This window comes from Streptomyces sp. BRA346 (assembly GCF_052851135.1).
Genome location: NZ_JAIWIH010000030.1, coordinates 1 through 55,263, shown reverse-complemented (window position 1 = coordinate 55,263; position 55,263 = coordinate 1). Strand labels below are relative to the sequence as shown.

General features: G+C 71.6%; 54 protein-coding genes, 1 pseudogene and 1 riboswitch. Of the genes and pseudogenes, 26 read left to right on the top strand and 29 right to left on the bottom strand.

Annotation, left to right across the window (positions count from 1 at the left end):
- Positions 1-30 precede the first annotated feature (30 nt).
- Positions 31-486 carry a hypothetical protein gene (locus LCH29_RS30845; protein WP_446464984.1) on the top strand — a complete coding sequence of 152 codons (456 nt, stop codon included), beginning with the start codon at positions 31-33 and terminating at the stop codon, positions 484-486.
- Between the two features lie 445 nt (positions 487-931).
- Here LCH29_RS30845 and LCH29_RS30840 read toward each other — a convergent pair whose 3' ends face one another.
- From LCH29_RS30840 to LCH29_RS30830, 3 genes are all read right to left on the bottom strand, one after another.
- Complete coding sequence (locus tag LCH29_RS30840; RefSeq protein WP_446464983.1) at positions 932-1,060, bottom strand: hypothetical protein; 129 nt, start codon at positions 1,058-1,060, stop codon at positions 932-934.
- 257 nt (positions 1,061-1,317) lie between these two features.
- Positions 1,318-1,560: a hypothetical protein gene (locus LCH29_RS30835; RefSeq protein ID WP_446464982.1), complete on the bottom strand. Its 243-nt coding sequence runs from the start codon at positions 1,558-1,560 to the stop codon at positions 1,318-1,320.
- Positions 1,557-1,973, bottom strand: coding sequence for a hypothetical protein (locus LCH29_RS30830; protein WP_446464981.1), 417 nt, complete (start codon positions 1,971-1,973; stop codon positions 1,557-1,559). The genes LCH29_RS30835 and LCH29_RS30830 overlap by 4 nt, the downstream gene beginning before the upstream one ends.
- 187 nt (positions 1,974-2,160) lie before the next feature.
- Between LCH29_RS30830 and LCH29_RS30825 the strand changes: the two genes are divergently transcribed.
- Together LCH29_RS30825 and LCH29_RS30820 are read left to right on the top strand one after the other, a co-directional pair.
- Entirely contained in the window at positions 2,161-3,435 is a 1,275-nt protein-coding gene (locus LCH29_RS30825) for a hypothetical protein (RefSeq protein ID WP_446464980.1), read from the top strand.
- 1 nt (position 3,436) lies between these two features.
- Positions 3,437-3,976, top strand: a complete 540-nt coding sequence (locus LCH29_RS30820) for an N-acetyltransferase (RefSeq protein ID WP_446464979.1) — start codon at positions 3,437-3,439, stop codon at positions 3,974-3,976.
- Positions 3,977-4,288: 312 nt separating this feature from the next.
- Here LCH29_RS30820 and LCH29_RS30815 read toward each other — a convergent pair whose 3' ends face one another.
- Complete coding sequence (locus LCH29_RS30815; protein ID WP_446464978.1) at positions 4,289-5,014, bottom strand: alpha/beta fold hydrolase; 726 nt, start codon at positions 5,012-5,014, stop codon at positions 4,289-4,291.
- Between the two features lie 132 nt (positions 5,015-5,146).
- Here LCH29_RS30815 and LCH29_RS30810 point away from each other — a divergent pair, with 132 nt between their 5' ends.
- Together LCH29_RS30810 and LCH29_RS30805 are read left to right on the top strand one after the other, a co-directional pair.
- Positions 5,147-6,001 (top strand): helix-turn-helix domain-containing protein, encoded by an 855-nt coding sequence (locus LCH29_RS30810; protein WP_446464977.1) that lies wholly within the window; start codon positions 5,147-5,149, stop codon positions 5,999-6,001.
- A 111-nt stretch (positions 6,002-6,112) separates the two neighbouring features.
- Positions 6,113-7,000, top strand: a pseudogene (locus LCH29_RS30805) (NAD(P)-dependent oxidoreductase); the annotation flags it as partial.
- A gap of 6 nt (positions 7,001-7,006) precedes the next feature.
- Here LCH29_RS30805 and LCH29_RS30800 read toward each other — a convergent pair.
- Complete coding sequence (locus LCH29_RS30800) at positions 7,007-8,215, bottom strand: acyltransferase family protein (RefSeq protein ID WP_446464976.1); 1,209 nt, start codon at positions 8,213-8,215, stop codon at positions 7,007-7,009.
- A gap of 366 nt (positions 8,216-8,581) precedes the next feature.
- Here LCH29_RS30800 and LCH29_RS30795 point away from each other — a divergent pair, with 366 nt between their 5' ends.
- The gene (locus LCH29_RS30795) at positions 8,582-8,944 is read left to right on the top strand and encodes a DUF6247 family protein (RefSeq protein WP_446464975.1); all 363 of its coding nucleotides are present in this window, start codon (positions 8,582-8,584) and stop codon (positions 8,942-8,944) included.
- Here the strand turns inward: LCH29_RS30795 and LCH29_RS30790 are convergent.
- Positions 8,901-9,368 carry a hypothetical protein gene (locus LCH29_RS30790; protein ID WP_446464974.1) on the bottom strand — a complete coding sequence of 156 codons (468 nt, stop codon included), beginning with the start codon at positions 9,366-9,368 and terminating at the stop codon, positions 8,901-8,903. The two genes, LCH29_RS30795 and LCH29_RS30790, sit on opposite strands and share 44 nt — an antisense overlap.
- Before the next feature lie 205 nt (positions 9,369-9,573).
- On the opposite strand from LCH29_RS30790, the gene LCH29_RS30785 reads away from it, so the two are divergent.
- Positions 9,574-10,272 carry a DUF4142 domain-containing protein gene (locus LCH29_RS30785; RefSeq protein ID WP_446464973.1) on the top strand — a complete coding sequence of 233 codons (699 nt, stop codon included), beginning with the start codon at positions 9,574-9,576 and terminating at the stop codon, positions 10,270-10,272.
- A 24-nt stretch (positions 10,273-10,296) separates the two neighbouring features.
- On the opposite strand, the gene LCH29_RS30780 is transcribed toward LCH29_RS30785, so the two are convergent.
- From LCH29_RS30780 to LCH29_RS30755, 6 genes are all read right to left on the bottom strand, one after another.
- Positions 10,297-11,304 (bottom strand): zinc-binding dehydrogenase, encoded by a 1,008-nt coding sequence (locus tag LCH29_RS30780; protein ID WP_446464972.1) that lies wholly within the window; start codon positions 11,302-11,304, stop codon positions 10,297-10,299.
- Between the two features lie 91 nt (positions 11,305-11,395).
- On the bottom strand, positions 11,396-11,893 hold the full coding sequence (locus tag LCH29_RS30775; protein ID WP_123105158.1) for a hypothetical protein: 498 nt from the start codon (positions 11,891-11,893) through the stop codon (positions 11,396-11,398).
- A gap of 142 nt (positions 11,894-12,035) precedes the next feature.
- A complete protein-coding gene (locus LCH29_RS30770; RefSeq protein WP_446465006.1) occupies positions 12,036-12,674 on the bottom strand; it encodes an MBL fold metallo-hydrolase in 639 nt (212 codons plus the stop codon).
- A 23-nt stretch (positions 12,675-12,697) separates the two neighbouring features.
- Complete coding sequence (locus tag LCH29_RS30765) at positions 12,698-13,783, bottom strand: S-(hydroxymethyl)mycothiol dehydrogenase (RefSeq protein ID WP_446464971.1); 1,086 nt, start codon at positions 13,781-13,783, stop codon at positions 12,698-12,700.
- A 127-nt stretch (positions 13,784-13,910) separates the two neighbouring features.
- Positions 13,911-15,530 (bottom strand): M4 family metallopeptidase, encoded by a 1,620-nt coding sequence (locus LCH29_RS30760; RefSeq protein WP_446464970.1) that lies wholly within the window; start codon positions 15,528-15,530, stop codon positions 13,911-13,913.
- Positions 15,531-15,942: 412 nt separating this feature from the next.
- Positions 15,943-16,518 (bottom strand): TerD family protein, encoded by a 576-nt coding sequence (locus tag LCH29_RS30755; protein WP_398319030.1) that lies wholly within the window; start codon positions 16,516-16,518, stop codon positions 15,943-15,945.
- A gap of 227 nt (positions 16,519-16,745) precedes the next feature.
- On the opposite strand from LCH29_RS30755, the gene arfB reads away from it, so the two are divergent.
- Complete coding sequence (gene arfB / locus LCH29_RS30750) at positions 16,746-17,174, top strand: alternative ribosome rescue aminoacyl-tRNA hydrolase ArfB (protein WP_009716967.1); 429 nt, start codon at positions 16,746-16,748, stop codon at positions 17,172-17,174.
- Between the two features lie 23 nt (positions 17,175-17,197).
- Here the strand turns inward: arfB and LCH29_RS30745 are convergent, their stop codons facing one another.
- Positions 17,198-17,773: a flavin reductase family protein gene (locus LCH29_RS30745; RefSeq protein WP_446464969.1), complete on the bottom strand. Its 576-nt coding sequence runs from the start codon at positions 17,771-17,773 to the stop codon at positions 17,198-17,200.
- Positions 17,774-18,065: 292 nt separating this feature from the next.
- On the opposite strand from LCH29_RS30745, the gene cdgB reads away from it, so the two are divergent.
- On the top strand, positions 18,066-19,775 hold the full coding sequence (cdgB, locus tag LCH29_RS30740) for a diguanylate cyclase CdgB (RefSeq protein WP_446464968.1): 1,710 nt from the start codon (positions 18,066-18,068) through the stop codon (positions 19,773-19,775).
- A gap of 221 nt (positions 19,776-19,996) precedes the next feature.
- Positions 19,997-20,977 (top strand): carbohydrate-binding protein, encoded by a 981-nt coding sequence (locus LCH29_RS30735; RefSeq protein WP_446464967.1) that lies wholly within the window; start codon positions 19,997-19,999, stop codon positions 20,975-20,977.
- A gap of 45 nt (positions 20,978-21,022) precedes the next feature.
- Here the strand turns inward: LCH29_RS30735 and LCH29_RS30730 are convergent, their stop codons facing one another.
- The 3 genes from LCH29_RS30730 to LCH29_RS30720 form a co-directional block, all read right to left on the bottom strand.
- Positions 21,023-21,979 carry a 1-phosphofructokinase family hexose kinase gene (locus LCH29_RS30730; RefSeq protein ID WP_446464966.1) on the bottom strand — a complete coding sequence of 319 codons (957 nt, stop codon included), beginning with the start codon at positions 21,977-21,979 and terminating at the stop codon, positions 21,023-21,025.
- A gap of 220 nt (positions 21,980-22,199) precedes the next feature.
- On the bottom strand, positions 22,200-23,363 hold the full coding sequence (gene nagA, locus LCH29_RS30725; protein ID WP_446464965.1) for an N-acetylglucosamine-6-phosphate deacetylase: 1,164 nt from the start codon (positions 23,361-23,363) through the stop codon (positions 22,200-22,202).
- The gene (locus LCH29_RS30720) at positions 23,363-24,352 is read right to left on the bottom strand and encodes an ROK family protein (protein WP_446464964.1); all 990 of its coding nucleotides are present in this window, start codon (positions 24,350-24,352) and stop codon (positions 23,363-23,365) included. The genes nagA and LCH29_RS30720 overlap by 1 nt, the downstream gene beginning before the upstream one ends.
- A gap of 259 nt (positions 24,353-24,611) precedes the next feature.
- Between LCH29_RS30720 and LCH29_RS30715 the strand changes: the two genes are divergently transcribed.
- Genes LCH29_RS30715 through otsB form a run of 3 tightly spaced genes read left to right on the top strand, consistent with a single transcriptional unit; the run spans position 24,612 to position 27,019 of the window.
- Positions 24,612-25,892 (top strand): extracellular solute-binding protein, encoded by a 1,281-nt coding sequence (locus LCH29_RS30715; RefSeq protein WP_446464963.1) that lies wholly within the window; start codon positions 24,612-24,614, stop codon positions 25,890-25,892.
- Positions 25,889-26,122, top strand: coding sequence for a DUF3263 domain-containing protein (locus LCH29_RS30710; protein WP_446464962.1), 234 nt, complete (start codon positions 25,889-25,891; stop codon positions 26,120-26,122). The genes LCH29_RS30715 and LCH29_RS30710 overlap by 4 nt, the downstream gene beginning before the upstream one ends.
- A gap of 57 nt (positions 26,123-26,179) precedes the next feature.
- A complete protein-coding gene (gene otsB, locus LCH29_RS30705; RefSeq protein ID WP_446464961.1) occupies positions 26,180-27,019 on the top strand; it encodes a trehalose-phosphatase in 840 nt (279 codons plus the stop codon).
- 771 nt (positions 27,020-27,790) lie between these two features.
- Here the strand turns inward: otsB and LCH29_RS30700 are convergent.
- Complete coding sequence (locus tag LCH29_RS30700; RefSeq protein WP_446464960.1) at positions 27,791-29,254, bottom strand: alpha,alpha-trehalose-phosphate synthase (UDP-forming); 1,464 nt, start codon at positions 29,252-29,254, stop codon at positions 27,791-27,793.
- Positions 29,255-29,323: 69 nt separating this feature from the next.
- Positions 29,324-30,271 carry a glucosyl-3-phosphoglycerate synthase gene (locus tag LCH29_RS30695; RefSeq protein WP_123101621.1) on the bottom strand — a complete coding sequence of 316 codons (948 nt, stop codon included), beginning with the start codon at positions 30,269-30,271 and terminating at the stop codon, positions 29,324-29,326.
- A 175-nt stretch (positions 30,272-30,446) separates the two neighbouring features.
- Positions 30,447-30,588, top strand: a riboswitch (SAM riboswitch).
- A 17-nt stretch (positions 30,589-30,605) separates the two neighbouring features.
- Between LCH29_RS30695 and thrC the strand changes: the two genes are divergently transcribed.
- From thrC to groL, 4 genes are all read left to right on the top strand, one after another.
- Positions 30,606-31,892, top strand: a complete 1,287-nt coding sequence (gene thrC, locus LCH29_RS30690) for a threonine synthase (protein ID WP_446464959.1) — start codon at positions 30,606-30,608, stop codon at positions 31,890-31,892.
- Entirely contained in the window at positions 31,889-32,167 is a 279-nt protein-coding gene (locus tag LCH29_RS30685) for a MoaD/ThiS family protein (RefSeq protein WP_123101625.1), read from the top strand. Before thrC ends, LCH29_RS30685 begins: the two co-directional genes overlap by 4 nt.
- A gap of 430 nt (positions 32,168-32,597) precedes the next feature.
- Positions 32,598-32,804 carry a cold-shock protein gene (locus LCH29_RS30680; RefSeq protein WP_030576453.1) on the top strand — a complete coding sequence of 69 codons (207 nt, stop codon included), beginning with the start codon at positions 32,598-32,600 and terminating at the stop codon, positions 32,802-32,804.
- A gap of 307 nt (positions 32,805-33,111) precedes the next feature.
- Complete coding sequence (gene groL / locus LCH29_RS30675; RefSeq protein ID WP_446464958.1) at positions 33,112-34,737, top strand: chaperonin GroEL; 1,626 nt, start codon at positions 33,112-33,114, stop codon at positions 34,735-34,737.
- Between the two features lie 104 nt (positions 34,738-34,841).
- Here the strand turns inward: groL and murQ are convergent, their stop codons facing one another.
- Both murQ and LCH29_RS30665 read right to left on the bottom strand, forming a co-directional pair.
- Complete coding sequence (murQ, locus tag LCH29_RS30670; RefSeq protein ID WP_446464957.1) at positions 34,842-35,807, bottom strand: N-acetylmuramic acid 6-phosphate etherase; 966 nt, start codon at positions 35,805-35,807, stop codon at positions 34,842-34,844.
- A gap of 75 nt (positions 35,808-35,882) precedes the next feature.
- A complete protein-coding gene (locus tag LCH29_RS30665) occupies positions 35,883-36,815 on the bottom strand; it encodes a MurR/RpiR family transcriptional regulator (protein WP_446464956.1) in 933 nt (310 codons plus the stop codon).
- Between the two features lie 115 nt (positions 36,816-36,930).
- Between LCH29_RS30665 and LCH29_RS30660 the strand changes: the two genes are divergently transcribed.
- Both LCH29_RS30660 and LCH29_RS30655 read left to right on the top strand, forming a co-directional pair.
- A complete protein-coding gene (locus LCH29_RS30660) occupies positions 36,931-37,287 on the top strand; it encodes a hypothetical protein (protein WP_446464955.1) in 357 nt (118 codons plus the stop codon).
- Positions 37,287-37,586, top strand: coding sequence for a DUF4031 domain-containing protein (locus LCH29_RS30655; protein WP_446464954.1), 300 nt, complete (start codon positions 37,287-37,289; stop codon positions 37,584-37,586). The genes LCH29_RS30660 and LCH29_RS30655 overlap by 1 nt, the downstream gene beginning before the upstream one ends.
- Before the next feature lie 20 nt (positions 37,587-37,606).
- On the opposite strand, the gene LCH29_RS30650 is transcribed toward LCH29_RS30655, so the two are convergent.
- The gene (locus LCH29_RS30650) at positions 37,607-38,845 is read right to left on the bottom strand and encodes a Cmx/CmrA family chloramphenicol efflux MFS transporter (RefSeq protein ID WP_446464953.1); all 1,239 of its coding nucleotides are present in this window, start codon (positions 38,843-38,845) and stop codon (positions 37,607-37,609) included.
- Between the two features lie 184 nt (positions 38,846-39,029).
- Here LCH29_RS30650 and LCH29_RS30645 point away from each other — a divergent pair, with 184 nt between their 5' ends.
- Positions 39,030-40,406 carry a DUF222 domain-containing protein gene (locus LCH29_RS30645; protein ID WP_446464952.1) on the top strand — a complete coding sequence of 459 codons (1,377 nt, stop codon included), beginning with the start codon at positions 39,030-39,032 and terminating at the stop codon, positions 40,404-40,406.
- A 232-nt stretch (positions 40,407-40,638) separates the two neighbouring features.
- Here the strand turns inward: LCH29_RS30645 and LCH29_RS30640 are convergent, their stop codons facing one another.
- Positions 40,639-40,971 carry a hypothetical protein gene (locus LCH29_RS30640; RefSeq protein ID WP_446464951.1) on the bottom strand — a complete coding sequence of 111 codons (333 nt, stop codon included), beginning with the start codon at positions 40,969-40,971 and terminating at the stop codon, positions 40,639-40,641.
- 172 nt (positions 40,972-41,143) lie between these two features.
- On the opposite strand from LCH29_RS30640, the gene LCH29_RS30635 reads away from it, so the two are divergent.
- Complete coding sequence (locus tag LCH29_RS30635; protein WP_446465005.1) at positions 41,144-41,974, top strand: helix-turn-helix domain-containing protein; 831 nt, start codon at positions 41,144-41,146, stop codon at positions 41,972-41,974.
- Entirely contained in the window at positions 41,971-42,195 is a 225-nt protein-coding gene (locus LCH29_RS30630) for a DUF397 domain-containing protein (protein WP_446464950.1), read from the top strand. The genes LCH29_RS30635 and LCH29_RS30630 overlap by 4 nt, the downstream gene beginning before the upstream one ends.
- Positions 42,196-42,286: 91 nt before the next feature.
- On the opposite strand, the gene LCH29_RS30625 is transcribed toward LCH29_RS30630, so the two are convergent.
- Positions 42,287-42,712, bottom strand: a complete 426-nt coding sequence (locus LCH29_RS30625) for a DUF4267 domain-containing protein (RefSeq protein ID WP_446464949.1) — start codon at positions 42,710-42,712, stop codon at positions 42,287-42,289.
- Positions 42,713-42,799: 87 nt separating this feature from the next.
- Positions 42,800-43,246, bottom strand: a complete 447-nt coding sequence (locus tag LCH29_RS30620) for an anthrone oxygenase family protein (RefSeq protein ID WP_446464948.1) — start codon at positions 43,244-43,246, stop codon at positions 42,800-42,802.
- A gap of 93 nt (positions 43,247-43,339) precedes the next feature.
- Here LCH29_RS30620 and LCH29_RS30615 point away from each other — a divergent pair, with 93 nt between their 5' ends.
- Positions 43,340-43,918 carry a TetR/AcrR family transcriptional regulator gene (locus LCH29_RS30615; protein ID WP_446464947.1) on the top strand — a complete coding sequence of 193 codons (579 nt, stop codon included), beginning with the start codon at positions 43,340-43,342 and terminating at the stop codon, positions 43,916-43,918.
- A 175-nt stretch (positions 43,919-44,093) separates the two neighbouring features.
- Here the strand turns inward: LCH29_RS30615 and LCH29_RS30610 are convergent, their stop codons facing one another.
- Entirely contained in the window at positions 44,094-44,750 is a 657-nt protein-coding gene (locus tag LCH29_RS30610; RefSeq protein ID WP_446464946.1) for an HD domain-containing protein, read from the bottom strand.
- 58 nt (positions 44,751-44,808) lie between these two features.
- On the opposite strand from LCH29_RS30610, the gene LCH29_RS30605 reads away from it, so the two are divergent.
- Positions 44,809-45,537 carry a copper homeostasis protein CutC gene (locus tag LCH29_RS30605; RefSeq protein WP_446464945.1) on the top strand — a complete coding sequence of 243 codons (729 nt, stop codon included), beginning with the start codon at positions 44,809-44,811 and terminating at the stop codon, positions 45,535-45,537.
- 358 nt (positions 45,538-45,895) lie between these two features.
- On the opposite strand, the gene LCH29_RS30600 is transcribed toward LCH29_RS30605, so the two are convergent.
- The 3 genes from LCH29_RS30600 to LCH29_RS30590 all read right to left on the bottom strand — a co-directional run bounded on the left by LCH29_RS30600 (position 45,896) and on the right by LCH29_RS30590 (position 50,343).
- Complete coding sequence (locus tag LCH29_RS30600; RefSeq protein ID WP_446464944.1) at positions 45,896-47,989, bottom strand: HelD family protein; 2,094 nt, start codon at positions 47,987-47,989, stop codon at positions 45,896-45,898.
- A gap of 216 nt (positions 47,990-48,205) precedes the next feature.
- Positions 48,206-49,855, bottom strand: coding sequence for a DNA repair helicase XPB (locus tag LCH29_RS30595; protein ID WP_123101649.1), 1,650 nt, complete (start codon positions 49,853-49,855; stop codon positions 48,206-48,208).
- 59 nt (positions 49,856-49,914) lie between these two features.
- Entirely contained in the window at positions 49,915-50,343 is a 429-nt protein-coding gene (locus LCH29_RS30590; RefSeq protein ID WP_446464943.1) for a hypothetical protein, read from the bottom strand.
- Between LCH29_RS30590 and LCH29_RS30585 the strand changes: the two genes are divergently transcribed.
- Positions 50,333-50,863, top strand: a complete 531-nt coding sequence (locus LCH29_RS30585) for a VanZ family protein (protein ID WP_446464942.1) — start codon at positions 50,333-50,335, stop codon at positions 50,861-50,863. The two genes, LCH29_RS30590 and LCH29_RS30585, sit on opposite strands and share 11 nt — an antisense overlap.
- An 86-nt stretch (positions 50,864-50,949) precedes the next feature.
- Here LCH29_RS30585 and LCH29_RS30580 read toward each other — a convergent pair whose 3' ends face one another.
- Entirely contained in the window at positions 50,950-53,784 is a 2,835-nt protein-coding gene (locus LCH29_RS30580) for a helicase-associated domain-containing protein (RefSeq protein WP_446464941.1), read from the bottom strand.
- Positions 53,785-53,898: 114 nt separating this feature from the next.
- Between LCH29_RS30580 and LCH29_RS30575 the strand changes: the two genes are divergently transcribed.
- Complete coding sequence (locus LCH29_RS30575) at positions 53,899-55,134, top strand: hypothetical protein (protein ID WP_446464940.1); 1,236 nt, start codon at positions 53,899-53,901, stop codon at positions 55,132-55,134.
- Positions 55,135-55,263 lie beyond the last annotated feature (129 nt).

Below are 55,263 nucleotides of genomic sequence, written 5' to 3'. Positions count from 1 at the left end.
TTTGATCGCTCTGATGCGGAAGGGCTTTAAATGTCCAACTGGAGCAAGCGGTTAGCCACCCTGCTGTCGGCGACCGCCGTGATGGTCGGCGTCTCTCTCGGGACTGGTTCGGGCACCGCAGTGGCAGCACCCAAGCTCACCTACCAGTCGAGCTGGTATCAGTCGGGGAAATCGGTGGTCGTCTACCTCTACGCCGACGGCGACTACGCCGGATATGTGAACTGGAACGCGGACCCGGAGGGGAACGACCCCGGAGACGCGCTGCGGGCGAAGGACGACGCGGCCGACGGGTGGGGCGTCGAGGGGACCGTCTCGGAGCCCGGGTGGCTGGTCCGCGAGGCTTCCACGCGGGGACACTCGTCCCCCTACACAACCCCGTGGCAGACCGGAAACCTCATCGAAGGCAGTCCGTACACGCTCGACGTGTGCCTGGTGAAGGGCTCGGAACGGGTCTGCCTCTATGGCTACTTCCGTGTCAAGGCGTAGGCGGAACCTGGACGGGGTGCCGAGCCCGAACCTGTAAAAGCAGGTCGTCGGTTCGAACCCGACAGTCGGCTCTGTGTCTGAGCAGGGAGGAAGCCCCGGACGGTCGCCCGTCCGGGGCTTCCGACATCTACGGCGGCCATCAGCCCGGACGCGATGCCGGGCCCATGCCCGGTGATCGCGACTCCCAGCCCGGCGGCCCTGCTCTGGACGAGCTGATCGCCGCCTTCGACGAGGTCAACGGACTGGCCGACCCAGTGGGGCCGTGGCGGACAAGCAGGCCAAGCTCACCGCCGAGCCGCGGCCCGGTGCCGGGGCGGCCGTGTGAGGTTCCTTGGCCCGGTCCGTCGCCTGTGACGGTGACATGACGGACATCCCGTCGGCGAACGGGAGTTGGCTTCATGTGGTGACGCGGGCGACGGCGCCCAATCGTGACCTGGGCTGATCCTCAGCGGCTGGCGTACGTATAGGAGAGCAGCGCGACCGGCATTGCCGCGCAGGCCACCAGGCAGATCACCCACGCCGGTACCCCGAAGAAGCGGGTGCCCTCGTCGTCCTCGTGCGGTTCAGTGCCCACGCACTCCGGTCGTCGGCATGCCCCAACGGTCCTGATCTTCATGGTCGTCTACCGCTTCCGCGTCCAGGTGAGAACCACCGCCATCAGTGCTCAGAGCGTAGCGACCGGTAAGGCCGCGACCATGCAACCGCTCGACCCTCGCGCCATGCCCTGATCGCTACACGGAGGCGGCTCACGGTGCTTCCTGGCGTTGTTGTTCTTGCCGTGCTTCCCCTTACCTGCGCCGTTCGCCTTGTCCTGGTACTCGCTGTAGTCGCTCACGATGCCGTCTCCCCGGATGGACCAGAGCGGTGTCGACGGGACTCCCGCGTGGGCGCCTGGTCGGGGCCGTGGCGGTCCGGGAGGCTCTGCTCGAACGGATCGCGCTGCTTGGGGAAGGTGGGTGCGCAGCGGGGGCAGGCGTACAGGGTGCGGCCGCCGACGCTGGAGCCGTGCTCGATGGCGACCACGACCGGGGTGCTGGTGGTCTTGTCGCAGCGGGCGCAGACCTGGGGCATCATCGGGCCGTCGCCCCCTCGGTGGGCTCGGAGACGGCTCGTGACAGGGCCTCGCGCAGCCGGTCGGCGTCGGTCAGGTACCGGTCGGGGCCGATCGGGATCTGCCAGTGGAGGCGGGGGCCGGTGGTGTGTGCGGCCGGAGGTACGCCGACGTAGGTGACTCCGGCGCGGTCGGCGCCGAGGGCGTGGATCTCCTGCCGCAGGCGCTGCCAGGTCTGGGCGTGGCCCGCGGGGATGAGCCAGTACATGAGCCCGTAGTCGGCGATGACGGCGCCGGTCTCCTCGCCGAGTAACGCGAGTGCGCGTTCGCCGATGTCGGCGGGGGCGCGTACGACGTCCCAGTACTCACCGACCTCGATCATCTCAACGTCGCCGCCACCCGGGGGCGTCCACGGCAGGGCTCTGGTCGTCGTCATCGCGGCTGCCCATCTCGGAAGGGAACCGCCAGTGCTGGGTTCATGCTCCGAGGTAACCGGAAGCGCCCTGTGAGCCATCAGGTCACAACCCAGGCAGTTACCGTCCGCGGAACAGGACAGTTTTACCTGGAGGGTAGGTCCGGGCAGATCTACCGTCAGAGCCCGCAGGCGCAGGGGAGACTGCCGTATGCCGAAACAGCGGAACACCAGGCTGGAGGCGCTGCTGCTGGAGTTCGGCTACACCCACGAGCAGCTGGCCGACGAGGTCAACCGGATCGCAGAAGCCCTGCTCGGCAAGCCGAGGACGTGCACCGACCGTCATGTCCGCCGCTGGGTCGCGGGCGACGTGCAGTGGCCCTGGGCGCAGTACCTTCTCCCGCTACAAGAGATCTTCGGCCGCAGCCCCGAGGCGATGGGTTTCGTACCGCGAGGCAAGTCTTCGCGTGTCCCTTCTCCTCCGCAGCGATCGGCTCCCGTGAAGGAGGTGCGACCCGTGCGGCGCAGAGAGTTCATCACGGCCGGACTGGCCGCTGCCGTCGGCCTGGACGCCATCCCCGCAGCCGGACGGCTGGGGAGCACGGACGTCGACCGCATTCGTCGGATCGTCCCGGCCCTCTATACGCACGACCACGCCCTCGGAGGAGGCGCACTCCACACCGTCGCCACGGAAGCCCTCCACCGAGTGCGTGACGCCGTGAACCGCTGTAGCTATGGCGAACGCGTTGAGATGCAGCTCTACGCCGCCGTCGGCGATCTGGCCGCGTCAGCGGGCTGGTTCGCGTACGACGCGGGCCACCAGCGAGAGGCGACCACCCTCTACAACGAGGCGTTACAGGCCGCGATTCTCGCCAGGGACGGCGCCCTTCAGGCCCGAGTCTGGTCAAATCTGGCGATGCAAGCCCGCCTGCTCGGTCGTGACCAGGAGGCGGTACGTATCGGCCGTGCCGCAGTGGAAACCCGGCAGGCCAAGCGAGATCTGTGGCTCATGACGCTGCTTCACTGCCGCCAGGCGGTCGGACACGCACGGGTCGGCGAACGCTCCCGGGCCGAGCGCTCGTTAGCCCGTGCCGAAACCACGTACGACCGTGCTTCGGGCCAGCCGGAGGCGTGGCTGGCATTCCTCACCACGGCCGAACTGGCCGGGCTGGCGGGCGCGGCTCACCAGGCCCTCGGTCAGCATCGCCGAGCACAACAGCTCACCGCTTGCGCATTGGACATGCTGGAACCGCGCTTTGAACGAAACCGCTTCTACTACACGGTCCAGCGTGCTCAGGCCCTTCTCGACAGCGGGGAAGTGGAAGAAGCCGTTGCGGAGGCTACCCGCGCTTCCTCCATGAACAACCGGGTCCAAAGCGAACGAGTACGCGACAGGTTTGCGGACCTGCGACGCGCGATCGGCCGACACCAACGCGTATCGGCAGCAGCAGACTTCTTACAGCAGACGCGGCACATGGAGGGGTGACATGAAGGACGTGATGGTCGAGTGCCGTGACGCTCCTGGACTCGCGGAGATCCACTCAGAACTGCTGTCGGTGTACGCCGATATCTACGCCGACCGGCTGGGCGAAGAGTTCCACAGCGTGCACCGCTTCGATGAACGCCTGGGATGGAACACGGAAGTTCCCGGATTCGGAGCAGCAGTCGGCTATGCGTATGGTACACCGGTCGGGTTTGCGTTCGGCTGCACGTTGCAGCCAGGTACGCGTTGGTGGAGTGGGCTACGGACATCGGTGCCGGACGAAGCTGTGTTGGAGACGGGGAGCCGTACGTTCGCGCTATCGGAGCTGATGGTGGTCGAGACCGTCCGCGGAACCGGGGCAGCGAAACGGATCCACGACGAGCTGTTGCGCCCGCGGAACGAGGAGCGGGTGACCTTGCTTGTTGAGCAGGCTCACCCGCGGGTTCGTGCCAGGTACGAGGAGTGGGGCTACCGGTGGCTCGGTGAGGTGATGCCGTTCCCCGACGCCCCGTTGTACGACGCGATGGTGTTGCCGCTCGACTGACGCGGTGAAAGCCCTCGCCGGCCTGGAGCCCGAGCAGACAGCCATCCAGGCTGTCAGCGAGGCGGGCGCGACCGTGACTTCGGTATCCGCAGATCCGGTCGCGACCTCCTCCCGCGCAGATGCGTCGGCTGCGTCTGCCGAGAGACCCCGGCGCCTTCACGACAACCTAGCTGTGCTCGCTGTGGACCGTATGGGGCCTCGGCGAGCACTGAATCGACCTCTTCGGTGAGGAAGGGCCTTGTGCCGGGCCTCCGTGTACTCCGTTGGCCCTGGAAGCTTCCCGTCCGGGGCACCCGTTGTCCACGGCGGACGTCAGCCGAGCTTGAGGAGTAGGTCGGTCAGTTCGCTCGGCATGGTGATCATGCAGTCGTGGCCGGTCGGCAGTTGCCAGACCTGGGACGGGGTGCCGTTGGGCTGGATCGGGGGGACGGGGCGGCGGGGCCAGCCCTTGGGCTCGCCGACCACGCAGTGGATGTGGGCCCGGGGGATGGTGTTCACGGCCGGGTTGTCCAGGCGGACCGGTTGCTGGAGGCAGCGGACCGACTGGTCCGACAGGGTCGTGCGGAGCCAGGCGGCGTCTGCCGGGTCGGTGACCCCGAACAGGCCCGTGAGCGGCTCCATTTCGAGCAGGGGTGGGACGCGCCAGCCGCTCTCGGACCGGAGGGCGCCGTCGATCAGGTCCTGGGTTATGGGCATGACGTCGGCCGCGCTCTCGCCGTCCTGCGGGACCATCGCGTCGAGGTAGACCAGGTGCGCGATCCGGTCCGGGATGCGGTTGGCCGCGGAGGAGATGACCAGACCGGCGTAGCTGTGGCCCACGAGGATCACGTCGGTGAGGTTCTCGTCGGTGATCAGCCTGACGATGTCGTCGACGTGGGTGTCGAGCCCTACGTCGCGGCTGAGCAGATGCGCCCGGTCGCCGTGGCCGGTGAGGGATGGCGCGAGCGCGCGGTGTCCGGCCGAGGCGAGGAGCGGGACCACGCGTTCCCAGCACTGTCCGCTGTGCCAGGCGCCGTGTACCAGTAGATACGTTGACATGGTTGTCACGCTCCTCGTCTCGTCGTCGGTGACGATCACGCTGCCGCTCGGGGCCCGGCCGTGCCAGAGTCCCCGCGATCCTGGGGGTGGCAGGACCAGGCACGTGCGCGACGGCGCGATTACCGTCGACGCATGAGCGACGAACCGAACCTGCTGGGCGATTACGTACGCGCCCGCCGCGAGCTCGTCACCCCGGAGCAGGTCGGCATTCCCGCCGTGGGGCTACGGCGCGTGCCGGGGCTGCGCCGGGAAGAGGTCGCGATGCTCGCGGGCATCAGCGCCGACTACTACCTGCGCCTGGAGCAGGGCCGCGACCGCAACCCCTCCGTGCAGGTCCTCGAATCCCTCGCCCGCGTGCTGCGGCTCGACGACGAGGCGACGGCGCACCTGTTGCGCCTCGGTGCCGCCAAACCCCGACGGCCCCGGCGGCGGCCCCGGCGGGAGACCGTCCCGGCGGGCATCGCCCAGCTCGTCGCCACGCTCCCGCTCCCCGCACACGTCGAGGGCCGCTACTTCGACGTGCTCGCCGCCAACGCCTTGGCCACCGCCCTGTCGCCGCGGGTCGCGGTGGGAGCCAACCGCCTGCGCGACCTGTTCCTCGACCCCGCCGAGCACGCGCTCTACCCGGGCTGGGAGAGCGCGACCGTGGATCTGGTCGCCGGTTTCCGCGAGTCCGTCGGCACCGATTTGGACGACCCCCGCTTCATCGAGCTCGTCGGCGAGCTCTCCCTCGCCAGCCCCCGCTTCAGTCGCCTCTGGGCCCGGCACGACGTACGAACGTGCGCGGGGGCGTCCATGCGCCTCGACCATCCCCAGGTCGGTGCCCTCCAGCTGAAGGTCGAGCGGCTGGGTGTCAGCGCCGCGCCCGGCCAGGTGCTCGTCATCCACCACCCGGCCCCCGGCACCGACAGCGGCGACAAGTTGGCCCTCCTCGCCTCCGCCACGCGGACACGAGCGGATGCCGACCGCGGGGTGCGGACGCCGTGAGTCGGTGCCGGGTCGATCACGTCCATCGCCGTGTCGATTCCGCAGACGTGGCCGACCTCAGGGGTGCCTACCCACTTAAAAGTGGGTACTTGAGCGTCTTGGCGTTCAGCGACGAGTCTTTGCGGCATGGGACATGACGCGAAGAAAGTTTCCGTACTCGGGCTTGGTGCCATGGGTGCCGCCATCGCTCGTTCTTGGCTCGCCTCGGGGTACGAGGTGACGGTGTGGAACCGCACCGCAGGGCGGGCCGAGGCGCTGGTCGGCGAGGGGGCGACGGTTGCGGGGGCGGTCACCGAGGCGGTGGCGGCCAGTGGGCTTGTGGTGGTGTGCCTGCTCGATGACGCCTCGGTCGGGGAGGTGCTGGACGACGTCGATCTGACGGGCAAGGACCTGGTCAACGTCACCACGAGCACCCCCGGGGAGGCCCGTGAGCGGGCGGAGTGGGCGGGCGCGCGCGGGGCGCGGTATGTGGGCGGCGGGATCATGGCCGTTCCGCCGATGATCGGGGTTCCGGATTCCGGTGCGTACGTCTTCTACAGCGGGTCGCCGGAGCTGTTCGCGGCGCACCGCGAGACGCTGGCCGTCCCGGCGAGTGCCCGGTATGTCGGTGAGGACGCTGGGTTGGCCGCGCTGCATGATGTGGCGCTGCTGAGCGGCATGACCGGCATGTTCGCCGGGGTGTCGCATGCCTTCGCGCTGATGCGCGGGACGGACGTCGCTCCGAAGGAGTTCGCGGGGCTGATGGTTGGGTGGCTTACGGCCATGGCTCCGTACGCGTACGGGGTTGCCGCGCAGTTGGAGAGCGGCGACTACACCCTCGGCGTGACGTCGAACCTCGCCATGATGGTCGAGGGCAACGGGACGCTGCTGCGTACCGCCGAGGAGCAGGGCATCAGCGCGGAGTTGCTCACACCCTTCATGGCGCTCATGGAGCGGCGTCTCGCCGCGGGGCACGGGGAGGAGGGCACGGCCGGGGTGATCGATCTGTTGCGTCGCTGAGTCGGGTCAGGCCGCGCGGCCGAACGTGCGGAGTCGGGTGAAGGAGGACTCCAGGCCGCGCTTGAGGAGGCGGGCCGCCGGGCGTTCCACGAAGCGGTGCACCAGCCAGCTCAGGGCCAGGAAGCCGGAGACGACGAGGACGAGGAGCAGCCGGGGATCCGTGGTGTCGTGGAGGCGGCTGATCAGCGACACGCCCGCGACGTAGTGCATCAGGTAGAGCGGGTAGGTCAGGCAGCCCGCGGTGACCAGCCACTTCCAGCGGATGCGGTCGGTGTAGCCGAGTGCGACGGCCACCATGACGAGCAGGAACACCGTGAAGATCAGGACGGCGCCGCGCCAGCTGGAGACGTCTTCGTACGCGACCCGCAGCGCCAGCTCGCGCTGGGCCATCAGCCACGCCATGGCGAGGATGCCCCAGAGCAGCAGGTCCTGGCCGAAGCGGTGCATGAGGTAGAGGGCGAGGCCCGCGATGAAGTACCAGGCGCCGCTCGGGTCGGCCGCCAGGACCAGGAGCGGGAACTTGGACACGGGGGCCAGCATCGCGGCCGCGCCCCATACGCAGCAGAAGACGACGACCCTGCGGTACGTCAGGCCCATGGCGACCACGACCATGAAGAGCAGGTAGAAGCGCAGCTCCGACCAGAGGGTCCAGTAGACGAGGTCGACGTCGGGGACGTTGGAACCCGACTGGAGCATGGTGAAGTTGAGCAGGATGTCCCGCCCCGGGGGTCGTTCCCAGACGCCCGGCAGGGCGATCATGCTGGCCGTGGTGAAGGCCACGCCGACCCAGTACGCGGGGTAGAGGCGGATCACGCGGGAGACGAAGAAGTCCTTCGGGGTGCGGCCCCAGCACGACATGCAGATGACGAAGCCGCTGATCACGAAGAAGATCTCCACGCCGATCCAGCCGAAGGACGCGAAGTGGAACAGCGTGGGCATGATCTCGGAGGCCGGGCGGTCCCAGATCGCATTGTCCGGCTGGTTGGCGCGGTTGGTGCCGGCGTAGTGGTGCAGGGCCACCATGAGGGCGGCGACCAGGCGGATGCCGTCGATGACGTACAGCCGGGGCCGGGCCCGGCGGGCCCGCCGGGCGGTCACGAGCTTCCGGGGCGGGGCCGTCCGCGGCGGTGGCTCGGCTACGGCGACGCCGCCGTGAGCGCCGCCTCCGTGCGATTCGACGGCCGGGGGAAGCGGCTGCTGAAACCTGACCTGCATCAGACCTGCGTCATCCTCACGAGGGGAACGAGGGGAACCGACGGAACCTGGGCGCGACCTTGGGCGCGACGGCCACGGGCGGTTCACGCTACGTCCCTTGCGCCCTGCCCAGTCCGGACAGACGGCGGCAATTCGGGCAGGGTGGAGGCGTCGTTCCGGAAAGCCTCCTGGGTACGCCGCGCAGTGTTCTCCGACGCTTCACTCACTCAGCGGCTCGTGAGGCGGGCAAAGGCCGTCTGGAGTGTTCAATTTCCGCTTTGGGGGCGTGAGGTAACGATCAATAAAGGTCAGGGCCGCATGGCGGGCGGGACACGGGCGTAGGCTCGCGGCGCACGTTTGCGTGATGGAGTGTCAGGAGCTGTAGTGATGACCGAGCAGTCCTCCGCCCACGACGGGCCCCTGATCCCGATGCCGGTCCTCACTCCGTCGGCGCTGCGGGCGGCGGTCGCCCAGATCGCGCCCGGGGAGCTGCCCGCCTTCGTCGAGCATCTGGACCGGGCGGTCGAGCAGGCCGCGCGGAACGGCACGATCGCTCCGCTGCGTACGTTCCTCCAGTGGTGGGGCGAGTTCGTCGCCATTCAGCGCTATCCGGCCCGGGCCGCGCGGCTGCGGGAGTTGGAGGTCGTGGCCGAGGAGGCGACGGACCGGGAGGCGCTGGGGTCGGCGCTGGCCGAGATGCGGCAGATCATGGACGCGGCGCTTCGGGAGACGCCCGCAGTAGGGCGGTAGCCGCCTCGCGCATCTCCTGTTCGACGGCGGGCGCTTGGCCCCGGAGCTCCTCCCAGGCGAGCTGGAGTCCGAGGAAGCGGTCGGTGACGCTCGTGGCGTGGGGTGACCGCTCAAGGTGGGAGGCGCACCAGTAGATCTCGTCGCTCGCGTCGTACGGGGAGAGGTCCCCCCGGAGCAGGGACTGCGCGGCCCAGCGCATGCGGTAGCGCCAGGCGGTCTCCGGGTGGGGCCGGGGGAAGCCGAGTTCCGCCATGGCCTGCCAGAAGAGTTCGCGGGACGCGTCGGTGCGGGACAGCCCGGCCAGGGTACGGAGGGCCGGGCTGTCCACGCCGCGGGCTAGGGCTTCGGCGGCGAGCATGGGCAGCTCATGGGTCGACTGTTCTCCGAGGACGAGGTCGACCGCCGTGGTGCGCAGGTGTTTCACGGGGTGACCGTAAGCCGCGAACGTGGTGGCGTCAGGTCAATTTCGCTTGGCCCTGCGCTCCCGGGCGAAATGCCGTGCGGGCGGGGAGTGTAGGGGGAATCGCAGGGCGGGGTGGGTGCTTTTGTGCACTCCTGACGAACGCATTTTTTTGCGACAGGCAAAGTTTAGTGTTTCGCGTACTCCAGCACCCCCACCAGGAGGCACGATGACCACTCATGGGCGCAGCAGTCACGGCGCAGCGTCGAACCGCAGCCGCATGATCGCCGTCGGGGCCGCCTTGGCGGCGGTGGTCGCGGGGGCGGGGATCTGGGTCTCCCAGGCGGATGACGGGGGGAGCCAGTCGGTGACGGACAGCGGTATGCCGTCCGCGCACGGCGGGATGGGGGCCGGGGCGGCGGCCGCGTCGGGAGGGGATGCCGCCAATTCGGGGCCGCTGAGCGAGCTGGACAAGACGTTCCTGGTCAAGGTCCGCCAGGCCGGGCTGTGGGAGATCCCGGCCGGGCGGATGGCGCAGACCCAGGCGTCGAGCGAGGCGATCAAGCGGGCCGGGACGCATCTGCTCGACGGGCACAGCAAGCTCGACCAGCTGGTGCGCGAGGACGCGAAGGCGCTGTCCTCGCCCATACCGGACGAAGCATCGGCCGAACAGCAGGAGTGGGTCGAGCAGTTGAAGGCCGCCGACGGCGAGAAGTTCGACCAGCTCTTCGTGGATCTGCTGCGCGCCTCGCACGGGAAGATCTTCATCACCATCGGCGAGGTCCGCGCCGCCACCAAGAACCATATGATCCGGCGGCTGGCCCAGGAGACCAACGACACCGTGATGGACCACATGACGGTGTTGGAGGACACCGGGCTGGTGACGGACGCGGTGCTGGATGACGTCGGGGCCAGCGTGCCGAAGTAGCGGGGGCCGCGTGAGCGGCGGGGCTCAGGGGATCAGTACGACCTTCCCCATCGTCGCCCGCGTCTCCAGCGCCCGGTGCGCCGCGGCCGTCTCGGCGAGGGGGAAGCGGTGCACGGAGGGTACGAGGCGGCCGCTCGCCGCCTCCGCCATCGCGCGCTCCTCCAGGGTGCGCATCGGGTCCGGGCCGCCGGCCTTCTCCAGCATCGGCTGGCCGAGGACGGACCGCGAGGTGATGCCGCGCGCTGCCGGCTCCCCTTCGGCGAACTCCAGCGGTCCGCCGCTGTGCGGCCCGCCCGCGGACCAGCCGAAGACGAGATGGCGGCCGCCGGGACCGAGCAGGTCCACGGCCGCGCGGCCCGGCCCGCCGCCGACCCCGTCGAAGAGGATGGTGGGGTTACGGGACGGGCCCAGTGCGGTGCGGACCTGCCGTGGCCAGTCCGGGGCGTCGTAGTCGACGGCGAGATCCGCGCCCAACTCACGGACGCGCGCCAGCTTCGCCGGGCCGCCCGCGAGCCCCACGACCGTGGCGCCCGCGTGCTTCGCGTACTGGACGACGAGCTGGCCGATGCCGCCCGCCGCCGAGGTCACCAGGGCCACGTCGTCGGCGGTCAGCTCCGCGAACTGGAGGATGCCCATGGCCGTACGCCCCGTACCGATCATGGCGACGCCCTGTGCCGCGTCCAGCGATTCCGGGAGGGCGTGCAGCTTGGCGGCGGGGGCCACGGCCAGTTCGGCGTAGCCGCCCGGGACCATGCCGAGGTGGGCGACGACGCGTCTGCCGAGCCACGCCGGGTCGGTGCCCTCGCCCAGGGCCTCCACGGTGCCCGCGACCTCGCGGCCGGGGATGGTGGGCAGATCGGGGGCGGGGTGGACGGCGGTGGTCTGGCCCTCGCGCAGCGCGGTGTCCAGCAGGTGCACCCCGGCGGCGGCGACCGCGATGCGTACCTGGCCGGGGCCGGGCTCGGGGTCGTCGGTCTTCTCGTACGTCAGGTTCTCGGCGGGGCCGAAGGCGTGCAGGCGGACGGCGTGCATGGCGTCTCCCGAACGGTGAGGCGCACCGTGCTGTGGTGGTGCGCGACCATGCCGTCAGCCTCCGACTTCAACCAAGGTTGAAGTCAAGGCGTCAGACGCGGGGGAAACGGGCCTGGAGGTCCCAGACCACCGGGTTGTCGCCCAGCCCCTCGTGCAGGTCGACGAGGTCGGCGATCAGATCCTGGAGGAAGTCGCGGGCCTCGCGGCGCAGCGCGGAGTGCTGGAAGGTCAGCGGTGCCTCTTCGAGCGGCACCCAGTCGGCGGTGATGTCGACCCAGCCGAAGCGGCGCTCGAAGAGCATGCGGTCGGCCGATTCGGTGAAGTCCAGCTCCTCGTGGATGGCCCGGGCGGACCGGCTGCCGCGCGGGTCGCGGTCCAGCCGTTCCACGATGTCGCACAGCGCCCATGCGAAGTCGAGCACCGGAACCCATCCCCAGGCTGTGGACAGTTCACGGTCGGCCACGGTGTCGGCGAGATAGACGTCGCCGCAGAACAGATCGTGGCGCAGCGCGTGCACATCCGCGCTCCGGTAGTCCGTCTGCGGCGGGTCCGGGAAGCGGCGGGAGAGGGAGTAGCCCAGGTCGATCACGGGGTTGATGGTGTCATGGGGGGCTTGGGGGACAGGCGGGTAGGGCGCCGGGGCGGGCCCGGCACCCTACGCACCAGCACCAGCACCAGCACCAGCAGCGCGGCGTCGGCAGCTCAGCACCAGCGCCTTACGTACCGGCGCCTCAGTGCCCGCGCGCGATCCACTCCTCCAGGTGCGGCGCCTCGTCCGCGATCAGCGTCGGGTCGCCGTGCCCGGTGCGGACGACGGTCTGCGGCGGCAGGGCGAACAGCCGCTCCCGGATGGACTCGATGATCGTCTCGAACGAGGAGTACGAGCGCCCGGTGGCGCCCGGTCCGCCCTGGAAGAGGGTGTCCCCGGAGAACACGGTGGTCAGGGCGGGGGCGTGCAGGCAGACCGCGCCGGGGGAGTGGCCGGGGGTGTGCAGGACGCGCAGCTGCGTACCGCCGACGGTGAGCACGTCGCCGTCGGCCAGCGGCTTGTCCGGGGCGCGGTCGGGGTGGCGCATCCGCCACAGCACCTCGTCGTCCGGGTGCAGCAGGATCGGGGCGCCGGTGCGGTCGGCGACGTCCGGGGCCGCGTCGATGTGGTCGTCGTGCCCGTGCGTACAGATGACCCCGAGCAGTCGGCGGTCGCCGATGGCCTCGACGATCGCGTCCGCGTCGTGGGCGGCGTCGATGACGTACACCTCGTGGTCGTCGCCGATGAGCCAGACGTTGTTGTCGACGTCCCAGGTGCCGCCGTCCAGCGAGAAGGTGCCGGAGGTGACCAGGTGGTCGATGCGGACGGGCGGAGGGGTCATCGCGGCGTCACCACCAGAGGTCATCAGAGCATCACCACCGAGCGCAGGACGTCGCCGCGGTGCATCTTCTCGAACGCCGCCTCGATGTCGTCGAGCCCGATGGTCTCGCTGACGAAGGCGTCCAGGTCGAGCCGTCCCTGCTGGTAGAGGTCGATCAGCAGGGGGAAGTCGCGGGACGGCAGACAGTCCCCGTACCAGGAGGACTTGAGGGCGCCGCCGCGTCCGAAGACGTCGATGAGCGGCAGTTCGAGCTTCATCTCCGGGGTGGGCACGCCGACCAGGACGACGGTGCCGGCCAGGTCGCGGGCGTAGAAGGCCTGCCGGTACGTCTCGGGGCGGCCGACCGCCTCGATCACCACGTCCGCGCCGTTGCCGTCGGTCAGCTCGCGGATGGCCTCGACGACGTCGGTGGTCTTGCCGTTGACGGTGTGGGTGGCGCCGAGGGAGCGGGCCTGCTCCAGCTTCCGGTCGTCCACGTCCACCGCGATGATCTTCGCGGCACCGGCGAGCCGGGATCCGGCGATCGAGGCGCCGCCGACTCCGCCGCAGCCGATGACCGCGACCGCGTCGCCGCGTCCGACGTTGCCGGTGTTGATGGCGGCGCCGATCCCCGCCATCACCCCGCAGCCGAGCAGCCCGGCGGCGGCCGGGGAGGCGGACGGGTCGACCTTGGTGCACTGGCCCGCCGCGACCAGCGTCTTCTCGGCGAACGCGCCGATGCCGAGGGCCGGGGTCAGGGCGGTGCCGTCGGTGAGCGTCATGGGCTGGGACGCGTTGTGGGTGGCGAAGCAGTACCAGGGGCGGCCGCGGCGGCAGGCCCGGCACTGGCCGCAGACCGCGCGCCAGTTGAGGATCACGTAGTCGCCGGGGGCCACCTCGGTGACGCCGTCGCCGACGGACTCCACGACGCCCGCCGCCTCGTGCCCGAGGAGGAACGGGAAGTCGTCGTTGATGCCGCCTTCCCGGTAGTGCAGATCGGTGTGGCAGACGCCGCACGCCTGGACCTTCACCACCGCCTCGCCCGGGCCGGGGTCCGGCACCACGATCGTCTCGATCCGGACCTGCTCGCCTCTGCCGGGGGCCACCACGCCGCGTACGTGTTGAGTCATGGGAGCAGCGTAAGGGCCGATCAGCGGCTGTGACAGGAACTCCGGGGGACCGCATCGGGCCGCACCGCAATCCCCGGTGCGGCCCGTTCCGCTTCACTTCGCGGTGGTCTTCACTTCACGCTGATCTCTACTTCACGTTGATCGCGGTCCAGGCGGCGGCGACGGCCTTGTACTCGGTGCTGTTCGCCCCGTAGAGGTCGGTGGCGGCACTGAGGGTGGCGGTGCGGGCCTGGGCGTACTTGCTGGTGGAGGTCAGGTACGTGGTCAGGGCCTTGTACCAGATCTTGGTGGCCTTGTCCCGGCCGATGCCGGTGACCGTCGAGCCGTCGTACGTCGGGCTGTTGTAGCTCACGCCGTTGATGGTCTTCGCGCCGCTGCCCTCGGACAGCAGGTAGTAGAAGTGGTTGGCGGGCCCGGACGAGTAGTGGACGTCGATGCTGCCGAGGCTCGAGGACCAGTAGTCGCGGGACGCGCCGTCCTTGCTGGGCTTGTCCTGGTAGCGCAGCGGGGTGCCGTCGCCGTTGATGTTGATCTTCTCGCCGATGAGGTAGTCGCCCACGTCGGAGGAGTTGCCCGAGTAGAACTCCACGGCGCTCGCGAAGATGTCGGAGGTGGCCTCGTTGAGGCCGCCGGACTCGCCGCTGTAGTTGAGCTTGGCGGTGGCGGCGGTGACGCCGTGGGTCATCTCGTGGGCGGCCACGTCGATCGAGGTGAGCGCGTTGGCGTTGCCCGAGCCGTCGCCGTACGTCATGCAGAAGCAGGAGTCCTGCCAGAACGCGTTGACGTAGTTGTTGCCGTAGTGGACGCGGGAGTACGAGCCCACGCCGTTGTTCTTGATGCCGTTGCGGCCCAGGACCTCCTTGTAGAAGTCCCAGGTCTCGGCGGCGCCGTAGTGCGCGTCGACCCCGGCGGTCTGGCGGCCGCCGCCCCAGACGTCGTCGGCGTCGGTGAAGAGCGTGCCGGTGCCCGACGACCCCTGGTTCAGGTCGTACGTCTTGTGGTTGCCGCGGGTGCCGTCGGTGAGGCTGTACGTGGAGCCGCTCTTGGTGGTGCCGAGCGGCACCGTGCCGCTGTACTTGCTGGTGCCGGTCCCGGTGTGGACGGCCTCGTTCTCGGCCAGCTTCTTGCCGGTGGCGGCGTCGGTGATGACGTGCAGCTCGCTCGGCGTGCCGTCCTTCTGGGTGCCGGTGACGACGGTCTCCCAGGCCAGTACGGGCTTAGCCGTAGCCGCCCAGACCACCTTGCGCGGGGACTTGGCCTTCTCGCCGGAGTCGGCCGAGGTCGCGGCCTTCAGCGCGGCCTTGGAGGCGGCGGCGGAGGACACCGCGGCGTCCGTGCCGGCCACGGCTATCTTCGCGCTGGTCGCCTTGGTGACGGTGCGGGCGCCGCTGGGTTTCTCGTGGACGACCAGGTCGCCGCCGAGGACGGGCAGCCCGTCGTAGGTGCGTTCGTAGCGGGTGTGCACGGTTCCGTCGGCGTCCTTGATGACGTCGCGTGCGACGAGCTTCTCCTTGGCCCCGAGCCCCAGGTGGTCGGCCTGGGCGGAGGCATCGGCCTGCGCCGCCTTGATCGAGGCGGCGCGCTCCGCGGAGGTCAGCATCAGCGCGGTCGCGCCTGCCTCGCGGGAGTTGTCCGGCTGGGCGTTGGCCGAGCCGGTCTGGATGCCGATGACGACCATGGCGGCGGAGGCGACGAGCGCGGCCGCGCGGATGGTCTTCTTGCGGGGGGAGGAAGCGTGAGGTCTCACTCGGTCTCCTTGCTGAGGGGCCGCGGGATCGCGGCCCTGTGTAGGGGGTTCGGACAGCCGTGGGTGGACCGTCCGGTCGAGCAGGAGTGGTGCGTGAGGTGCCAGTGGCGCGCTTCGGTTCCGCGGCGAGAAGTGCCTGCCGGGCCGTGGGCCGGGCCGTGTGCGTGCGGAACCAAGGACTTACCGCGGAGTCAGAAGAGACGCGCGGCGAGTCGAGCAGAGATTGTCATCGAACGATCTGTTCTGACAGGTGCGTAACAAGAATTTGACCGTTCGTTATTGAAGCAGGGCAAATTTCAGTCAGTCAGGCATACCGGGGAAATGTCTGGTTGGTCCGCACGTGTCATGAAAAACGGCGAGGGCCGCCCCCCTTGTCGGGGGCGGCCCTCGCCGCGTGCTGTGCTGAAGAACGTCAGACGTTGACGCCGAAGTCCTGCGCGATGCCGACCAGGCCCGAGGCGTAGCCCTGGCCGACGGCGCGGAACTTCCACTCGGCGCCGTTGCGGTACAGCTCGCCGAAGACCATGGCGGTCTCGGTGGCGGCGTCCTCGCTCAGGTCGTAGCGGGCGATCTCGGTGCCACCGGCCTGGTTGACGATACGGATGAACGCGTTCCGCACCTGACCGAAGTTCTGGCTGCGCGACTCGGCGTCGTAGATCGAGACCGGGAAGACGATCTTCTCGATGTCGGCGGGCAGAGCCGCCAGGTTGACGTTGATCTGCTCGTCGTCGCCCTCGCCCTGACCGGTCACGTTGTCACCGGTGTGGACGATGCTCTGGTCCGGGGTGGCCTTGTTGTTGAAGAACACGAAGTGCTGGTCGGAGTAGACCTTGCCGTTGGTGTTGACGGCGATGGCGCTCGCGTCCAGGTCGAAGTCGGTGCCCGTGGTGGTGCGGACGTCCCAGCCGAGGCCGACCGTGACGGCGGTCAGGCCCGGTGCCTCCTTGGTGAGCGAGACGTTGCCGCCCTTGGACAGGCTTACAGCCATGGGGAGTCCCTTTCGTGGTCTCGATGGTTCGAGGCGGCGGGCTTCGTCCATAGGCGCCGGGCGAAGTCGCCGTCATCCTCCACAACGCCATCAGGGCACCCACAGGTTCCAGGTACCTTTACTTTCTTTGCCAAACCCTGATGGGTGTCCCCGGAGCCCCTGCCTCCGCGCCCCGGCCGCGGCAAAACGGGATGACGCCGCGGGGGTCGGCAGGTGACCATGGAGCCATGTCCGGGCCCTATGTCATCCGCGGTTCCGTCTCCCTGCCGGAGGCGGAGCTGATGTGGCGTTTCTCCCGGTCGTCCGGCCCCGGCGGGCAGCACGTCAATACGAGTGACAGCGCCGTCGAGCTCCGCTTCGACCTCGCCGCCACCGACGCGCTGCCGCAGGTGTGGAAGGAACGCGCGCTGGAGCGGCTGGCCGGGCGGCTGGCCGACGGGGTGCTGACCGTACGGGCGTCCGAGCACCGTTCCCAGTGGCGCAACCGCGAGACGGCCGCCGTCCGGCTCGCCTCGCTGCTCGCGGAGGCGAGCGCGCCGCCGCCCAGGCCGCGCCGCCCGACCCGGATCCCGCGCGGCATCAACGAGCGCCGACTGCGGGAGAAGAAGAAGCGGAGCGACACCAAGCGCGGCCGGTCGGGACGCGACTGGGGCTGAGGCCCCCTCGTGCGGGGCCCCGTCTATTCGAGCGTGCGGTAGCGGCCGCGGAAGTACATCAGCGGCCCGCCCTCCGTGTTCGGCGTCGTCGCCGACAGCACCCGGCCGACGACCAGGGTGTGGTCCCCGGCCGTCACCCGCTGCTCGGTGTGGCATTCGAGCGTCGCCAGCGCCCCGGACACCAGTGGAGCGCCCGACTCCGCGCCGTGCGTCACCGCCATGTCTTCGAACAGCAGCCGGTCGCTGATGCGCCCCTTCATGGCGAATCGTCCCGCTGTGGTCCGTTGACTCTCCGACAGCACCGACACCGCCCAGAGCGGCTGTCGTTCGAGCAGCTCGTCCAGCCGGGACCCGTTGCGAACGCTCACCATCACGAGCGGCGGGTCAAGTGACACCGACATGAACGCGGTGGCCGTCATGCCGACGTCCTCACCGCGCGGCCCCTCTTCCGGGTCGTGCGCGGTCACCAGCACCACACCGGCCGCGAGCCGCGACAGGGCGTTGCGGAAGTCGTCCTCACTCACCCCACCAGCATGCGGGACGGCGGGCCCGGCCGGGGTCGGGGCGGGGGCGGGGGCGGAAGGCGTCGTCTGGAACACGTTCTACACGCTAGCCGCGTCGCGCGGCCCCGCGCATCGGGCCACCGGACCACTCCGGACGTAGGTCTCCGGCCGTAGGCGGCCCGCTTGCGGGATTTGCGTTCAGAAAATGTAGGAGCGCTCCCACGCGGTCCTGGTGGGGCGCGAACACGGTCTGTGACATGAGTCACAGCAGCCAGTAATTGTTGACCCTGTGTACCGGGTGGGCAGCTCGCTGTGATTCAGTGGCCGTGGCAATCGGACGACAAAGGAAGCCAGGAGTTGCTGTCGAGGTCTCGGGGGAGTGCGAGCGATGGAGGCCGAGTCGGAGCCCTATATCCGCCTTGCGACCCTGCGGCAGCTGCATCAGGTGGTCGCCGACCTGAACACCGCCCGCAGCCTCGCCGACACCCTTCAGACCGTCGCCGACGGCGTCATAGCCGGGCTCGGCTACGAGCTGTCGGCCGTCAATCTGGTCCGTCCGGACGGTGACCTGGTGGTCGCCGCCGTGGGCGGCAGCGCGGGCGCCGAGGCGCTGATGGCCGGACGGGTCGGGTCCCGCGCCTCCTGGGACCGCCGGCTGTCGATGGGCGACCGCTGGGGCGACCTGCGCTTCATCCCGCACACCGAGGGCTGGGTCCTCGACGATGACGACGTGCCGCAGTGGCACACCCCCGGCCCCGCGCCCCGCTTCGCCGACGAGTGGCACCCCATGGACCGCCTGTTCGCCCCGCTGTACGCGGCGGGCGGCTCCGGCGGGGAGCTGATCGGGGTCCTGTCCGTCGACAAACCGCGCAACGGGCGCCGCCCCGGCGCATGGGGGCGCGAGGCGTTGCAGATGTACGCCTTCCATGCCGCCATTGCGATCGGAAACGCCCGGCTGCGCGGCAACATGCAGCGCGCCCTGCTGCGCCTGGAGCGCGAGCAGCAGGCCCTCCGGGCCAGTGAGGAATCCTTCCGCCAGGCGTTCGAATACGCCCCCAGCGGCATGGCCATCGCCGAGATGGGCGGCGATCAGCACGGTCATCTGCTGCGCACCAACGACGCCCTGTGCCGGCTGCTGGGCCGCCCCGCCTCGGCGATGCGCCGCTACTCGTTCGCCGACCTCGTCCACCCCGAGGACATCGGCACCCTGCTGCGCACCTCCCACGAGGGCGGCCGCTCCGAGCTGCGGCTCGCCCGCCGCGACGGCACGTACGTCTGGGTGTCGCTCCGCAACTCGGTGGTCGCCGACGCCGCCGACGGCCCGCGCTTCCTGCTCACCCACGTCGAGGACATCGAGGAGCGCAAACGCCATGAGCTGGCCCTCGCCCACCGCGCGAGCCATGACTCGCTGACCGGCCTGCCCAACAGCGCCGAGCTGCGCACCCGCCTCGGCAGCAGGCTGTGCGCCCATCCGCCGCAGGGCGGCCGGGCGGAGTTCGCCGAGGGCCTGCCGGGAGCGGACGCCCTGCCGGGTGCGGACGGCGGCGCGGGGCCGACCCTGACCGTGGACGGCTTCCCGCTCGGCTTCGACGAGTTCGAGAGCTTCGGCTCGCCGCCCCCGCCCGCCGCGGGCGGCGTCCCGTTCGACCACCATGTGCACACGTTCGCGCCCAACGAGGACGACGACGTCGACGACGGCCACAAGGGGCTCGCGGTCCTCTTCTGCGACCTCGACGGCTTCAAGTCGATCAACGACCGGTTCGGCCACCACGCGGGTGACGCGGTGCTCATCGAGGTCGCCCGCCGCCTCACCAACGGGGTGCGGGAGGGCGACACCGTCGCCCGGCTCGGCGGTGACGAGTTCGTCGTCCTCGCCGACGGGCTCGGCCGGGCGGACGCCCAGGACCTGGCCGTCCGGCTGCGAAACGCGATCCTGCCGCCCATCCGGGTCGACGGCCGTGCGGTGCGGGTGGGGGCCAGTTTCGGCATCGGCTGGGCGGGCTGCGGCATGTCGGCCGAGGAGGTTCTGCACTCCGCCGACCAGCGCATGTACGTCGAGAAGCGGTCCCGTTCGAAGGAGCGCAGACGGGCCGGGTGAGGGCCGGACGGGCCGTGGTCGGGAAGGGCGGCAGCCCGGCCCGCTCCGATCGGGGTACGCTGCGTCGATGCGGCCCTGCCGCCGACAGTGAACCGATCATGAATATTGGCCATCCGGACAGCCCACGCCCTTCTTAGGCCCTGTCGGCCCTGATATGAGCTGTCGTGGCGCGTACGCACACCTGAGCGCCGATGGCCATATGCATAGGGGAGTGACCAGGGATGACGGCCGGCAACAACGGCTCGGACACACCGGAGAACGACGACCCGTTCGCCTATCTGTACCGCTCGGAGGGCGATGAGGGCGGGCAGGGCGGCCAGTCGGGCCAGCCGGGTTCCGCCCGCACCGGTGGGTACGGCTACCCCGGCCCGGCCGGTCGGCAGCAGCAGCCGGGGGTGCCCCGCACCTCGTACAACCACGTCCGCGCGGTCGGTGAGCGCCAGTACGGCCAGCAGATCCCGAACCAGCAGCCGCAGGGCTACGGGCAGCAGGGCCAGCACTACGGACAGCAGAACGCCCACTACGCCGCCCCCGAGACGCTGCCCGGCGGCGGTGGCCCCCGTCAGCCCGCCCCCGCCCCGCGCGGTGGCGGCCGCGGCCCCAACAACCGGGGGCTGCTGATCGGCGCCGTCGCCGTGGTCGCGGTGGTCGTCGTCGGCATCGGCGTCGCGATGCTCACCAACGGGAACGACCAGAAGGACCAGGGCGACCAGGCGGGCGGAAAGCCCACGGCCGCGTCCAGCGTCGAGCCCAGCGACAAGCCGGAGCCCTCCAAGAAGCCCGCCGCCAAGCTGCCCAAGGAGGACGCGGCCAACATGTCGCTCGGCGGCGGTGCGGCCCCGGCGAGCGACGTCAAGGGCGCCAAGTCCAAGGGCGGCACGTACGTCGGCGTCAACAGCCCCGGCTCCTCGGCGACCTGGGACGTGGATGTCGACCGGGCCAAGGCGTACAAGCTGTACGTGCGCTACGGCGTGCCCGGCGAGGACCAGAGCCTGTCCCTGACGGTCAACGGCAAGAAGTCGACCCGGCCGATCAGCATGAAGAACTTCTCGAACGCGCCCAAGGGCGACTACGAGAAGGGCTGGACGTATTCGTGGTCCATCGTCCAGCTCAGCCAGGGCAGCAACACGATCACCCTGTCCTGCGGCGACGGCGACAAGTGCGACGTCAACCTCGACCAGATGTGGCTGAAGAGGGGCTGACGGCACGCGGGACGGCAGCCCGAGGCGCCGTCCCGCTTCGTTTCCTCAGGCCGCCGACGGGTGCTCGGTGACCTCGACCCGGTCCAGCAGCTCCGCGTAGAGCGCCCGGTCGAACTCGCCCGCCACCGGTGCCCGCACGGCCGCCGCCGACAGGGCCACCGCGCGCGCCATCCGCTCGGGCCAGGGAGCCTCGTCCACCAGACCGGTCAGCAGCCCCGCCACCGCCGCGTCCCCGGCGCCCGTCGGATTGCCCGCCAGGCGCTCCGGCGGCGCCGCCCGCCAGGCGCCCTGGGCGGTGATCGCGAGCAGTCCGTCCGCGCCGAGCGAGGCGGCCACCGCGCGCGCCCCGCGCCGCCGGGCGTCGCGCGCGGCGCGCAGCGGCTCGGTGGAGCCGGTGAGCCCGGCCAGCTCCTCGGCGTTGGGCTTGACGATGTCGGGGCGGGCGGCGACGCCGCGGCGCAGCGGTTCGCCGCCGGTGTCCAGCAGGGTGGGGACGCCCGCGGCCCGGGCCTCCCGGATGAGCTGGGCGTACGCACCGACCGGGACGCCGGGCGGCAGGCTGCCGCACAGCGCGACCGCCGAGGCCCCGCGCAGCAGTCCGGCGTAGGCGTCCATGAAGGCGGCCCACTCGGTGGAGGTGACGGCCGGTCCGGCCTCGTTGAGCTGGGTGGTGTCGCCCGACGCGGCGTCGACGACGCCGAGGGTGCGCCGGGTGGTACCGGCGATCGGCACCAGCGCGTCGGTGATCCGCCCGCCGCCGGTGTCCGTGTCCGTATCCGTGCCCTCTGCCAGCAGCTCGCGGACCACCGTGCCGGTCACCCCTCCGGCGAAGCCGGTGACGGTGGTGTGGTGGCCGAGCGCGGCGAGGACGCGCGCGACGTTGATGCCCTTGCCGCCGGGCCGTTCGGTGACCTCGGTCACGCGGTGGCTGGCGTGGGGGCGCAGCCTGGGCACCCGGTAGGTGATGTCGAGGGCGGTATTGAGCGTGACCGTCAGGATCACCCGGCATCTCCTCTCCCGTCCCCCCGCCGGACGGAGATTCCTGTGCTGAAAGCGTGTGGCTGGGTGCCGAGCGGCGCCCGCGCGTGAGCGATCATGCCAAAGGCGCGGCGCCCGGCCCACCCCTTTGGGATGACCGGGACGCCCAATCATGGTGCGAAATCGGCCAATTCGGGGTCAGCGGGGCGCGGCGTGCGGGGCAGCGGCTCGCTCCAGCCGCTCGCTACCGGGGGTCGACCACCCAGGCGCCGCGCCGCATCACGCCCCGCAGCCGGAAGTCGGCGTCGAGGACGACGAGGTCGGCGTCCTTGCCCGCCTCCAGCGACCCCACCCGGTCGTCAAGGCCCAGCACCCGCGCGGGGGTCGCGGACAGCGCCCGGACCGCCTGGTCCACGCCGAGCCCGTCGACCGTGACGGCCCGCCGGAAGGCGTGGTCGAGGGTGAGGGTGGAGCCCGCGATGGAACCGGCCGTGGGCCCGTCGCTGATCCGCGCCACGCCGTCCTTGACCTCGACCTCCATCGGGCCGAGCGCATAGCTCCCGTCGCTCATGCCCGCCGCACTCATCGCGTCGGTGATGAACGCGACCCGGTCCGCGCCCGCGCGCCCGAAGGCCAGCTGGAGCACGGCGGGGTGCAGATGCGTCCCGTCGTTGATCAGCTCGACGGTGATCCGCTCGTCCTCCAGCAGCGCGGCCACCGGTCCTGGCTCGCGGTGCAGCAGCGACGGCATCGCGTTGAACAGGTGGGTCGCCACGGTCGCGCCCGCCTCCACGGCGTCCCGGGTCGCCTCGTACGTCGAGTCGGTGTGGCCGACCGCCGCCAGGACGCCGCTGTCGGCCAGCAGCCGTACGGACTCCAGCCCGCCCGGCAGCTCGGGCGCGAGCGTCATCATGCGCGCGGTGCCGTGCGCCGCGTCGATCAGCTTGCGCACGTCCGCCGGGTCGGGGTCGCGCAGCAGCGACGGCTGGTGGGCGCCGCAGCGGTGCGGGGAGATGAACGGGCCCTCGAAGTGGACGCCCGCCAGCTCGCCGTCCCGGGCCAGCTCGGAGAGCACCGCCGCCTGCCGGGCGAGGTCGTCGAGGTCGCCGGTGACGGTGGAGGCGAGCATCGTGGTGGTGCCGTGCGCGCGGTGCGTCCGGATGACGGTCAGCGCCTCCTCGGCGGTGCCCGTGGAGAACGAGGCCCCGCCGCCGCCGTGGAGGTGCAGGTCGACGAAGCCGGGGACGATCCAGCAGCCGGACAGATCGCGCACGGCGCCGGCCGCGGGCGTGCCGCCGCCCGTGGCCGTTCCGGCGATGCGGGTGCCCTCGACCGTCAGCGTCGCGTCCGTGACGATCCCGGACGGCAGCACCACCCGGGCGCCTGTGAGAACCGTTCGCTGGACCATCAGCCGGATACCTCCGTGGACGGCGCGGGCTGCGCGGGGGATGAAGGGGATGCGGGGGACGCGGGCGACGGCGCGGCGACGAGATCCCAGGCGAGCAGTCCCGCGCCCAGGCAGCCCGCGGTGTCCCCGAGGGCCGCGGGGACGATGCGGGGGAGGGTCTGGAAGGTGATCCGCTCCTCGATCGCCGCGCGCAGCGGGGCGAACAGCGTCTCCCCGGCCTCGGCGAGCCCGCCGCCGATGATCAGCAGCTCGGGGTCCAGCAGGGTGAGGGCGGTCACCAGGCCGTCGGCGAGCGCGCCGGTCGCCTCCCGCCACACCGCCGCGGCCCGCGGGTCGCCGGACTCGACGGCCTTGGCGCAGTCCGCCGCGTCCGCGTCGGGCCCGCCGCTCGCCGCCGCCCAGGCGCGGCCCACCGCGGCGGCCGAGGCCAGCGTCTCCAGACAGCCGGACTGGCCGCAGGCGCACGGGGTGCCGCCGGGCCGTACGACGATGTGGCCGATCTCGCCGGAGTCGCCGTGGGCGCCCGGTTCGAGACGGCCCTCGATGCCGATGGCGCCCGCGATCCCGGTGCCCACCGACACGAACAGGAACCGGGCGGCGTCCCGGCCCGCCCCCAGCCGCCCCTCGGCCAGCCCGCCCGTACGGACGTCGTGCCCGAGGGCGACCGGGACGCCGCCCAGCCGCTCGGACAGCAGCGCGCGCAGCGGTACGTCGCGCCAGCCGAGGTTGGCGGCGAAGACGGCGACGCCGCGGTCCTGGTCCAGTACGCCGGGCACGCCGACCCCGGCGGCCGCGGCCGGTTCGCCGAACCGCCGCTCGCCGACGGCGCGCAGCTCGGCGGCGAAGTCGAGGATCGCGGCGACCACGGCCTCGGGTCCCTGTTCCCGCCCGGTGGGCCGCCTGGCCTCGTGCAGGAGTGTCCGGTCCGCCCCGACCAGGGCGGCCTTCATGCCGGTGCCGCCCACATCGAGGGCGATGACGTGTTTCACAGGGGACAGTCTCCCGCGATCCACCATGAGAGGTCTAGTCCACTCGCCGGGCGGTTCTTCGTCGCAGGTAAGCGAGTTGTGACGACGTGACACATCCCACGTGGCGGTGTGCGATACGTCTGACCTGGCAAGGAGAGGTCCGATACCGAAGCGATACGCCCATGGTGTAGACCTTGTGGAGGTTTGCAAGGCAGACTCGCTCGACCTTCGCGAGAAGCATCCGCGGAGGAAGAATCAAGCCATAGGGTGGGAAAACGCAGTGCAGCGGCGACGGTTCTTGAGTCTGACGACGGCTGGGGCCGCGACGGCGGTGGCGATGCCCACGCTGTCCGCGTGCGGCAGCGACAGCTCCGGATCGGACGGGAACGTCCTGAAGGTGGTAGCGGCGGACTACGGCGACAGCGCCGAGAACACCTCCCAGAAGTACTGGGACAAGCTGGCCCGGGCCTTCGAGGCCAAGCACAGCGACATCACGGTCGACGTCAAGGTCTACAGCTGGACCGAAGTCGACAAGAAGGTCGCCGAGATGGTCAAGGGCGGTGACAGCCCGGACATCGCGCAGATCGGCGCGTACGCCGACTACGCCGCCGCGGGCAAGCTCTACCGCGCCGACCAGATGCTCTCCATCCCCACCCAGGCCTCGTTCATCACCTCCATCGCCCAGGCGGGCGAGGTCAGCCGGGTGCAGTACGGGCTGCCCTTCGTCTCCAGCGCCCGGCTGCTCTTCTACAACAAGAAGCTGTTCGACGAGGCGGGCATATCCTCCGCCCCCGAGAGCTGGGCGGACCTGAAGGACGCCGCGCAAGCGCTCAAGTCGGCCGGGGTGAAGATCCCCTACGGGCTGCCGCTCGGCCCCGAGGAGTCGCAGGCCGAGGCCATGATCTGGATGCTCAGCGGCGGGGGCGGCTACACCGACTCCAACGGCAGCTACACCATCGACTCCACCGCCAACATCGAGACGTTCGAGTGGCTGCGGGACGAGCTGGTCGGCGCGGACCTCACCGGTCCGCGCTCCCCGGCCCGCACCAACCGCCAGGACGTCTTCAACGCCTTCACCCGCGGCGAGGTCGGCATGCTCAACGGCCACCCCACCCTGATGCAGCAGGCCTCCGGCCACGACATCGAATACGCCACCGCCCCGCTGCCCGGCCGCAAGGGCAAGTCCACCTCCACCATGGGCGTCGCCGACTGGCTCATGGCCTTCAAGGCGAACGGCAGACGGAAGCAGATCGGGGATTTCCTCGACTTCGTCTACCAGGAGAAGAACGTGCTGGACTTCGCCGACCAGTACGACCTGCTGCCCGTCACCACGGCCGTCTCCGCGACGATGCGCCACGAGGAGGAGCACAAGAAGCTGTGGCGCTTCCTCGACCAGATGGACCGCGCCCAGTTCTACCCGGCCGACAAGACCTCCTGGGCGAGCATCAGCCAGATGGTCAAGGAGAAGATCGGCTCGACCGTGACCAAGGGCGGCGACCCCGCGAGCGTCCTCGGCGAGATCCAGCGGGCCGCCGATGCCATGGAGACGGCCAACTCGTGACCACCGAAGGACTCTCCGAACAGGACCTGGCCGTGCTCGCCGTCGAGCGCGACGGGTGGCCGGGCCCGGGCGCCAAGGAGCGGGCCATACGGGAGCGGCTCGGCATCACCCCGACCCGCTACTACCAGCTGCTCAACGCGCTGCTGGACGACCCCCGCGCGCTGGAGCACGACCCGGTGACGATCAACCGGCTGCGCCGGGTGCGGGACGAGCGCCGCGAACGCCGCTGAGGTTTTGGCTTCGTCCCGGTACGGGTGCCGGTGGGCGGGGCCGGGTAGGGTCGCCGCATGGGCAGCCACCCCCTTCCCGTACCCGTCACCGCCGCCGGCCGCGAGGGCCTCGCCGCCCTCCTGGAGCGGCCCGACCGGGCCGTCCTCGGGGTCGACTTCGACGGCACCCTCGCCGACATCGTCCCCGACCCCGACCAGGCCCGCGCCCACCCCGGCGCCGTCCCGGCCCTCGCCGAGCTGGGCCCCCGGCTGCACTCCCTCGCGGTGATCACCGGCCGCCCGGCCGAGGTCGCCGTGCGCTACGGCGGCTTCGGGGACAGCGCCGCTCCGGCCAACCTCGTCGTCCTCGGCCTCTACGGTGCCGAGCGCTGGGACGCGTCCACCCAGGCCATCCAGGCCCCCGAACCCCACCCGGGCATCGCCGCCGTCCGCTCCGAACTGCCGGGCGTCCTGGAGGCGAACGGCGCCTGGCACGGCACCTGGACCGAGGACAAGGGCCGCGCCGTCGCGGTCCACACCCGCCGCACCGAGAACCCCCAGGCGGCCTTCGACCAGCTCCGCGCCCCGCTCCAGGCGCTGGCCGAGCGCCACGGCCTGATCGTCGAACCGGGCCGCCTGGTCCTGGAGCTGCGCCCACCGGGCATGGACAAGGGCGTCGCCCTGCTGGAGTACGTCCGCGAAACCTCCGCGGGCGTGGTCCTCTACGCGGGGGACGACCTCGGCGACCTGGCCGCGTTCGCCGCCGTGGAGCGGCTGCGGAAGGAAGGCGTACCGGGGCTGCTGGTGTGCAGCGGCAGCACGGAGGTGACGGCCCTGGCGGAGCGCGCCGACCTGGTGGTCGACGGCCCGGCGGGGGTCGTGGCCCTGCTGGAGGCGTTGGCGGCGGCGCTGCGCTGAGAATCCCCACCCCGCCCCTTCCCGAACCCAGGGGGCAAGCCCCCTGGACCCCGGCCCGCCGGTCGGCGTTGAGGGGGCGCCGGTGCGCTGGCAGTTCCCCACCCCGCCCCTTCCCGAACCCAGGGGGCAGGCCCCCTGGACCCCCGCCGCCGGTGGGCGATGCGCCGCCGCTCGGCGACGAGGCGCGTGAGCGCGTCCGGGGCGGTGCCCGCAGGGCCGCCCCCGCAGGCCGTGCACGGCGACGGCGGTGCCCCGGGGCCGGAGCGCTAAGGCTGTGCGGCGGTGCCCGGGCTGGTGGGCCCGGAACGGGCCGGGGCGGAGCGCGGGATTGGCGCTGCGGCGTCGAGGACGAGGTGGAGCGCGGGGCGGGTCGGGGCGCTGGTCCTGCGGAGCCGTGCCCGGGCCGGTGCGCCCGGGGTGGTGCCCCGGCGTGGCGTGGGCCTGGCGGTTCGCCTCGGCGCCGGGCGCGGGCCGAGGCGGTGAGCCTGCGCGGCGGTGTCCGGGCCGATGTGCCCGGGGCGGTCCGGTTTGGTGGTCCTGCGGAGCCGTGCCCGGGCCGGTGCGCCCGGGGTGGTGCCCCGGCGTGGCGTGGGCCTGGCGGTTCGCCCCGGTGGCCTGCCCGCCCGTAGCGGGTCAGGGCGGAGGGCGGTGGGCGGCGCCTGGCGCTCGGGCCGGGGCGAAGCCCCCCGCTAACGGGGTCCGGGGCGGAGCCCCGGGGTGGGTCGGGGTCCGGGGCGGAGCCCCGGTTCGGGGAGGGGCGGGGTGGGTACTTCAACCCTCTTGCAGGGCCCGTAGCTGGGTCAGGAACCAGTCGCGGGGTGGGAGGGCCGTGGCCGCCGCGGACAGGCGCTTCGTGCGGTCCGCCCGCTCGGCGTCCGGGGTGCGGAGGGCCTCGTCGAGGGCGCGGGCCGTGCCCTCGACGTCGTACGGGTTCACCGTCACCGCGTCCGCGCCCAGCTCCTCGTACGCTCCCGCCTCCCGCGACAGCACCAGCGCGCAGCCGCGCTCGGAGACGACCGGGACCTCCTTGGCGACCAGGTTCATCCCGTCCCGGATGGGGTTGACGAGGGCCACGTCGGCCAGCCGGTAGGCGGCCAGGGAGCGTGCGAAGTCGTCCTTCACGTGGAGCGCGACCGGCTGCCAGCCCTCCGTTCCGTACTCCGTGTTGATCTCCTCGGCGAGCAGCCGCACCCGCTCGGTGTAGTCGCGGTAGACGGTCAGGTCCTGGCGTGACGGATAGGCGAAGGCCACGTGGACCACGCGCTCGCGCCACTCGGGGTGGGTCTCCAGCAGGCGGCGGTAGGCCAGCAGCCCGCGCACGATGTTCTTGGACAGCTCGGTGCGATCCACCCGGACGATCGTCTTCCGGCCCGGTCCGATCTGCTCGCGCAGCGCCGCCAGCCGCTCGTCGACGTCGGCCGCACGCGACCGCTCCCGCAGGAAGTCGGCATCGGCGCCGAGGCCGTGCACCCCGAGCCGGGTCTCGCGGCCCTCGAAGCGGACGGCGGCCGGGGAGCCGTCCGGCCCCCGGACGACCTCCGCGCCCAGCACCGCCGCACAGCAGTCGGCGAACGCGGCGGCCCAGCGCCCGGTGAGGAAGGCGGCGCGGTCGCCGCCGAGGATGCCGCGCAGCACGCCCGCGGCGACGTCGTCCGGCAGCAGCCGGTAGTAGTCCGGGGGCGCCCACGGCGTGTGCGAGAAGTGGCCGATCCGCAGGTCTGGGCGGCGGGCCCGGAGCAGCCCGGGGACCAGCGCCAGGTGGTAGTCCTGCACCAGCACGACCGCGCCGTCGGCCGCCTCCTGGGCGAGCGCGTCGGCGAAGGCCGCGTTGTACGCCTCGTACGCCTCCCACTGGGCGCGGAACTCCGCGTCGAAGACCGGCTCGACCGGGGTCTGGTAGAGCAGGTGGTGGACGAACCACAGCACCGAGTTCGCGACGCCGTTGTACGCGGCGGCGAAGACGTCCGGCGCGATGTCCAGCATCCGCACCTGCTGCCCGCCGGTGTGGTCCGCGTCCAGGTGCCCCGCCCCGGCGCGGCGCGCCGCCTCGCGGTCGCCGTCGCCGAGCGCGGCGCACACCCAGACCGCGCCCGCGTCGGGCCCGATCGCGCTCAGCCCGGAGACCAGCCCGCCGCCCCCGCGCTTGGGGGAGAGCGAACCGTCCTCGCCCAGCGCGTACGAGACCGGGCCGCGGTTGGACGCGACGAGGATCGGTGCGCTGCGTTCAACGGCCATGTCGCGAGCCTAGCCATCGGGCACCGCGCGCAAACGTACGTACGGTTTCTTGCCCCGGAAGAGGCGCCCTCAGGCCGCGCGCCGCTCCGCGTACTCCGGGATCTCGATCATCGGCGGCCGCTCCTCCGTGTCCACCGCCGTCGTCCGCGGCTCGAAGCCGTTCTCGCCGCGCTCGAACTGGGTCAGCCGCGGCCGCACCAGATGGCCGCGGGCCAGCCGCAGCTGCGCGGTGCGGTAGATCGCGGCGGCCATCCGGCCGAGCGCCTTGCCGTCCTGGTGGCGGTGTTTGCGCACGCCGATGTCGACCTGGGCGAGGGCGTCGAGCCCGACCGTGTGCAGCGCGTCGACCAGCAGGCCCAGCTCGACCCCGTACCCGACGGGGAACGGCAGCCGCTCCAGCAGCGAGCGCCGGGCCGCGTACTCGCCGCCCAGCGGCTGGACGAAACCGGCGAGCTGCGGCCAGTGCAGGTTCAGCAGCGGCCGCGCGACCAGCTCGGTGACCCGTCCGCCCTGGCCCGCGGTGTCCCGCAGCGGCCGGTCGTACATGCCCTTGACCAGCTGCACCCCGGGGTCGGTGAGCAGCGGCCCGACGATGCCGGAGACGAAGCGCGCGTCGAATTCGCGCAGGTCGGCGTCGATGAAGCAGACGATGTCGCCGCTGGTGGCCAGCAGCGACCGCCACAGCACCTCGCCCTTGCCGGGCAGCGCGGGCAGCCGGGGCAGCAGCGCGTCGCGGTGCACCACCCTCGCCCCGGCCGCCGCCGCGACCTCGGCGGTGCGGTCCGTGGAGCCGGAGTCCAGCACCACCAGCTCGTCGACGAGCGGCACGGCCTCGGTCATCAGATCGCGGCGGATCGCGGCGGCGATCTCGCCGACGGTCGCCTCCTCGTTCAGCGCGGGCAGCACCACGCTGACGCTCGTCGCCGTGTCGCGCTTCGCGGCCAGCAGGCGGTCCAGCGGACGGTCGTCGGCCGACCAGGAGCGGTGCTCCAGCCAGCGCTCCACCTCATCCAGCACCTGTTTCGTCTCCCTGCTGTGATCGCGCGGCGTGATCGTTGTGATCCATCTCGCGGTTCGGACGGCTAGCTCAACCATCCGGGCCGTCGGTTACAGTCTTGAACAGCGCACATGACCTTCGTATGTCGGGGGCTCGGTGCGGACAAACGCCCCGGGTGCGGCCCGGCGGCCATACCGCTCATCCAGAGGGGCAGAGGGAACGGCCCGTTGAAGCCCCGGCAACCCTCCAGCTGGTCTCGCGTCCTGTAGCGAGGCTCCCAGCTCGGGAAGGTGCCAATTCCGTCTCGTGGCGAAATGCGTCCCGAGGAAGATGAGGAGAAAGGGCCTCGCCTCCATGGCTGTGCAATCCGTCGAAAGCTCAACCACTTCCGCTGCCGCTTTCGGCCCCGCCGTCGCCCTGTCCTGCCGCGAGTGCGGTGAGCGCTTCGACCTCGGCCCGATCTTCGCGTGCGGGTCGTGTTTCGGGCCGCTCGAGGTGGCGTACGAGCTGCCGAGCGGCGATCCCGAGGGACTGCGGAAGCAGATCGAGGCCGGTCCCGACAACATCTGGCGCTATGCGCCGCTGCTGCCCGTCCCCGCCGACGTGGCCGCGCTCCCCAGCCTGAGCCCGGGCTTCACCCAGCTCGTCAAGGCCGACCGGCTCGCCCGTGAGCTGGGCGTCACCGGCGAGCTGCACGTCAAGGACGACTCCGGCAACCCGACCCACTCCTTCAAGGACCGGGTCGTCGCCATCGCCGTCCAGGCGGCCCGCACCTTCGGCTTCACCACCCTGTCCTGCTCCTCCACCGGCAACCTGGCCGGTGCGGTGGGCGCCGCGGCGGCCCGCGCGGGCTTCCGCTCCTGCGTCTTCATCCCGCACGACCTGGAGGCGGGCAAGGTCGTCATGGCCGCCGTCTACGGCGGTGACCTGGTCGGCATCGAGGGCAACTACGACGACGTCAACCGCTTCTGCAGCGAGCTGATCGGCGACCCGGCGGGCGAGGGCTGGGGCTTCGTCAACGTCAACCTGCGGCCGTACTACGGCGAGGGCTCCAAGACCCTGGCGTACGAGATCTGCGAGCAGCTCGGCTGGCGGCTGCCGGACCAGATCGTCGTCCCGATCGCGTCCGGCTCCCAGCTCACCAAGATCGACAAGGGGCTCAAGGAGCTGATCGCGCTCGGTCTGGTCGAGGACAAGCCGTACAAGATCTTCGGCGCCCAGGCCGAGGGCTGCTCCCCGGTGTCCACCGCCTTCAAGGCGGGCCACGACGTGGTACGCCCGCAGAAGCCGAACACCATCGCCAAGTCGCTGGCCATCGGCAACCCGGCGGACGGCCCGTACGTCCTCGACATCGCGCGCCGCACCGGCGGGGCGGTGGAGGACGTCACCGACGAGCAGGTGGTCGACGCGATCAAGCTGCTCGCCCGCACCGAGGGGATCTTCGCGGAGACCGCGGGCGGCGTGACCGTCGGCGTGACCAAGAAGCTGATCGAGGACGGGCTGCTCGACCCGTCCCTGACGACCGTCGTCCTCAACACCGGCGACGGCCTGAAGACCCTCGACGCGGTGGCCCCCACCACGGGTCCCTCCGCCATCATCCGCCCCACCCTTGACTCGTTCCGAGAGGCTGGCCTCGCATGAGCGTCAACGTCCGAATCCCGACCATCCTGCGTACCTACACCGGCGGCCAGGCCGAGGTCAGCGCCGAGGGCGCGACCCTCGCCGAGGTTCTGGCGGACCTGGAGAAGAACCACGCGGGCATCTCCGCGCGCGTCCTGGACGACACCGGCAAGCTGCGCCGCTTCGTGAACGTCTACGTCAACGACGACGACGTGCGGTTCGCCGAGGGCCTGGCCACGGCCACGCCGGACGGCGCCGGGGTGTCGATCATCCCCGCGGTCGCGGGTGGCTGCTGACGCCCCATCACCCCGCTCACCTCTGGAAATCGCCTCGCCCGGGAAGATCCGGACGGGGCGATTCCGTGTGTGGAATCGCGATACAGTTGCCCCGCTTCTCCATCGGGCGCGGGCTATCTGATCAAGCCCGGTGCCGGAACCGCATATGAGAACTCGTCAACTTGTGCGCAAAGTGTGTGCGCGATTTGTCGGGTTGGCGCCCTATGTCCGGTCGGGTTTGCCCGGACTTCACGGGACTTCTCCACTTTTTACCGATCGGCCGTGCCCAGAATTCTCGTCCAATTGACCTGTTGCAGAGGGCGTTGGGACGGATACATTCAGCGGCGGTCGACGCGTTCCGGCGCACACCCCCCTCGACTCGGGGGGTGAGGTCTGACCCGGGTCCGCGGAGTGCGGTCCTGCGCAAGGGCCAGCAATAGGGGAGTTAGGAATGGCTCAGGGCACCGTCAAGTGGTTCAACGCGGAGAAGGGGTACGGCTTCATCGCGGTCGACGGTGGTGCGGACGTGTTCGTCCACTACAGTGCGATCCAGATGGACGGTTACCGCACCCTCGAGGAAGGCCAGCGGGTCGAGTTCGAGATCTCGCAGGGCCAGAAGGGCCCGCAGGCGGACATGGTCCGCGTGGCCGCAGGCTGACGCGCCGAACGCGACGCAGCTGACTGAAGTAGCCGGAGGGCCCGCATCCCGCGAGGGGGCGGGCCCTCTGGCATGTCCGCGGGGGCTCTCGCCCGCCTCTCTTGACGCCCGTCGGGCGCTTGCACTCTCATGGGGCGAGTGCTAATTATTGCGTTAGCACTCTGAAGGTGAGAGTGACAGAAGGATCGGGTCGGTGAGGCTCGCCGATGCCGCGCGGGGCAAGGAACCGCACGGCAGGCAGGCCGTCCGTCGCGGGCGCCAGGCGCGGTCCGGAGCAATCCACCCCGTCTTGGGAGGACCACTTCACATGGCCAAGATCATCGCGTTCGACGAGGAGGCGCGGCGCGGCCTCGAGCGCGGGATGAACCAGCTCGCCGACGCCGTCAAGGTCACCCTCGGCCCCAAGGGCCGTAACGTCGTCCTCGAGAAGAAGTGGGGCGCCCCCACGATCACCAACGATGGTGTGTCCATCGCCAAGGAGATCGAACTCGAGGACGCGTACGAGAAGATCGGCGCCGAGCTGGTCAAGGAGGTCGCGAAGAAGACGGACGACGTCGCCGGTGACGGCACGACGACCGCGACCGTCCTCGCCCAGGCGCTGGTCAAGGAGGGCCTGCGGAACGTTGCCGCGGGCGCCAACCCGATGGCCCTCAAGCGCGGCATCGAGAAGGCCGTCGAGGCCGTCTCCGCCCAGCTGCTCGAGCAGGCCAAGGACGTGGAGACCAAGGAGCAGATCGCCTCCACCGCCTCCATCTCCGCCGCCGACACCCAGATCGGCGAGCTGATCGCCGAGGCCATGGACAAGGTCGGCAAGGAAGGCGTCATCACCGTCGAGGAGTCGCAGACCTTCGGGCTCGAGCTCGAGCTCACCGAGGGCATGCGCTTCGACAAGGGCTACATCTCCCCGTACTTCGCGACGGACATGGAGCGTATGGAGGCGTCGCTCGACGACCCCTACATCCTGATCGTCAACTCGAAGATCACCAGCGTGAAGGACCTCCTCCCGCTGCTCGAGAAGGTCATGCAGTCCGGCAAGCCGCTGCTGATCATCGCCGAGGACATCGAGGGCGAGGCGCTGGCGACCCTGGTCGTCAACAAGATCCGTGGCACCTTCAAGTCCGTCGCCGTCAAGGCCCCGGGCTTCGGTGACCGCCGCAAGGCCATGCTCGGCGACATCGCCATCCTCACCGGTGGCACCGTCATCTCCGAGGAGGTCGGCCTCAAGCTGGAGAACGCAGGGCTGGACCTGCTCGGCCGCGCCCGCAAGGTCACGGTCACCAAGGACGAGACCACGATCGTGGACGGCGCCGGCGACACCGACCAGGTGCAGGGCCGCGTCAACCAGATCCGCGCCGAGATCGAGAACTCGGACTCGGACTACGACCGCGAGAAGCTCCAGGAGCGCCTGGCGAAGCTGGCCGGCGGCGTGGCCGTCATCAAGGCCGGTGCCGCGACCGAGGTCGAGCTGAAGGAGCGCAAGCACCGCATCGAGGACGCGGTGCGCAACGCCAAGGCCGCCGTCGAGGAGGGCATCGTCGCCGGTGGTGGCGTGGCCCTGCTCCAGACCGTCTCGGTGTTCGAGAAGCTGGAGCTCGAGGGCGACGAGGCCACTGGTGCCCAGGCCGTGCGCCTGGCCCTGGAGGCCCCGCTGAAGCAGATCGCCGTCAACGCCGGCCTCGAGGGCGGCGTCGTGGTGGAGAAGGTGCGCAACCTGACCCCGGGCCACGGCCTCAACGCCGCGACCGGTGAGTACATCGACCTCATCGCCGAGGGCATCATCGACCCGGCCAAGGTCACGCGCTCCGCGCTCCAGAACGCCGCGTCGATCGCCGCGCTGTTCCTCACCACCGAGGCCGTCATCGCCGACAAGCCCGAGAAGGCCGCTCCGGCGGGCGCCCCGGGCGGCATGCCGGGCGGTGACATGGACTTCTGATCGGCTTCGGCGCCCCGCGCGCCGGTCGGTCACACCGTCCACTGACGACGGCGGGGCGGCACCCTCTCTCCCAGGGGTGCCGCTCCGCCGCCGTGTTTTCGGGGCTATGCCCCGGCCGCTTCGAGGGCGGCCCGCAGATGGCCGTTCGCCTCGCCGAGCAGCTTCTCGGCGGTGGGCGCGTCCACGCCGCCGAGGATCGTGAGGATGGCGTTCTTGGCCTCCCAGTCGGTGGCCGTCAGCGCGCTCTCGATCTCCTCGTCCGTGGCGCCGGTCGCCAGAGAAACGATCCGGCGCGTGCGCGCCCGCAACTTCTCGTTCGAGGCGCGCACATCCACCATCAGATTCCCGAAGGTCTTGCCCAGCCGGATCATGGTGATGGTCGAGAACATGTTGAGCACGAGCTTCTGCGCCGTACCCGCCTTGAGCCGGGTGGAGCCGGTGAGCAGCTCCGGTCCGACGACGACCTCGATGCCGTGGTCGGCGGCCGCCGCGAGCGCCGAGCCCGCGTTGCACGACAGCCCGACGGTGAGCGCCCCCCGGCGGCGGGCGTGCTCGACGGCGCCCACGGCGTACGGGGTGCGGCCGGAGGCCGAGACGCCCACGACCGTGTCCCGCGGGCCGACCCCGATCCGGTCGAGGTCCTCGGCGGCCAGCTCCGCGCTGTCCTCCGCGCCCTCCACGGACGACACCACGGCCGTCTCCCCGCCCGCGATCAGGCCGACCACCCGGTCCGGCCGGGCGTTGAAGGTGGGCGGGCACTCGCTCGCGTCGAGCACCCCGAGCCGCCCGGCGGTGCCCGCGCCCGCGTAGATCAGCCGCCCGCCGTCCGCCATGCGCGCGGCGATGCCGTCGATGGCGGCGGCGATCCGGGGGAGCTGGGCGGCGACGGCGGCGGGGACGCCGGCGTCCTCGGCGTTCATGATGCGGGCGATCTCGACGGTGTCGAGCCGGTCGATCTCGGCGAGTTCGGGGCGGAACGCCTCGGTGGTGAAGGTCTCCAGCTGGGCGCGGAGCCGTTGCTCCTGCTGTTGCTGCTGTTGCTGCTGTTGCTCATCGGCGGCGGAAGTCATGGCGAAGCGGCTCTTCCCTACGTAAGCGTGATGGTGGGGGATGGCGGTGTCGGGACCTTGGCGCGGGCCCCGGCCTCAGCGGTGGCGGGGGTGGGGATCGTGCCGGTGCGCGAGGGCCTCGTACGAGGCGGACAGGGCGGGCGCCGCGCTCTCGTACGTGCGCTGCGCCACGCCTATGAACAGGCAGTCCACCACCAGCAGCTGGCTGGTGCGGCTGGACATGGCCGCCGGGCGCAGTTCGCTCTCGCGCGCCGTGGAGGTGGTGAGGACGAGGTCCGCGTACTGCGCGATCTCGCCGTCCGGGCGGCCGGTGATCGCGATGGTGGTCGCCCCGCGCTCGAAGGCGACGCGCAGTGGCTCGATGACGTCCGTCGTCCGCCCAGAATGGGTGATCGCAAGCGCGACGTCGCGGGAGTGCAGCTGGACGGCGTTGGTGATGGCCTGGTGCGGATCGGCGTGCGCGTGGGCGATCAGTCCGATCCGCAGCAGCTTCTGGACCAGGTCCTGGGCGACCAGATTGGACGCGCCGATGCCGTACACATCGATCCGGCGGGCGGCGGCGACCGCGGCGACCGCCGCCTCGACCTGGCCGGGGTCGAGCCCCGCGGCGGTGTCGGCCAGACACTGCTGCTCCTCCTGGGCGAGCTTGGTGATCACGTCGCCGATCGGGTCGTCGACCGCGATGTCCGCCGTGACGGCCGGTGCCCGGCCCGCCGCCTGCTGCGCGGCGAGCGCGGCGAGCGCGAGGCGCAGATCGCGGTATCCGGGGTAGCCGAGCAGCCGGGAGGTGCGGACGACGGTGGCCTCGCTGGTACCGGTGCGCTCGGCGAGCCCGGTGACGGTGAGCGCCGCGCAGCCCGCCGGGTCGCCCGCGACGGCCTCGGCGACGCGCTGCATCGAGCGGGTCATGGAGGGGCCCAGGGTGCGAACCTTCGCCGCGAGGGCGGAGGGGGCGGGCACGGCGGGATCGGTGAGGGGAGTGAAAGTTTCCTTCAACTTGCTACTCACATCTGAAAACTATTTCCGGCCACGAGGCCCGTCAAGACCGCGCGCGGAGGCGGTTCCCCTGGGCTTCCCCGGTGCTGGAAGGCGGCCCGACGAAGCAAAGGTGACAATGGGACCCATGAAGCTCGAACATGCACTGCACGCGGCACGGGCGCTCGTCCTGGCCGACCTCGCGGCGGGAGACGTCGCCCACGCTGACATCGTCTCGCTCGTCGAGGACGCCATCGCGCACCGCCGCTGGTGGGTCGAGCAATGGCCGGAAGGCGTGGCCTACGTCGCCGGTCTGGTCGCCCAGGACGTCCAGGACTCCCTGCTGGAGCGCTACGGCCGGTGGCCCCTGTGCCCCGTCTGCACCACGGGCGGCGACCTCCACGCCCTCGACGTGGAACCCGAACTGGGCCCCGACCCGCACTGGGTCTGCGGCAAGACGGCGGTCGCGGTGGCCCCCGTGGGCCGGCTCGGGACCACCCTCTGATGGCCGTACTGATCGACCCGCCCTTGTGGCCGGGCCACGGCCGCATGTGGTCACACCTGGTGAGCGACGTCTCGTACGACGAACTCCACGCCTTCGCCACCCGCATCGGCGCCCCGCGCCGCGGCTTCGACCGCGACCACTACGACGTCCCGAGCGACCTCTACGCACGGGCGGTGCGCGCGGGGGCGGAGGAGGTCGGCAGCAAGGAGCTGCTGCGGCGGCTCACGGCGGCGGGCCTGCGCCGTCGTAAGGTGCCTGCGGCGCGGGCCTCTGCGGCGCGGGGGCGTGCGAGCGGCTGAGGGCCGCGGCTGAGGGCTTACTACCGGACCCGCCCCGCTTCCGACGCTGTCTCCACCTCGCGCACGGCCGCCGACGTCTGTCCGGAGGCGATCACCCGCGACGCCCCCTCCGCACGATGCAGCCGCGCCGCGAGCGCCGTGGTCACGATGCCCGTACCGGCCAGGGCGGCACCCGTCCAGGCCACCGCCGGGTAGCCCCAGCCCGCGTCGATGACCAGGCCGCCGAGCCAGGGGCCCACCGTGTTGCCGATGTTGAACGCGGACGTGGTGGTCGCGCCCGCGAGCGTCGGGGCGGCGTTCGCGACGTTGAACATGCGGGCGTTGAGCGCGGGCGCGGTGAAGAAGGCTGTGAAGCCGAGCAGCAGCGCCAGGCCGACGGCCGCGATCGGGCTGTGCGCGGTCAGCGCGAGGACGCTCAGGACCACCGTCGAGGCGGTGATGCCGCCGTACATCGTCCCGAACAGGTGCGCGTCCGCGATCCGCCCGCCGACCGCCGTACCGATCAGCGCGCCGACCCCGAACAGCGCCAGCACCGTCGGCACCCAGCCCTCGTCCAGCCCCGCCACGTCGGTGAGCAGCGGCCCGAGGTACGAGAACAGGCAGAAGACCGCGCCCCCGCTCAGCGCGGTGGTGACCAGCGCGAGCCAGACCTGACGGTCCCGGTAGATGCTCAGCTCTCGCCGCAGCTGCGGCCGGTCGCCCCCGGTCGGCACCTCCGTACGCGGTACGAGCGCGATCACCCCGATCAGCCCGAGCACCGACAGCCCGGCCACGGCCCAGAAGGCGGCGCGCCATCCCGCGTTCTGCCCCAGGAACGCCCCGGCCGGAACCCCCACGACGTTCGCGACGCTGAGCCCGCCGACCATCACCGCCATGGCCCGCGCCCGCGCGTTCACCGGCACCAACGACACGGCCACCGCCGCCCCCACGGCCCAGAACCCGGCACATGCGAGCGCGCTCACCACTCGCGACGCGAACAACACCCCATACGACGGCGCCACCGCTCCCGCCACCTGCCCGAGCCCGAACACGGCGAGCAACGCGATCAACGTCGTCCGCCGGGGCAACCGCAACGTGGCCGCCGCCAGCAGCGGTGCCCCGACCACCATCCCGATCGCGAACGCCGATATCAGCAACCCGGCCGTGGGGATCGACACCCCCATGTCCCGGGCGACGGGTTGGAGCAGCCCGGAGAGCATGAACTCCGAGGTCCCGAGGGCGAAGACGGACAGGCCAAGTACATAAACGGCGATGGGCATGCCGACGTCAACGCCCTCGTCCTGTTGGCCATTCCTCGCCGGGGCGTTCCCTATCTCCCGAACGTTCACTCGAAGTGATGGCGTGGCGGCTGCGATCTGGTGTCGTCACGGAGAGTGATGAAGAATTGAGGTGTGAACCCGCTGAGGGGGCGGGAGTTGAGGCATCGCGGGGGGAGTGATGGCCATGAACGCTGTCATGACCGAGAACACGATCATGACGGAGAACACGATCGCGCACGGGACCGAGAACACGATCAACGAACCGAACGACCCGATCACCCCGGACGAGTGGGCCGCCCACCTGGCCGCCACCGCACCGGGTCCGCACACCGCATCTGTCCTTCCGGCTCTGCACGCGGACAAGTTGTCACGTACCGGCCGCATCGACGCGCTGAAGGCCCTGGAGCGCCACACTGCCTGGATTCAGGCCCAGCAGGCAGACATCCTCGCCGCCCTGGAAGCCGAGGCCTGGGCCGAGGGCCCACCGGCGGGGTGGGACCGTAATACCGAGGCCGCATGGAACTTCACCTGCGAGGAAGTGGCCTGTGCCCTGAAGCTGTCCGGCACGACTGCCGCACGGCGTCTGGAAGTCGCCCGCGAGCTGGCCAGTCGCTACCCGCCCACACGTGCTCTCCTGGCCCAGGGCGAGATCTCCTACTTGCAGGCCGCAGCGGTCACCGAAGCCTGCGCCGTCCTCGATCCCGAGGTCGCGGGGCAGGTCGAGGCAGCCCTACTGCACAAGCTGCCGACCATGACCACCGGCCAGACCCGCCGAGCCCTGGCCCGCGAGATCGTCCGAGCCGACCCGGACGGCGCCGAAGCGCGCCACCAGGCCCGCAAGCGACAGCGGCAGATGGTCCAGTACCCGCAGGACGACGGTATGGCCATGTGGGGCGCGGTCCTCCCGGCCGAACAGGCCGCGGCCATGACCGCCGCCGTCGACACTCACGCCGCCACCCTCCCCGACGAGGGCCGCACCCTGGAGCAGAAGCGGGTCGATGCCCTCTACGACCTGGTCGTCAACCGCACCGCGAGCAGCCCCGCCCCCTCCTCGGGCGGCCGCTCGGCGGCGGTGGTCCAGGTAACCGTCCCCTTGGACGTCCTGATCGGCGACACCGACGACCCCGCCCACCTCAAGGGCTACGGTCCCATCACCGCCGACCAGGCTCGTGGGGTCGCCTTCGCCGAAGGCACCGTCTGGCGCCGACTGATCACCCATCCCACCACCGGAATGCTGATCAAGACCGACCCCACCACCTACAAGCCCACCGCCGAAGTCGAGCGCCACGTCATCGCGCGCGACGCTCACTGCACCTTTCCCGCCTGCCGCATGCCCGCCCACCGCTGCGACCTCGACCACGTCGAACCCTTCAACCACACCGACCCGGAGGCAGGGGGCCAGACCACGACCGACAACCTCACCACCCTCTGCAGACGCCACCACCTCATGAAGACCCACCACCCCGGCTGGACCCTGAAACGCGACTCCGAGTCAGGCACCACCACCTGGACCGCCCCGACCGGTCACACCTACGCCAATCGCCCTCACGACTACCGGTGAGTGATCAGCATGACGGAATGGCAGCAGCCACGCGCTGCGGAGTGGAAGGTGCGCCGATTGGACGACGGCAGTCTTACCCTCCCGCTCCAGATCAGCGGCGGCGGCCGGCTACTCGGCACCTCCGAACTGCGGCGGCCCCCCAGTGGCGGAGCATCTGCACGCCGGTCCTCTGCTACGCGCTCGACGGCCAGTCGCCACCCACAGCCGCCCCAGACTGCCGCAAGCAGATGCGCTACCCGGGCCGCCGTTCGGGATGATTCGCGTCCAACTCATCGGCGGCGTCTTCGACATACACGAGGAGCCGTTGCCCCCGGCTCTCGGCGACCCGCAAGGCGTCCCTCAAGGCCTCCGTCAGCCGGCAGGCCAGGAAGCGAAGCTCTACGAGGCCCACCTTCTCGTTGCCAAGCAAGGCCCCGGCATGCCCCAGTAGCTGGGCACCCATATCGAGTTGCAGTGCCTCGATCTCGTCTGCCTTCCGGCTCAACCGGCTGTTGTCGTCGTCGGTCGACAAGAAGCAGGGCTTGCCCTCCGGGCTGGACCACGGCAGGAGGCGTAGGACGTTCATGACATCAGCTCCACTCGGCTGTTCCCCGGACGCCCTGGGTGGGCACCGTATGTAGTCAATTGGTCACCAGGGGAACGCGACAGCCAATAGAATGAGACGCCTTGAGGGGCAGCGTGCAAGTGGGTGACCTGCCGCGATGCTGGCCACGATCACATAGCGAGAGGTCATGGCATTGGACGAGACGACCCCATCCGCGAACTTGAATCCGCTCCAGCGCTTCGGCCGTGACGTCAAACAGGTCCGTCTCGCCCGCAAGCTCACGCAGAAGCGTCTGGGCCAGGCCGCCGGTTACTCGGAGGCGTACGTCAGCAGGGTGGAGGCCGGGAAGCTCCTGCCCAGGCCCAGCGACAAGTTCGCGAAGGGCTGCGACACCGCGTTCGGCACGGGCCATCTGTTCGCGGACATGCTCCGGAGGATCGACGAGGGCGACCATCCCTCGTGGTTCACCCCGTATCTCAACCTGGAGCGCAAGGCGTCGCGGGTGTTGGACTACTCGGCGAACGTCGTGATCGGCATCCTTCAGACGAAGGACTACGCGGAGGCCATCTTCCGCGCGTACTTTTCGCAGGAAGAAGCCGAGGTGATCGACGGCAAGGTCGCCACGCGACTGAGTCGGCGTGAGGTGTTCGAGCAGGAGGCTCCGCCGTACCTCTGGGCCATCCTGAACGAGGCGTGCCTGCGAACGGCCGTCGGCGGTGCCGAGGTCATGAGCGGGCAGCTTGAGTATCTGCTGACGGCTGCCGCGTCACCTCATGTCACGCTTCAGGTCCTGCCGTTCTCGGCAGGCGTTCCGACTTCCTCCCCGGAGCCCTTCACCGTGCTGCGCTTCCCGGACTCGCCCACGGTGCTCTATACCGAGACCCGGGTAGGAGGAAGAATGCACGATTCTCCTCAGACGGTCGCTGCCGCCCTGGATGACTATGATCTGCTCAGGGCAAGTGCGCTGTCCCCGGATCGATCAACGGCCCTGATCAAGACTCTGGCGAAGGAGTACCGCACATGAGTGCCGACTTGGATCTCACCGCTGCCGAGTGGGTCAAGTCTTCCTACAGTGGCGCCAACGGCGGCCAGTGCGTGGAGTTCTCCCGCACCTTCGCCCAGACCCACGGCACCATCCCGGTCCGCGACTCCAAGAACCCGCACGGCCCGGCGCTGAGCTTCCCGGCGGAGGGGTGGTCGTCGTTCGTCTCCGCCCTCGTACGCGGCGAGTTCCCCGCGGTCTGACCCCTGCCGCTGGTGGAGCGGGGCCGAAGCGTGCGCCTCGCCTTTCCCGGCAGGCGCTGACAGGCGCATACCGATGCGCGCCAAGGTGGCGTTAGGCGGGCTGCGGGGCGGGCGTTGCCGGAGCGGCCGTGACCTTGCGGGTCTCGCGCATTATCAGCAGGCCGTTGACCACCATCAGTGTCGCGGTCAGACCGTGGACGCCGAGCGCGGTGGCCACGGAGCCGTGGTGGGCCAGCACGGTGGCCATGTCGCCGTACGCGGCGAGGGCCTCCACCAGCAGCGCCCAGCCCAGCGCCCGGCGATGGCCCGTCACCAGCAGGATGCCCAGGACCAGGGCTAAGACGACGTCGCGGATTCCCTTGATGATCAGGAAGCCGTCGCCGTCGCCGGACGGCCAGCTCGGCAGGCCGAAGCCCGGTGCCGTCGTCTCCGGGCTCAGGATGAACTCCGCCCCGAACCAGAGGATGAAGAGGATGAAGGCGGCGGCCAGGAAGGTGTTGATCTTCTTCAGCGACATTGTTCTTCTCCTTGCGAGTCTTCGTCAGCTTGGTGAGGTTCGTGGAGTGGGGCTTGGGCGCCACCGGCGCGATGTCGACCCGCGGGCTCAGGCGAGGGCGGCGACGAGCAGGGTGAAGGCGGCGATGATGACGGCGACGCGGACGTAGTGGAAGCGGTCCCAGCGGTTCGACTGCTGCTTCCAGTCGGCGGGCCGATTCTCGGGGGTCCACGTCTTGCTCCGGTTGTTGATCGGGACGAGTAGCAGAAGCGACATGATCACGCTGAGGATCAGCAGCGCGCCGGCGGTGACGACGAGGCCGACGCCGTCGTGGTGCCGTCCGGCGATGGCCCAGACCGTGACGAGGACGAGCGAGCCGATGTACCAGACCGGCATCACGGCGCCGAGCATCCGGCCCCCGTGGGCGCGGCCGAGTTGGCCACTGTCCTCGGGGAGGGCGCTGAGGATCGGGTTGATGACGAAGGCGACGGAGAACTCCACCCCCACCATCACGCCGAAGACCACTGTGGTGATGACCTCAAGTGCAGTGAGCATGACGATGACCCTCCCGGGGTCTAGCGCTGCTAGATAGTGAGGCAACACTAGACCTGCTGCCGCTCGTCTGTCTAGCGATGCTAGAGTCGGGGCATGTCGGTACAGGAACGCAAGGAGCGCGAACGGGCGGAGCGCGAACGCCTCATCGTGGCGACGGCCCGCGAACTCGCCGAGCAGCAGGGCTGGGACGCGGTCACCACGCGTCGGCTTGCCGAGCGCATCGAGTACAGCCAGCCCGTCCTCTACAGCCACTTCCGCGGCAAACGGGAGATCATCGGCGCCGTCGCCCTGGAGGGCGCCACCGAGATGGCCGCGGCCGTGCGGGCCGCGGCCTCCGCCGCGGACGGACCGCGCGAGCGGGTCGCCGCCCTCGCCCGCGCCTACCTCGACTTCGCCGAGTCCCACCCGGCGGTCTACGACGCCATGTTCCTGCTCGACGGCGGCCTGGTGTTCGCGAAGGAGGACACTCCGGAGCCGTTGAAGGACGCCTTCGCCGCCCTGCTGGAGAGTCTCGGCGAGGTTGCCGGGGACGGCGTCCACCCGGGGGTGTTCACCGAGGTGTTCTGGGCGGCCCTGCATGGCCTTGCGACCCTGGCCCGGGCGGGACGGCTGCCGCCGGAGTACGCCGAGTGGAGGACGGAGCTGCTGGTGGACCGGCTCGCCGTGATCTGACGCACCGTCCCGGCGGGCACGCAGTCGGAGTCCTCGGGCCCAGCCCGCTCTTCGCCAGTGCGCTCAGCCGGTTCGGCGGAAGCGTCGCTTGCAGATCAGCGCACGGTCGACGTCATCGACGCAGAAGACGATCGGCCGACCGTCGACCGCGCTTCCGGCAGGATCCGAGCGTGCCTCATGATGACGCGGAGCCCAGCAGCTCCAGCTCCGTGGTCATGTTGCGGCGGGCCGTCGGCTCCCAGCGGTCGTGGCCGATCGGGGTGCGGAACAGGCAGGGCAGGCCCAAGAGGTGGCGGAGGACGTTCGCGCGGCCCTCGCGGAAGGTGTCGTCCGGGACGAAGCCGTACTCCTCGCGGACCGCCGCCGCGTACGCGCTGTAGGCCTCGGGCGAGCCCGCCAGCACCGCGAGGTCGGCGTCGCAGAGGACTTCGCCGTTGGTGTCGCCCTCGGCGGGATCGTGGCCGGTGGTGAGGCGGACGAGGCGGGCCGTCTCGGCCACGCGCGCCTCCGGGACGCCCGCTTCCGGGAGGGCGCGTTCGGCGAGGCGGGCGCTGCGTTCCTCGTTGGTCGAGCGGTCGGGGAGGTAGACGGCGTCGTGGAACCAGGCGGCGAGGCGGATCGCGTCGGGGTCGGGGGCCTCGGTGTGTTCCAGCAGCTCGTCGACCCGGTCCAGCACGGCGATCAGGTGGTCGGTGGTGTGGTAGCGGCGCTGGGGTTCGGCCCAGCGGGAGAGGAGGTCGCGGCCGTAGGGGTCCGGGTCGGGGGTGGTGGTGTCGCGGGCGCTGTTGAGGAGGAGCGCCCAGCGGGTGAGGAGCGCGGGGTGGTCGGACATGGGCCCATTCTCCGGGGTGCGGGTTGCGGCGGGTGGGGGGTGTGGCAAGCTATGCAGCATGTCTAGACCAATTCTCGAGGTTATCGCCCTCCACCCGGAGGACGCGATCGCGGCCGAGGCCGGAGGGGCGGACCGACTTGAGCTGGTCACCGACATGGCCGCGGATGGGCTGACGCCCTCGCGGGAGACCTTCGCCGCCGTCCGTTCCGCGGTGGATCTGCCGGTGCGGGTGATGCTCCGTGCGTCCGATGGGTTCGCGGCGGGGGACGCCGCGGCCGTCGACGCGCTGTGCCGTAGGGCCGCCGCGCTGCACGCGGAGGGGGCGGACGAGTTCGTGCTCGGCTTCCTCGCCGCCGATGGTCTGGCCGATCTGGCCGCCATCGCCGCGCTGATCGAGGTCATCGGCGCCGGGCCGGGCGTGGACGAGAGCCGCTGGACCTTCCACCGGGCCATCGACCGCGCCGCCGACCGCGACGTGCTCCGTCGGCAGCTGGCCGGGCTTCCCGGCCTGGACACCTACCTCACCGCCGGTTCGGCGCATGGCATCGACCATGGGCTGCCGACCCTCCGGGTCGAGGCCGCCCGTGCCGGGGCGCCGGGGTACGAGGCGCGGATCATGGTCGGCGGAGGCCTTCGCCTCGACCACCTGCCCGAGCTGCGCGCCGCGGGCGTCACCGCCTTCCACATCGGCAGCGCGGCCCGGCCCGCCGGATGGCACGGCTCGGTGGACGCGGCCACCGTCGCGCAGTGGCGTCTCGCGCTGGACGCGCCGGTGCCGGTGGGCTGAGGCGGGGTTCGAGGCTGCCGGTTTCCGGGGGCTCAGGTCTTTGGAGCATGGGGGCAGAGGCTGCCCCCGCCCCTGCCCGTTGCCCGCCGCCGGGCTGTGGTTGGTGGCGGGTGGTGAGGGGCCCACCTCCGCTTGGTGCCCGCCGCCGGGTCGCGGGCGGGGACGGCGGTTCTGGGCCCGGTGTCCCCGCCGGGCCTGGGCTGCGCCGGGGGCGTATCCGCCCTCGCGTGGCGTCTGCTGCTGGGCGAACGGTCACTTCACGCTTCCGAGCTGCGGCGCCGTAAATAGACGGTCCACGGCCCCGCCCCGGAGGCCCCGGCACCCGCACCCACCACGCACACCCCACCCACCCGCAGGGCTACGCCAGACGCTCCGGCAGCGGGGCCGCGTGCACCACCGTCAGGCCCGAGACGGCTCGGGTCAGGGCCACGTACAGGCGGCGCAGGCCCGTGCGTTCGTCGGGTTCGCCGTCGACCACGGCGGCCGGTTCGTCCAGGACCACGTAGTCGTACTCCAGACCCTTCGCCAGCGTCGCGGGCACCAGGGCCAGCCTCGCCTCGGGACTGGTCTCCTCGCCGGGGGAGAGGTGGGTCAGGCCCGCCGCGCCGAGGGCGGCGGACAGGGCGGGGATGCGGGCGTCGGCCGCGATCAGGCCGATCGAGCCCTCGTGGGACAGGACTTCGTGGCAGGCCGTGATGACCGCCGCGTCCAGGTCGGCCGGGTCGACGGCCCGTACGGCGAAGTCGCCCGCCGCCTCGCGGATCGAGGTGGCCTCCGACAGGCCGGGCGCGATGGCGGGCAGCAGCCGCGACGCGTACGCGATCGCCTCGCGCGGCACCCGGAAACCCTGGGTCAGCTCCTCGACGGTGGAGCCGGGTTTGCCCAGGTGGGTGAGGGCCTCGTCCCAACTGGACGTCGCCCAGGGGGTGGTGCCCTGGGCCAGGTCGCCGAGGATGGTGGCGGAGCCGGTGGTGCAGCGGCGGCCGACGGCGCGGTACTGCATGGGGGACAGGTCCTGCGCCTCGTCGAGAACCACATGGCCGAGGGAATGGGTGCGTTCGATGAGGTCGGCGGCCTCGTCGATGAGCACCGCGTCCGGCGGGGACCACTTCGCGGACTTCACGCTGCGCGGCGGCTTGGCCCACAGGAGGGTCTTCTGCTCGTCGGCGGTGAGGATGCCGTCCGCGTGGGCGGCCAGGAAGTCGGCGTCGGAGAGCAGCCGCAGCACGAGTTTGGCGGGGTCGACGGGCGGCCAGATGGCCTTGACGGCGGCCTTCACGGCGGGGTTGCGGGCCACCGCGTCCTGGACGCGGTCGTCGGGGGCCTCGCCCGCCTGCTCCATGCGGACGAGCACGGCGTGCGCGATGCGCTGCGGGAGGGCGTCGCGGGCCGCGCCGTAGCGGATGTCGCGGGCCAGCAGTTCCCGCACGGTCTCCTCGATCTCGTACGCCGGTACCCGCCAGCGGCGCGAGCCGCGGACCACGACGCACGCCTCGGTGGGCGGGGTGACGTGCGAGCGCAGGGCCCGGCGCAGCACCTCGGCCATACGGGCGTCGCCCTTGACGCGGGCCACGTCGGCGGAGTCGGCGCCGCGCACCTCGACGCCCGTGTCGGGGCGCGCGACCAGGTCCTCGACGGTGGCCTGGGCGACCTGCAACTCGCCCAGCGCGGGCAGGACTTGCTCGATGTAGTGGAGGAAGGAGCGGTTCGGGCCGATGACGAGGGTGCCGGAACGGGCCAGCCGCTCGCGGTGGGCGTAGAGGAGGTACGCGACCCGGTGCAGGCCGACGGCCGTCTTCCCGGTGCCCGGCGCGCCCTGGACGCAGACGGTGCCGCCGATTCCGGCGCGGACGATCTCGTCCTGTTCGGGCTGGATGGTCGCGACGATGTCCCGCATGGGGCCGACGCGCGGCCGCTCGATCTCGGACTGGAGCAGCTTGCTGGTCTGTTCCGCCTCGGTGGGGTCGGAGAGCTTTTCGTCCTCGTAGGCGGTCAGTTCGCCGCCGGTGTAGCCGAAGCGGCGGCGCAGCCCGACGTCCATGGGCGCCTTCTTGGACGCCTGGTAGAAGGGCTGCGAGACGGGGGCGCGCCAGTCGATGACCATGGGGTCGCCGTCGCCGTCGTGCACATGGCGGCGGCCGATGTAGAACGACTCGCCCTCGGCCCCCTCCGCCGCCTCCGCGCCCGGCGCGTGCAGATAGTCGAGGCGGCCGAAGAAGAGCGGGGTGTGGGAGAGGTCGGCGAGGGCCTTGATGCGCTCGCTGACCTGGTGGTGCAGGGCTTCGGCGTTGACCCAGTTGGCTGCGACGTCCCGGAGGTCGAGGGCCTCCACGTCGGCGCGCATGGCGCGCAGGGCGGCGCGGGAGGCGGCGAGGTGGGATCGCTCCCGAGCGAGGGGGTCTGACAGCGGGTCGTTCAAGGGTTCTGGCTGGTCAAGGGCGTGCGAGGGCACGGCGTAGCCTCCGGCGGGTACACGAAGCAGAGTTGCGGTACGTACGAGATGCCAGCCGGTTTCCGTCCGGCCGACGGCTCTCCCGAGCGGGAGGCGGCAAGACGGGGGATTGTAGCCACGGCGTGGACGGGCCGCGAATGATTTACGTCGGCTTCGGTTTACACCCGGTTCAGGCGGAGTTGGGCCCTCCCGGCCCCTGACGGAACCAGGTCGGCGTCAGACGTCCTCGTCCGCGAGCAGCGCGCTCGCGTCCACGATCCGGTACGCGTACCCCTGCTCGGCCAGGAACCGCTGGCGGTGCGCCGCGAAGTCCTGGTCGATGGTGTCGCGCGCGACGACCGAGTAGAAGACCGCCGGGTGGCCGTCGGCCTTCGGCCGCAGCACCCGGCCGAGCCGCTGGGCCTCCTCCTGGCGGGAGCCGAAGGTGCCGGAGACCTGGATGGCGACGGTGGCCTCGGGGAGGTCGATGGAGAAGTTGGCGACCTTCGAGACGACGAGGACGGACAGCTCGCCCTCCCGGAAGGCGTCGAACAGCTTCTCGCGCTGCGCGTTCGTCGTCTCGCCCTTGATGACGGGTGCGTCCAGGTGCTCGCCCAGCTCGTCCAGCTGGTCGATGTACTGGCCGATGACCAGCGTCTGCTGCCCCTTGTGCTTGGCCACCAGCGCCTCGGTGATCCGCTGCTTGGAGGCGGTGGTGGCGCAGTAGCGGTACTTCTCCTCGGTCTCGGCGGTCGCGTACGCCAGCCGCTCGGTCTCGGTGAGGTTGACGCGGACCTCGACGCAGTCGGCGGGCGCGATGTAGCCCTGCGCCTCGATCTCCTTCCAGGGCGCGTCGAAGCGCTTGGGGCCGATGAGCGAGAAGACGTCGGACTCGCGGCCGTCCTCCCGTACGAGCGTGGCGGTCAGGCCGAGGCGGCGGCGCGCCTGGAGGTCGGCCGTGAACTTGAAGACCGGCGCGGGCAGCAGATGCACCTCGTCGTAGATGATCAGGCCCCAGTCGCGGGAGTCGAACAGCTCCAGGTGCGGGTAGATGCCCTTCCGCTTGGTGGTGAGCACCTGGTACGTGGCGATGGTGATCGGGCGGATCTCCTTGCGGGTACCGCTGTACTCGCCGATCTCCTCCTCGGTGAGGGAGGTGCGGCGCACCAGCTCGTGCTTCCACTGGCGGGCCGAGACGGTGTTGGTGACCAGGATCAGCGTGGTCGACTTGGCGGTGGCCATCGCACCCGCCCCGACCAGCGTCTTCCCGGCGCCGCAGGGCAGGACGACGACGCCCGAGCCGCCGTGCCAGAACCCCTCGACGGCGTGCTTCTGGTACGGGCGCAGCGCCCAGCCGTCCTCGTGCAGGTCGATGGCGTGCGCCTCGCCGTCCACGTAACCGGCCAGGTCCTCGGCGGGCCAGCCCAGCTTGAGCAGCGTCTGCTTGATCTGGCCGCGCTCGGAGGGGTGGACGACCACGGTGTCCGGGTCGATACGGGCCCCGACCAGCGGCTGGATCCGCTTCGACCGCAGGATCTCCTCCAGCACGGGACGATCGCTGGTCTCCAGGACCAGACCGTGCGTGGGGTGCTTGAGGAGGCGCAGCCGCCCGTAGCGGGCCATCGTCTCGGCGACGTCGACGAGCAGGGCGTGCGGTACGGGGTAGCGGGAGAACGCCACGAGCGCGTCCACGACCTGCTCGGCGTCATGTCCGGCGGCGCGCGCGTTCCACAGGCCGAGCGGGGTCACCCGGTAGGTGTGGATGTGCTCCGGCGCACGCTCCAGCTCGGCGAACGGCGCGATGGCGCGGCGGCACGCTTCCGCCTGCTCGTGGTCGACCTCGAGCAGGAGCGTCTTGTCGCTCTGGACGATGAGCGGTCCGTTCACGCGCCGAGTCCTTTCGTTGCCGGGGGCCGTGTCGCCGGGGGCCAAAGACCCAGTGTCCCTCATCGGCCGGGCAGGGCGGAGGGCCACAGGGATACTCCGCACGGCGAGGGGCAAGCGGGGTCACTAGGAGGGCCGGAACGAGGCGGGAGGTAGGTCCCTGTGGTCAGCATCGCTGGGTGGGAGATCCGGCGGACGTTGAAGAGGACGCCGACGAAGAGCGGGTCGGCGAGGAGCGCGCCGGTGAAGGGCGCGAAGACTACGAAGGGCACGAAGAGCACGAAGACTACGAAGAGTACGAAGAGTGCGCCGACGAAGAGCGCAAAGGGTACGAAGAGCGCGACGAGCGGGTCGAAGGGGAAGGCGGCCGGGGCGTCGGCGAGGACGGCGGGCGCGAAGTCGGCGGGCGCGAAGGCGGGCGCGAAGTCGGCGGCCGCGAAGAAGAAGCCGCCCGGTACGGCGCGGAAGGCGGCCAAGGCGGTGGCCGCCAAGGCGGCTGCCCCTGACTCCCCGCCCCTCCAGCGCGATTCCCTGGGCTCCCGCGCCGGGCGGGTGCTGGTGATGCTGCTGGCGTTCGCCTGCATGGTCGGGTTCGCGGCGGCGCTGGCCAAGGCCACGCTCGTGCCGCAGCCGGGGTCCAGCGATCTCGTGCACACCAATCTGCGCCCGGGCGATTCGCTGCGCGCCTACCTCGACCAGCCCGCCATCCGGGACACGGTGAAGCAGATCGGCGGCAATGTGCTGCTCGGCGCGCCCTTCGGCGTACTGCTGCCGATGCTCGTGCCGAAGGCGCGGGGCGCGGTGCGGGTGGTGCTGGTGACGTCGCTGGTGATGGTGCTGGTCGAGATCGCGCAGGGCGCGATCGTCGAGGGCCGGGCCTTCGACATCGATGACGTCATCCTGAACACCTCGGGCGCGCTGCTCGGCTACGTCCTGATCGGCCGCCGCCTCGGTCACGCCCTCCACCCGCGCCGCCATCACTGGTGGCAGCGGCGGCGCACGTCCGCTTAACCCGGAACGTCCGCTCAACCCGGAACGTCCGCTCAACCCGGAACGTCCGCTCAACCCGGAACGTCCGCTCAACCCGGAACGTCCGCTCAACCCGGCTCGTCGGCCAGTTCCGCGACGCCCGTGATGCGGTGGAGGGGGTACGTGCGGACCTCGTCGGCGGTGTGGTCGTACGCGGTGACGTAGCCGCCCTCGACGCGGACCGGGGCGATGACGCGCTGGCTGGCGGCGCCGTCCGCGTTGACGTAGCCGATCCAGACGGCGGAACCGGTGAGGGCCGCGGCCTGCACGGTCGCGAGGGTGTCGGCGGAGGTGGTGCGGGGGAGACGGGCGCCGGTGGCGGCCTCGGTGGCGGTGGCTCCGCCGGTGGCGGCCGGGGGCTTGTGGGGCGCGGTCGCGGCGAGGTCACCGGCGCGGATGGCGCGTACCGCGGCGCCCAGCAGGGTGGTGTCGGGGACGGGCGGACCGTCCGGGACCGGGGCGGGCGGTGTACGGGGCGGGGTGCGCTGGGCCTCGGCGCGGGTGACCAGGACGTCGCCCTCGGCGGATTCGGCGGCCGGGGCGTACCCCATGGCGCGCAACCCCTCCAGCAGCGCGTCCGGCGGTGCCTGGGCGGCCAGCACGGTGGGGGCGAGACGCCGCAGGCGCAGGCCCGCGGAGCGGCGGTCGGCGAGGATCTCGGCGAGCAGGGTCTCGTCGTCGCAGCGCAGATAGGCGGAGGCCGCGCCGATGCGGAGGTGGCCGTGCTTACGGGCGACGTCGTCGATCAGGTACGTGAGGGGCTGCGGCACCGGGGTGCGGGAGTGCGCGGCGAGGAAGGTGTGCAGGTCGTCGGCGGCCTGTCCGGCGTCGAGCGCGCGGCGTACGGAGGCGGGGGTGAACCGGTAGACGGTCGCGCCGCCCTTGGACTCGACCTCGGCGAGGATGCCGAGCGCGTCGGCGAGCGGCCGCTCCAGCGGGCCGGGGGCGACGGCGGTCAGGTCGGCCTGGAGGAGTACGTGGTCGAGGGGCTCGGGGAGGAGCGGGGCGAGGAGCCGTGCCGCCTCGGCGGCGAGCGCGGCGGCCTCGGCCGGCGCTGTGGGGGGAGGCGCGGTGGTGAGGGCCTCGGCTGCCGCGGGCGGTGCCTGGGGGGCCTCGGCCGCCGGGCCCAGGAGGGCGCGGCCGTGGGCCGAGAGCGCGGCGCGGCCGGTGATGCCGAGCATTTCGGCCTCGCCGAGGGTCCAGCGTGCCAGCCGTGACCGGAGGTCGTCCCTGGTGGTGGCGGAGGGGGTGGTCGGCCCCGTGGCTCCGGTTCCGACGGCTCCCGTAACCCCTCCCGTAACCCCTCCCGTAACCCCGGAGGCCCACGTTCCACCGGCCCCCGCAGCGCCCGTCGTCGCTCCACCCCTGGCGCCCGCGGCTCCGGGGCCCTTGGCCCCCGCGGCTCCGGGGCCCTTGGCCCCCGCGCCCGCGGGGCCCGCGGCACCCGCCGCGCCCAGCGGGCCTCGGTGGGCCGGGCGCTCCCACCGCAGGCGGGCCAGCAGCGCGTCGGGGTCGGGGGCGGCGCCGGGCGGGAGGGCGGCGAGGAGTTCGAGGACCCGGCGGCGGACCTCGGGGGCCGGGGAGCGGTCCAGGTCGGCGCCGAGGGCGGAGAGCGTGCGGCCCTTGGTGTCGCGGCCGCCGATCAGGCCCGGCGTACGGGTCGCGGCGAGCCAGGCGGTGGCGAGCGCGGCCCAGCGTTCCTGGGCGGGCAGCCGCAGCCAGTCGTCGTAGGCGGGGGTGGGCGCGTACCGTTCGTCGGTCTCGCCGTCGGAGGCCAGCAGCCCGGCCGCGTACGCCAGCTCGATCCAGAAGGCGGCCACCGGCTCGGAGACGTCGAGCGCGACGGCGGTCCGCTTGAGGTCGCGCACGCTGAGCCCGCCCGCTCGCAGCACCGGGGGCCCGGCGCTCTCCCATTCGCCCAGCAGCTCCTCGACGGTGGCCAGCGCGGTGAACGCCTGCCCCGCCGCCGCTTTGTCCACAGCCTGTGGATCGTGCCGCGCGGCGGACGCCAGCGGCGGCGCCACCGGCTCGGGCGCGCGGTGGGCGCGGCCGCCGCGCAGATGCAGGGCGACCTCGCGGGGGAGGACGACGTTCCGCGGCCCGGACGGCAGCAGCAGACCGCGGTCCAGCAGCCAGGCGACGGGCGGGGTGGGGGAGGCGACGGACACCTCCCCGTACGGCGGGCCCCAGGTCAGCCTGGCGAGCACGGCGGCCGCGCCGTCGGGCGCCCCGGCGAGCAGGGCCGCCATCCGGTCGCGGTCGTCGAACAGCTCGGTCAACCCGGCGACGGCCGTCACCGGATCGTGGGTGGCCGGCAGCCCGGCCGCCGCCAGCAGCTCCTGGAGACGCCCCGGCGACATCCCCGCCGTGGCCTCGTGCAGGGTGGGCCCGAGCCCGGTCGGCGACGGCGAGGTGGGCGAGGGCGCGAGCAGCTCCCGCGCGGTACGGACGAGCCGCAGCCGGTCGTCCCCGCCCCAGACCAGCGCCTGCGTGCGCAGCGTGGCGACGGCGCGCGGCAGCTCGGCGGCGACCCGGTCGCGGAGCGCGGCGGCGTCGGCGCCCCGGCCGGCGGCGGGGACGTCCCCCGTCATCAGGGCGCTCAACGTCTCGTACGGGCACGGGTCCGGCGCGACCGCCAGCGCCTCGGCGGTCTGGAGGGCGAAGCGATCGAGCCGCTCCACCGCCCGGACGACCGAGGCGCGGGTGCCCGCCCGGGTGGCGAGCTGGGTCAGGTCGCCCGGGACGGGGGACAGCAGGTCGGGGCGGGCGCGCAGCAGGGCGGCGAGCGCCTCGTCGGGGCGCGTGCGCAGCTCTTCGGCCAGCGTGCGGGGCGCCGCGCGGCCGCTGGCGTCTGGGCCGGTCCCTGCGGTCACGCATGCCTCCCGATTACGCGAGCTGCTCATTCGATCCACAGTACCCGGGGGTGGTGGACGCCGGGGGTGCGGCGCAATCCAGCCTCCGCACGGTACCGTCGGTGCCGTCTGACACGCCGACCATGCGCATTCTCAGGGGTCTTGGTGGGGATCGAGAGCGAAAAGCTCGTCTACGACTATCTGAGCCGTGTCGGGGACCTGGCTCAGCAGCAGGGCCTGCCGTCCGGTGAACGGATGCGGCTGGTCTCCGGGCTGCGGGCCGACATCGACCACCGGCGGTCGACGGGCGGTACGGACAGCGCGGCCGGGGTGAAGCGGATTCTGGCCAAGCTGGGCACGCCCGCCGAGGTGGTCGCCGCGGCGGGTGGCCGGGCGCCCGCCGGGGACGCCGCCCCGGGCGGCGACGGTACCCCGGGCGGGGGCAACGGCGGAGGTACGCGTACGTCGGGCGCGGCGCGCGCGGCCCGCGACAAGCTGGCCGGGCTCGCCGAACGCACCGGACTCAGCAACAAGGTGCCCTCACCACGCGAGCCGAACGGACCGAACGGACCGAACGGTACGGGGAGCGATGACACCCCCGTCTCCCTCGCCAAGCACATGCCCGTGACCCCCGAGGCGCCCGAAGCGCCCGAGGCCCCCCGCCGTCGGTCCGGGCCCCATCTGGCGGGTCAGGACGAGTTGGGCCCCCGCGAGTCCAATCCCGACTGGTGGCACGTGGAGCCCAGCCCGTTCGCCCAGCCCGAGCACCGGGACGGCCAGTTCGGCTTCGTCGAGGGCTTCGTCGGCGGCATCGAGCTGCCCGAACTGCTCGGCAACGGCAAGACCATCGAGCAGGAGCAGCAGGAAGAGCGGGAGAAGCGGGAGGCCGAGAAGCGGGCGGCGGAGGAGGCGGCCGAGGCCGAAGCAGCCGAGGCCGCCGAGGCGGAGGCCGCGGGGAAGAAGACGCGTCGGCGCGGCCTGGTGCGCCGCGCCCTGCTGGGCCCTGGGAAGTCCGCCGACGCGGAGGGCGGCGCCGGCAAGGCGGGCGCCCGGGCCGGTTGGGCGGCGGGGCTCAGCCCGGTGCTGCTGCTCTCGATCGCGCTGCTCGTCGCGGGCGCCGTGATGGGCAACATCGTCGTGCTCGCCTTCGGCTGGGTGCTCACGTACGCCACCGGCAAGCTCTCCCGCGCCGAGGCGAAGTGGGCGGTGCTGGGCATGCCCGGCCTGGTGGCGGCCGGGGCGATGGTCTGGCTGTGGGGCCGGACCAACGGCAAGTGGGGCGCTCCGATCCCGGAGAACGGGATGAAGGACGTGCTCACCGAGACCTGGCCGGTGGTCGTGCGCGGCGCGGCCGTCGCCACGGTGCTCTTCCTGGTGTGGCGGGCCCGCCGCCGCGGCTGACCCCTCGGCCCAACCGCTAGGGGGTGTCTCGCCGATCATGCCGGGCTCCCGACGCCGCGGTGACATCAGCCGCTGCCGCGGCGGGCGGCACCTCGCGGCCCCGCGCTCGTCGCTCCCCCAGCTACCGCT

Excerpts from the sequence above, each read along its gene's own strand:
- LCH29_RS30825 (WP_446464980.1), top strand. The coding sequence starts at position 2,161 with ATGCCGAAACAGCGGAACACCAGGCTGGAGGCGCTGCTGCTGGAGTTC.
- LCH29_RS30680 (WP_030576453.1), top strand. The coding sequence starts at position 32,598 with ATGGCTCAGGGCACCGTCAAGTGGTTCAACGCGGAGAAGGGGTACGGC.
- LCH29_RS30655 (WP_446464954.1), top strand. The coding sequence starts at position 37,287 with ATGGCCGTACTGATCGACCCGCCCTTGTGGCCGGGCCACGGCCGCATG.
- LCH29_RS30765 (WP_446464971.1), bottom strand. The coding sequence starts at position 13,783 with ATGACTCAACACGTACGCGGCGTGGTGGCCCCCGGCAGAGGCGAGCAG.
- LCH29_RS30605 (WP_446464945.1), top strand. The coding sequence starts at position 44,809 with ATGTCTAGACCAATTCTCGAGGTTATCGCCCTCCACCCGGAGGACGCG.
- groL (WP_446464958.1), top strand. The coding sequence starts at position 33,112 with ATGGCCAAGATCATCGCGTTCGACGAGGAGGCGCGGCGCGGCCTCGAG.
- LCH29_RS30800 (WP_446464976.1), bottom strand. The coding sequence starts at position 8,215 with ATGCAGGTCAGGTTTCAGCAGCCGCTTCCCCCGGCCGTCGAATCGCAC.
- LCH29_RS30580 (WP_446464941.1), bottom strand. The coding sequence starts at position 53,784 with ATGAGCAGCTCGCGTAATCGGGAGGCATGCGTGACCGCAGGGACCGGC.
- LCH29_RS30780 (WP_446464972.1), bottom strand. The coding sequence starts at position 11,304 with ATGCACGCCGTCCGCCTGCACGCCTTCGGCCCCGCCGAGAACCTGACG.
- thrC (WP_446464959.1), top strand. The coding sequence starts at position 30,606 with ATGGCTGTGCAATCCGTCGAAAGCTCAACCACTTCCGCTGCCGCTTTC.
- LCH29_RS30685 (WP_123101625.1), top strand. The coding sequence starts at position 31,889 with ATGAGCGTCAACGTCCGAATCCCGACCATCCTGCGTACCTACACCGGC.
- LCH29_RS30700 (WP_446464960.1), bottom strand. The coding sequence starts at position 29,254 with ATGGCCGTTGAACGCAGCGCACCGATCCTCGTCGCGTCCAACCGCGGC.
- LCH29_RS30615 (WP_446464947.1), top strand. The coding sequence starts at position 43,340 with ATGTCGGTACAGGAACGCAAGGAGCGCGAACGGGCGGAGCGCGAACGC.
- cdgB (WP_446464968.1), top strand. The coding sequence starts at position 18,066 with ATGGAGGCCGAGTCGGAGCCCTATATCCGCCTTGCGACCCTGCGGCAG.
- LCH29_RS30770 (WP_446465006.1), bottom strand. The coding sequence starts at position 12,674 with ATGACCCCTCCGCCCGTCCGCATCGACCACCTGGTCACCTCCGGCACC.
- LCH29_RS30625 (WP_446464949.1), bottom strand. The coding sequence starts at position 42,712 with ATGTCGCTGAAGAAGATCAACACCTTCCTGGCCGCCGCCTTCATCCTC.
- LCH29_RS30660 (WP_446464955.1), top strand. The coding sequence starts at position 36,931 with ATGAAGCTCGAACATGCACTGCACGCGGCACGGGCGCTCGTCCTGGCC.
- LCH29_RS30785 (WP_446464973.1), top strand. The coding sequence starts at position 9,574 with ATGACCACTCATGGGCGCAGCAGTCACGGCGCAGCGTCGAACCGCAGC.
- LCH29_RS30815 (WP_446464978.1), bottom strand. The coding sequence starts at position 5,014 with ATGTCAACGTATCTACTGGTACACGGCGCCTGGCACAGCGGACAGTGC.
- LCH29_RS30640 (WP_446464951.1), bottom strand. The coding sequence starts at position 40,971 with ATGAACGTCCTACGCCTCCTGCCGTGGTCCAGCCCGGAGGGCAAGCCC.
- LCH29_RS30755 (WP_398319030.1), bottom strand. The coding sequence starts at position 16,518 with ATGGCTGTAAGCCTGTCCAAGGGCGGCAACGTCTCGCTCACCAAGGAG.
- LCH29_RS30795 (WP_446464975.1), top strand. The coding sequence starts at position 8,582 with ATGACCGAGCAGTCCTCCGCCCACGACGGGCCCCTGATCCCGATGCCG.
- arfB (WP_009716967.1), top strand. The coding sequence starts at position 16,746 with ATGTCCGGGCCCTATGTCATCCGCGGTTCCGTCTCCCTGCCGGAGGCG.
- LCH29_RS30735 (WP_446464967.1), top strand. The coding sequence starts at position 19,997 with ATGACGGCCGGCAACAACGGCTCGGACACACCGGAGAACGACGACCCG.
- LCH29_RS30630 (WP_446464950.1), top strand. The coding sequence starts at position 41,971 with ATGAGTGCCGACTTGGATCTCACCGCTGCCGAGTGGGTCAAGTCTTCC.
- LCH29_RS30830 (WP_446464981.1), bottom strand. The coding sequence starts at position 1,973 with ATGACGACGACCAGAGCCCTGCCGTGGACGCCCCCGGGTGGCGGCGAC.
- LCH29_RS30645 (WP_446464952.1), top strand. The coding sequence starts at position 39,030 with ATGAACGCTGTCATGACCGAGAACACGATCATGACGGAGAACACGATC.
- LCH29_RS30845 (WP_446464984.1), top strand. The coding sequence starts at position 31 with ATGTCCAACTGGAGCAAGCGGTTAGCCACCCTGCTGTCGGCGACCGCC.
- LCH29_RS30620 (WP_446464948.1), bottom strand. The coding sequence starts at position 43,246 with ATGCTCACTGCACTTGAGGTCATCACCACAGTGGTCTTCGGCGTGATG.
- LCH29_RS30650 (WP_446464953.1), bottom strand. The coding sequence starts at position 38,845 with ATGCCCATCGCCGTTTATGTACTTGGCCTGTCCGTCTTCGCCCTCGGG.
- LCH29_RS30820 (WP_446464979.1), top strand. The coding sequence starts at position 3,437 with ATGAAGGACGTGATGGTCGAGTGCCGTGACGCTCCTGGACTCGCGGAG.
- LCH29_RS30810 (WP_446464977.1), top strand. The coding sequence starts at position 5,147 with ATGAGCGACGAACCGAACCTGCTGGGCGATTACGTACGCGCCCGCCGC.
- LCH29_RS30610 (WP_446464946.1), bottom strand. The coding sequence starts at position 44,750 with ATGTCCGACCACCCCGCGCTCCTCACCCGCTGGGCGCTCCTCCTCAAC.
- LCH29_RS30835 (WP_446464982.1), bottom strand. The coding sequence starts at position 1,560 with ATGATGCCCCAGGTCTGCGCCCGCTGCGACAAGACCACCAGCACCCCG.
- otsB (WP_446464961.1), top strand. The coding sequence starts at position 26,180 with ATGGGCAGCCACCCCCTTCCCGTACCCGTCACCGCCGCCGGCCGCGAG.
- murQ (WP_446464957.1), bottom strand. The coding sequence starts at position 35,807 with ATGACTTCCGCCGCCGATGAGCAACAGCAGCAACAGCAGCAACAGCAG.
- nagA (WP_446464965.1), bottom strand. The coding sequence starts at position 23,363 with ATGGTCCAGCGAACGGTTCTCACAGGCGCCCGGGTGGTGCTGCCGTCC.